Annotated in this window: 58 protein-coding genes and 1 tRNA gene (1 of these 59 only partly in view); 27 read left to right on the forward strand and 32 right to left on the reverse strand. The window is 34.3% G+C overall.

Annotation, left to right across the window (positions count from 1 at the left end; translation table 11 throughout):
- From FNOD_RS00595 to FNOD_RS00605, 3 genes are all read left to right on the forward strand, one after another.
- Positions 1 to 384, forward strand: the 3' portion of a protein-coding gene (locus FNOD_RS00595) for a thiamine pyrophosphate-dependent enzyme (protein ID WP_011993302.1). The gene continues 372 nt to the left of window position 1, outside the view; 384 of the gene's 756 nt are visible here — the last part of the coding sequence; its start codon lies off the left edge, out of view; its stop codon occupies positions 382 to 384.
- Positions 381 to 920, forward strand: a complete 540-nt coding sequence (locus FNOD_RS00600; protein WP_011993303.1) for a 2-oxoacid:acceptor oxidoreductase family protein — start codon at positions 381 to 383, stop codon at positions 918 to 920. Before FNOD_RS00595 ends, FNOD_RS00600 begins: the two co-directional genes overlap by 4 nt.
- Before the next feature lie 206 nt (positions 921 to 1,126).
- Positions 1,127 to 2,275 carry a hypothetical protein gene (locus FNOD_RS00605; RefSeq protein WP_011993304.1) on the forward strand — a complete coding sequence of 383 codons (1,149 nt, stop codon included), beginning with the start codon at positions 1,127 to 1,129 and terminating at the stop codon, positions 2,273 to 2,275.
- Between the two features lie 98 nt (positions 2,276 to 2,373).
- Here FNOD_RS00605 and FNOD_RS09960 read toward each other — a convergent pair whose 3' ends face one another.
- A complete protein-coding gene (locus FNOD_RS09960; RefSeq protein ID WP_011993305.1) occupies positions 2,374 to 3,159 on the reverse strand; it encodes a DDE-type integrase/transposase/recombinase in 786 nt (261 codons plus the stop codon).
- A gap of 109 nt (positions 3,160 to 3,268) precedes the next feature.
- Between FNOD_RS09960 and FNOD_RS00615 the strand changes: the two genes are divergently transcribed.
- Both FNOD_RS00615 and guaB read left to right on the forward strand, forming a co-directional pair.
- Positions 3,269 to 3,344, forward strand: a tRNA-Gly gene (locus FNOD_RS00615).
- Between the two features lie 159 nt (positions 3,345 to 3,503).
- Entirely contained in the window at positions 3,504 to 5,030 is a 1,527-nt protein-coding gene (guaB, locus tag FNOD_RS00620) for an IMP dehydrogenase (protein ID WP_011993306.1), read from the forward strand.
- A 59-nt stretch (positions 5,031 to 5,089) separates the two neighbouring features.
- Here guaB and FNOD_RS00625 read toward each other — a convergent pair whose 3' ends face one another.
- Genes FNOD_RS00625 through FNOD_RS00640 form a run of 4 tightly spaced genes read right to left on the reverse strand, consistent with a single transcriptional unit; the run spans position 5,090 to position 7,335 of the window.
- Positions 5,090 to 5,392: a hypothetical protein gene (locus FNOD_RS00625; protein WP_011993307.1), complete on the reverse strand. Its 303-nt coding sequence runs from the start codon at positions 5,390 to 5,392 to the stop codon at positions 5,090 to 5,092.
- Positions 5,393 to 5,409: 17 nt separating this feature from the next.
- On the reverse strand, positions 5,410 to 6,387 hold the full coding sequence (locus tag FNOD_RS09330; RefSeq protein ID WP_011993308.1) for a hypothetical protein: 978 nt from the start codon (positions 6,385 to 6,387) through the stop codon (positions 5,410 to 5,412).
- A 34-nt stretch (positions 6,388 to 6,421) separates the two neighbouring features.
- On the reverse strand, positions 6,422 to 6,919 hold the full coding sequence (locus tag FNOD_RS00635) for a hypothetical protein (RefSeq protein WP_011993309.1): 498 nt from the start codon (positions 6,917 to 6,919) through the stop codon (positions 6,422 to 6,424).
- A gap of 32 nt (positions 6,920 to 6,951) precedes the next feature.
- Positions 6,952 to 7,335, reverse strand: a complete 384-nt coding sequence (locus FNOD_RS00640; protein ID WP_011993310.1) for a DUF2089 domain-containing protein — start codon at positions 7,333 to 7,335, stop codon at positions 6,952 to 6,954.
- A 271-nt stretch (positions 7,336 to 7,606) separates the two neighbouring features.
- Here FNOD_RS00640 and hfq point away from each other — a divergent pair, with 271 nt between their 5' ends.
- Genes hfq through FNOD_RS00675 form a run of 7 tightly spaced genes read left to right on the forward strand, consistent with a single transcriptional unit; the run spans position 7,607 to position 12,452 of the window.
- Positions 7,607 to 7,873 (forward strand): RNA chaperone Hfq, encoded by a 267-nt coding sequence (gene hfq, locus FNOD_RS00645; protein ID WP_011993311.1) that lies wholly within the window; start codon positions 7,607 to 7,609, stop codon positions 7,871 to 7,873.
- A 30-nt stretch (positions 7,874 to 7,903) separates the two neighbouring features.
- Entirely contained in the window at positions 7,904 to 9,169 is a 1,266-nt protein-coding gene (gene hflX, locus FNOD_RS00650) for a GTPase HflX (RefSeq protein WP_011993312.1), read from the forward strand.
- 17 nt (positions 9,170 to 9,186) lie between these two features.
- Positions 9,187 to 10,176 carry a M23 family metallopeptidase gene (locus FNOD_RS00655; RefSeq protein ID WP_011993313.1) on the forward strand — a complete coding sequence of 330 codons (990 nt, stop codon included), beginning with the start codon at positions 9,187 to 9,189 and terminating at the stop codon, positions 10,174 to 10,176.
- A 36-nt stretch (positions 10,177 to 10,212) separates the two neighbouring features.
- Positions 10,213 to 10,542 (forward strand): hypothetical protein, encoded by a 330-nt coding sequence (locus FNOD_RS00660; protein ID WP_011993314.1) that lies wholly within the window; start codon positions 10,213 to 10,215, stop codon positions 10,540 to 10,542.
- Positions 10,539 to 11,729 (forward strand): methionine adenosyltransferase, encoded by a 1,191-nt coding sequence (gene metK, locus FNOD_RS00665; RefSeq protein ID WP_011993315.1) that lies wholly within the window; start codon positions 10,539 to 10,541, stop codon positions 11,727 to 11,729. Before FNOD_RS00660 ends, metK begins: the two co-directional genes overlap by 4 nt.
- A gap of 27 nt (positions 11,730 to 11,756) precedes the next feature.
- A complete protein-coding gene (gene rpsT, locus FNOD_RS00670; RefSeq protein WP_011993316.1) occupies positions 11,757 to 12,044 on the forward strand; it encodes a 30S ribosomal protein S20 in 288 nt (95 codons plus the stop codon).
- A 3-nt stretch (positions 12,045 to 12,047) separates the two neighbouring features.
- A complete protein-coding gene (locus FNOD_RS00675) occupies positions 12,048 to 12,452 on the forward strand; it encodes a hypothetical protein (protein ID WP_011993317.1) in 405 nt (134 codons plus the stop codon).
- 157 nt (positions 12,453 to 12,609) lie between these two features.
- Here the strand turns inward: FNOD_RS00675 and FNOD_RS00680 are convergent, their stop codons facing one another.
- The 14 genes from FNOD_RS00680 to FNOD_RS00745 all read right to left on the reverse strand — a co-directional run bounded on the left by FNOD_RS00680 (position 12,610) and on the right by FNOD_RS00745 (position 28,238).
- Entirely contained in the window at positions 12,610 to 14,601 is a 1,992-nt protein-coding gene (locus FNOD_RS00680; RefSeq protein ID WP_011993318.1) for a methyl-accepting chemotaxis protein, read from the reverse strand.
- Complete coding sequence (gene hutH / locus FNOD_RS00685; RefSeq protein ID WP_011993319.1) at positions 14,598 to 16,067, reverse strand: histidine ammonia-lyase; 1,470 nt, start codon at positions 16,065 to 16,067, stop codon at positions 14,598 to 14,600. The genes FNOD_RS00680 and hutH overlap by 4 nt, the downstream gene beginning before the upstream one ends.
- On the reverse strand, positions 16,064 to 16,588 hold the full coding sequence (locus tag FNOD_RS00690; RefSeq protein WP_011993320.1) for a cob(I)yrinic acid a,c-diamide adenosyltransferase: 525 nt from the start codon (positions 16,586 to 16,588) through the stop codon (positions 16,064 to 16,066). Before FNOD_RS00690 ends, hutH begins: the two co-directional genes overlap by 4 nt.
- A 126-nt stretch (positions 16,589 to 16,714) precedes the next feature.
- Positions 16,715 to 17,233, reverse strand: a complete 519-nt coding sequence (locus FNOD_RS00695; RefSeq protein ID WP_011993321.1) for a GNAT family N-acetyltransferase — start codon at positions 17,231 to 17,233, stop codon at positions 16,715 to 16,717.
- A gap of 83 nt (positions 17,234 to 17,316) precedes the next feature.
- A complete protein-coding gene (locus FNOD_RS00700) occupies positions 17,317 to 17,568 on the reverse strand; it encodes a DUF4911 domain-containing protein (RefSeq protein ID WP_041257019.1) in 252 nt (83 codons plus the stop codon).
- A 14-nt stretch (positions 17,569 to 17,582) separates the two neighbouring features.
- Positions 17,583 to 18,107, reverse strand: coding sequence for a metal-dependent transcriptional regulator (locus tag FNOD_RS00705; RefSeq protein WP_011993323.1), 525 nt, complete (start codon positions 18,105 to 18,107; stop codon positions 17,583 to 17,585).
- Positions 18,108 to 18,137: 30 nt separating this feature from the next.
- Positions 18,138 to 19,814: a nucleoside kinase gene (locus FNOD_RS00710; RefSeq protein WP_011993324.1), complete on the reverse strand. Its 1,677-nt coding sequence runs from the start codon at positions 19,812 to 19,814 to the stop codon at positions 18,138 to 18,140.
- Between the two features lie 33 nt (positions 19,815 to 19,847).
- A complete protein-coding gene (locus FNOD_RS00715; RefSeq protein WP_011993325.1) occupies positions 19,848 to 21,239 on the reverse strand; it encodes an Rne/Rng family ribonuclease in 1,392 nt (463 codons plus the stop codon).
- A gap of 7 nt (positions 21,240 to 21,246) precedes the next feature.
- The gene (locus FNOD_RS00720) at positions 21,247 to 22,452 is read right to left on the reverse strand and encodes an adenosylhomocysteinase (protein WP_011993326.1); all 1,206 of its coding nucleotides are present in this window, start codon (positions 22,450 to 22,452) and stop codon (positions 21,247 to 21,249) included.
- A 34-nt stretch (positions 22,453 to 22,486) separates the two neighbouring features.
- On the reverse strand, positions 22,487 to 23,662 hold the full coding sequence (locus tag FNOD_RS00725; protein WP_011993327.1) for a hypothetical protein: 1,176 nt from the start codon (positions 23,660 to 23,662) through the stop codon (positions 22,487 to 22,489).
- A 3-nt stretch (positions 23,663 to 23,665) separates the two neighbouring features.
- Positions 23,666 to 25,375: a GspE/PulE family protein gene (locus FNOD_RS00730; RefSeq protein ID WP_011993328.1), complete on the reverse strand. Its 1,710-nt coding sequence runs from the start codon at positions 25,373 to 25,375 to the stop codon at positions 23,666 to 23,668.
- Between the two features lie 2 nt (positions 25,376 to 25,377).
- Complete coding sequence (gene ftsZ / locus FNOD_RS00735) at positions 25,378 to 26,436, reverse strand: cell division protein FtsZ (RefSeq protein WP_420794729.1); 1,059 nt, start codon at positions 26,434 to 26,436, stop codon at positions 25,378 to 25,380.
- Between the two features lie 35 nt (positions 26,437 to 26,471).
- Entirely contained in the window at positions 26,472 to 27,746 is a 1,275-nt protein-coding gene (gene ftsA, locus FNOD_RS00740) for a cell division protein FtsA (RefSeq protein ID WP_011993330.1), read from the reverse strand.
- Positions 27,747 to 27,770: 24 nt separating this feature from the next.
- Positions 27,771 to 28,238, reverse strand: coding sequence for a DUF4894 domain-containing protein (locus tag FNOD_RS00745; protein ID WP_011993331.1), 468 nt, complete (start codon positions 28,236 to 28,238; stop codon positions 27,771 to 27,773).
- Between the two features lie 186 nt (positions 28,239 to 28,424).
- Between FNOD_RS00745 and FNOD_RS00750 the strand changes: the two genes are divergently transcribed.
- Entirely contained in the window at positions 28,425 to 30,326 is a 1,902-nt protein-coding gene (locus FNOD_RS00750) for an SUMF1/EgtB/PvdO family nonheme iron enzyme (protein ID WP_011993332.1), read from the forward strand.
- Positions 30,327 to 30,338: 12 nt separating this feature from the next.
- Here the strand turns inward: FNOD_RS00750 and FNOD_RS00755 are convergent, their stop codons facing one another.
- From FNOD_RS00755 to FNOD_RS09335, 8 genes are all read right to left on the reverse strand, one after another.
- Positions 30,339 to 30,893 carry a macro domain-containing protein gene (locus FNOD_RS00755; protein WP_011993333.1) on the reverse strand — a complete coding sequence of 185 codons (555 nt, stop codon included), beginning with the start codon at positions 30,891 to 30,893 and terminating at the stop codon, positions 30,339 to 30,341.
- Positions 30,894 to 30,925: 32 nt separating this feature from the next.
- On the reverse strand, positions 30,926 to 32,149 hold the full coding sequence (locus FNOD_RS00760; protein WP_041256748.1) for a replication-associated recombination protein A: 1,224 nt from the start codon (positions 32,147 to 32,149) through the stop codon (positions 30,926 to 30,928).
- Entirely contained in the window at positions 32,115 to 33,050 is a 936-nt protein-coding gene (locus tag FNOD_RS00765; RefSeq protein WP_011993335.1) for an SDR family oxidoreductase, read from the reverse strand. Before FNOD_RS00765 ends, FNOD_RS00760 begins: the two co-directional genes overlap by 35 nt.
- Positions 33,043 to 33,561, reverse strand: a complete 519-nt coding sequence (locus FNOD_RS00770; protein ID WP_011993336.1) for a metal-dependent transcriptional regulator — start codon at positions 33,559 to 33,561, stop codon at positions 33,043 to 33,045. Before FNOD_RS00770 ends, FNOD_RS00765 begins: the two co-directional genes overlap by 8 nt.
- Positions 33,562 to 33,584: 23 nt before the next feature.
- A complete protein-coding gene (locus FNOD_RS00775) occupies positions 33,585 to 34,193 on the reverse strand; it encodes a uracil-DNA glycosylase (protein WP_011993337.1) in 609 nt (202 codons plus the stop codon).
- A 247-nt stretch (positions 34,194 to 34,440) separates the two neighbouring features.
- On the reverse strand, positions 34,441 to 36,327 hold the full coding sequence (locus FNOD_RS00780) for an ABC transporter ATP-binding protein (RefSeq protein ID WP_011993338.1): 1,887 nt from the start codon (positions 36,325 to 36,327) through the stop codon (positions 34,441 to 34,443).
- An 11-nt stretch (positions 36,328 to 36,338) separates the two neighbouring features.
- Entirely contained in the window at positions 36,339 to 38,093 is a 1,755-nt protein-coding gene (locus FNOD_RS00785; RefSeq protein WP_011993339.1) for an ABC transporter ATP-binding protein, read from the reverse strand.
- On the reverse strand, positions 38,087 to 38,551 hold the full coding sequence (locus tag FNOD_RS09335; protein ID WP_011993340.1) for a MarR family winged helix-turn-helix transcriptional regulator: 465 nt from the start codon (positions 38,549 to 38,551) through the stop codon (positions 38,087 to 38,089). Before FNOD_RS09335 ends, FNOD_RS00785 begins: the two co-directional genes overlap by 7 nt.
- 222 nt (positions 38,552 to 38,773) lie before the next feature.
- Here FNOD_RS09335 and FNOD_RS00795 point away from each other — a divergent pair, with 222 nt between their 5' ends.
- The 11 genes from FNOD_RS00795 to FNOD_RS00845 are packed head-to-tail and all read left to right on the forward strand — an operon-like array spanning position 38,774 to position 51,243.
- Positions 38,774 to 39,277, forward strand: a complete 504-nt coding sequence (locus FNOD_RS00795) for a hypothetical protein (protein ID WP_011993341.1) — start codon at positions 38,774 to 38,776, stop codon at positions 39,275 to 39,277.
- A gap of 16 nt (positions 39,278 to 39,293) precedes the next feature.
- Positions 39,294 to 40,304 carry a Holliday junction branch migration DNA helicase RuvB gene (gene ruvB, locus FNOD_RS00800; RefSeq protein ID WP_187146497.1) on the forward strand — a complete coding sequence of 337 codons (1,011 nt, stop codon included), beginning with the start codon at positions 39,294 to 39,296 and terminating at the stop codon, positions 40,302 to 40,304.
- Positions 40,282 to 40,989, forward strand: coding sequence for a YggS family pyridoxal phosphate-dependent enzyme (locus FNOD_RS00805; RefSeq protein ID WP_011993343.1), 708 nt, complete (start codon positions 40,282 to 40,284; stop codon positions 40,987 to 40,989). The genes ruvB and FNOD_RS00805 overlap by 23 nt, the downstream gene beginning before the upstream one ends.
- A gap of 1 nt (position 40,990) precedes the next feature.
- Positions 40,991 to 41,287, forward strand: a complete 297-nt coding sequence (locus FNOD_RS00810; RefSeq protein WP_011993344.1) for a YggT family protein — start codon at positions 40,991 to 40,993, stop codon at positions 41,285 to 41,287.
- Positions 41,288 to 42,079, forward strand: a complete 792-nt coding sequence (locus FNOD_RS00815) for an NAD(+) kinase (RefSeq protein ID WP_011993345.1) — start codon at positions 41,288 to 41,290, stop codon at positions 42,077 to 42,079. It abuts the gene before it with no gap.
- 24 nt (positions 42,080 to 42,103) lie between these two features.
- On the forward strand, positions 42,104 to 42,802 hold the full coding sequence (locus FNOD_RS00820; RefSeq protein WP_011993346.1) for a phosphate signaling complex PhoU family protein: 699 nt from the start codon (positions 42,104 to 42,106) through the stop codon (positions 42,800 to 42,802).
- A gap of 21 nt (positions 42,803 to 42,823) precedes the next feature.
- The gene (locus FNOD_RS00825) at positions 42,824 to 46,168 is read left to right on the forward strand and encodes an LptF/LptG family permease (RefSeq protein ID WP_238374597.1); all 3,345 of its coding nucleotides are present in this window, start codon (positions 42,824 to 42,826) and stop codon (positions 46,166 to 46,168) included.
- A 4-nt stretch (positions 46,169 to 46,172) separates the two neighbouring features.
- Positions 46,173 to 47,513 carry a tRNA lysidine(34) synthetase TilS gene (gene tilS, locus FNOD_RS00830; protein ID WP_041256751.1) on the forward strand — a complete coding sequence of 447 codons (1,341 nt, stop codon included), beginning with the start codon at positions 46,173 to 46,175 and terminating at the stop codon, positions 47,511 to 47,513.
- Positions 47,503 to 49,347 (forward strand): ATP-dependent zinc metalloprotease FtsH, encoded by a 1,845-nt coding sequence (gene ftsH, locus FNOD_RS00835; RefSeq protein ID WP_011993349.1) that lies wholly within the window; start codon positions 47,503 to 47,505, stop codon positions 49,345 to 49,347. The genes tilS and ftsH overlap by 11 nt, the downstream gene beginning before the upstream one ends.
- 52 nt (positions 49,348 to 49,399) lie before the next feature.
- Positions 49,400 to 49,798: a thioesterase family protein gene (locus FNOD_RS00840; protein WP_011993350.1), complete on the forward strand. Its 399-nt coding sequence runs from the start codon at positions 49,400 to 49,402 to the stop codon at positions 49,796 to 49,798.
- A 35-nt stretch (positions 49,799 to 49,833) separates the two neighbouring features.
- On the forward strand, positions 49,834 to 51,243 hold the full coding sequence (locus FNOD_RS00845) for a B12-binding domain-containing radical SAM protein (RefSeq protein ID WP_011993351.1): 1,410 nt from the start codon (positions 49,834 to 49,836) through the stop codon (positions 51,241 to 51,243).
- On the opposite strand, the gene FNOD_RS00850 is transcribed toward FNOD_RS00845, so the two are convergent.
- The 3 genes from FNOD_RS00850 to FNOD_RS00860 all read right to left on the reverse strand — a co-directional run bounded on the left by FNOD_RS00850 (position 51,221) and on the right by FNOD_RS00860 (position 53,419).
- Positions 51,221 to 51,898 (reverse strand): 16S rRNA (uracil(1498)-N(3))-methyltransferase, encoded by a 678-nt coding sequence (locus FNOD_RS00850; RefSeq protein WP_011993352.1) that lies wholly within the window; start codon positions 51,896 to 51,898, stop codon positions 51,221 to 51,223. The two genes, FNOD_RS00845 and FNOD_RS00850, sit on opposite strands and share 23 nt — an antisense overlap.
- Positions 51,899 to 52,002: 104 nt before the next feature.
- Complete coding sequence (locus FNOD_RS00855) at positions 52,003 to 53,112, reverse strand: ABC transporter ATP-binding protein (protein WP_011993353.1); 1,110 nt, start codon at positions 53,110 to 53,112, stop codon at positions 52,003 to 52,005.
- 43 nt (positions 53,113 to 53,155) lie between these two features.
- Positions 53,156 to 53,419, reverse strand: a complete 264-nt coding sequence (locus tag FNOD_RS00860) for a type II toxin-antitoxin system Phd/YefM family antitoxin (protein WP_011993354.1) — start codon at positions 53,417 to 53,419, stop codon at positions 53,156 to 53,158.
- A gap of 221 nt (positions 53,420 to 53,640) precedes the next feature.
- On the opposite strand from FNOD_RS00860, the gene FNOD_RS00865 reads away from it, so the two are divergent.
- From FNOD_RS00865 to FNOD_RS00875, 3 genes are read left to right on the forward strand one after another with little or no spacing between them, the layout of a single operon-like run.
- Entirely contained in the window at positions 53,641 to 55,089 is a 1,449-nt protein-coding gene (locus tag FNOD_RS00865; RefSeq protein WP_011993355.1) for a radical SAM/SPASM domain-containing protein, read from the forward strand.
- A gap of 33 nt (positions 55,090 to 55,122) precedes the next feature.
- Complete coding sequence (locus FNOD_RS00870; RefSeq protein ID WP_011993356.1) at positions 55,123 to 55,704, forward strand: TetR/AcrR family transcriptional regulator; 582 nt, start codon at positions 55,123 to 55,125, stop codon at positions 55,702 to 55,704.
- 25 nt (positions 55,705 to 55,729) lie between these two features.
- Positions 55,730 to 56,911: an MFS transporter gene (locus FNOD_RS00875; RefSeq protein ID WP_011993357.1), complete on the forward strand. Its 1,182-nt coding sequence runs from the start codon at positions 55,730 to 55,732 to the stop codon at positions 56,909 to 56,911.
- A gap of 79 nt (positions 56,912 to 56,990) precedes the next feature.
- On the opposite strand, the gene FNOD_RS00880 is transcribed toward FNOD_RS00875, so the two are convergent.
- Together FNOD_RS00880 and rpmE are read right to left on the reverse strand one after the other, a co-directional pair.
- A complete protein-coding gene (locus tag FNOD_RS00880) occupies positions 56,991 to 57,350 on the reverse strand; it encodes a S1 RNA-binding domain-containing protein (RefSeq protein WP_011993358.1) in 360 nt (119 codons plus the stop codon).
- Between the two features lie 49 nt (positions 57,351 to 57,399).
- Complete coding sequence (rpmE, locus tag FNOD_RS00885) at positions 57,400 to 57,612, reverse strand: 50S ribosomal protein L31 (RefSeq protein WP_011993359.1); 213 nt, start codon at positions 57,610 to 57,612, stop codon at positions 57,400 to 57,402.
- Between the last annotated feature and the right edge of the window lie 59 nt (positions 57,613 to 57,671).

Here is a 57,671-nt window from a genome sequence, read left to right on the forward strand (position 1 = left end):
GCAATATATGGTATGACTGGTGGACAAATGGCCCCGACAACACTACTTGGTATGAAAACCACAACAACACCATATGGAAGAGATGCATCAAACGATGGTTATCCTCTACACGTAGCAGAAATTATAAAAGAGGCAAGAGGAGTTGCATTCTTGGCAAGAACAAAGGTAAATACACCGCAAGATGTTCAAAAGACAAAGAAAGCTATAAAGAAGGCATTTTTAGCGCAAGTTAATGGTATTGGTTTTGGTATGGTTGAGGTCCTCTCAACATGTCCAACAAACTGGGGTGTTGATCCTATATCTGCTTTAAAATGGCTTGAAGAACATATGGTTCCAGAATATCCTCTTGGAACATTTGTAGATAAAGTAGGTGATGAGAAATGACAACAAGAATGATATTTGCTGGATTTGGTGGTCAAGGTGTAATGTTGATGGGACAAATAATCTCTCTTGCAAGTATGATTGAGGGTAAAAATGTTACATGGATGCCTTCTTATGGTCCGGAAATGAGGGGAGGTACAGCAAATTGTACAGTAGTGGTAAGTGACGAACCAGTCGCGTCACCAGTTACAGACAAGGCAGAAGTTGTTGTAGCTATGAATATCCCCTCTTTATTGAAGTTTGAACCATATGTTGTGGAAAATGGCTATCTTTTCCTTAATCAATCAGTTATCGATAGAGAATCAAAGAGAAATGATATCAACGTGTTAAAGATACCTTGTAACGAAATTGCTGATGAGATTGGTAATTTAAAAGTTGCCAACATGGTTATGCTTGGTGCCGTTGTTGGAGCGACAAATGTTGTTAGTACTGAAAGTATTTTCAAAGCCATTGAGAAAAAGTTAAGTGGCGGAAAAACAGCGCTTATAGAAGTTAACAAACAAGCAATTATGAGAGGATATGAGTTAGCAAAGAAATAATTTCTTATGCTCTCAAAAAGGCGGATCAGATAAATTTTTGCATTATGCTGGGGCTAAAAAGTCCCAGCTTTTTTCTAATTTGAACAAATATGAGGTTCCTTTACTCTAAAATATCAGAGTATGATATAATAAAACATATAAATTTGGTAATACCATATAAGTTTTTCGTACATCAAATCAATCATCGAAAACTGGAGGTGTTTTTTGTGAGAAAAGTTATATATTTTTTGGTTTTGGTCCTTTTTTCTTCATTAGTTTTTTCCGAGTTTTATTTGAATGTTAGTACTGTTAAGATCGGTCAAGATAACTATATGGTTTATGAGTTTGGTCCAGAATTCACAGTTGGTCCATTAACACTTGGTGTTACATTGACAACTTACGCAACAGATCTAACAACTGGAAAGTTCTTCTTTGGTGCGCCAGGGATTTCAAGTAGTACAAATATTATTGATGGACTTAATATCACAGCGCTTGGATTAGACCTTGGGACATTTTGGTTTAGGTATGGAAATATGAAACCCATTACATACGGAATGGGCTTTGTTTTCAGTGGTTACTATCTGCCAAGTGTTAGAACGTTAGACGCGGGTATAAGAATTGAATCTTTGAAATTAAGTGCCCATATACCATATGAGATTAAACAACTAACTAATTTCACATTTGGACAATCAGATACGCTTTACACGGCTAATGCATCTATGAAACTTGCACTTTTTGATCTTTCAGTTTTTGGTGGTATGGAGACAGTTGAAAGCAACGCTACGCCAGTTCAATATATAGCAGGCGGTGCTTTGACGCTTCCTATGCTTGGTTTTTCTGTGGGTGTAGAAGCAGATACACAAATTTGGAAAGACGGAACAACAAGTTACGGTGCGTTTGGTGGAATATTTGGCGATTTTGGTATTTTCCAACTTGTTGCAGGTCCTTATTACGCTTCCAACGGCTTTGCACCATGGCTTTTGGGAAGAAGATATCCAGCTTTAAGGGGCTCAGATAGTTTTGGACCTGAAAATTATCAACAACAAATTGGATATATAGCTAAAGCTGGTCTAATTCTTGAACAATACGGGAAAGTTTTGGTTGGATTAAAGGGCGATTTTGAAGGTAAAATGACGTTTAGTGGAGAAGGAGTTGTTAATATTCCTCCATTGGGAGGCACAAACGGACTTGTACTTTACGGCTATTTATACGATGATACACCTTTCGAGAACGGTAATTTATTCGATAGTAATACTGATGCACACCTTACGTTAGCATACCCAGTCTTTAGTAATTTATACGCAGGTATAAAATACATTTGGAATGGCAGTGAATTTGTCCAAACCGCATTTGTTGGTGGAAGTGTTAATTTTTAATTTTGATTGTTCTATATACATGAGATATATTAAATATCTTGAAAATGAGGCCAACCTATGTTATAATAAATATAGAAGATGACCTTTAGTGGATGCTGTTAACTAGTAGTGATGATGGAAGCTAAAGCTATAATCATCTCATTTTCGTTCTCATATAACTTGCATAGGTTCCTTACTACGCAAAAACCATTTACATAGTACCGTATGTTGCTAAATTTCTTGAAGCTCTTTTTCGCTTTCACAAACACCTTAAATAACGAAAATTTCGATTCACATTCGTTGTTTTTACCTAGTCTTACTTCTCTGTGCTCAACATTATCAAAATTTAATTTTACTGCTATCTCGTACGCTTTTAGTCCATCAGTTATTAACTCTATTTGGACTTCATCACCATGAACTTTAAATACATTCTCAAACTCAAAAAGCGAAATAACAGAAGATAACTTGATAATCCATTTGTAAATAGCAACATGAGAGACATTGATATTCAAGCAAGCTTTAATAGCACGAAGAGAAAGGTTGTATTTGAAGTACAAGATGAAAGCTTTGAGAATGATATAGATAGGGAAACGAAAGAATTTGAAGGGATGAAAGTTGAAAGGTACAGGCTGAGGAAGAGAAAGCGGAACAGAAGTTTTGAAGTTGCACTTTCTGCATCTGAAACGAACGAAATAACGGCGGATTTTGTAAATTTCCATGACATGGTTACAATGAACACAACGAGGGTAAGGGAAAGAGAAAAGTTTGTGTTTTTTGGTGAAAGAAAGTTTAAAGTAACGTTTGCAGTCTTTGCAAAAGAAGATTTGGTTTTTGAATTTATCATGACCGTTTTTGATGAAGTTAGAAGAGCCACAATGAGGGCATTTGAGTTGGATATTAGTCATGTCGGGATACCTCCTTATTGAGAGTATATTGGGGGGTGTCCCCTCTTTAAGAAGATAATATGATTTTTGAAATTTATCAATACCTTTGGTTAACAAAATCCTTTAGTGAGCGGGTGTAGCTCAGTTGGTAGAGCATCAGCTTCCCAAGCTGAGGGTCGCGGGTTCGAAGCCCGTCGCCCGCTCCAGATTTTCTTAACTTTTCTACACCTACTAATACGTACTTAAGTGGGCTGAAAGAGTAGGTAAAATATGTAAGAATAGACCCAAAAGGGTCTATTTTATTATATAAAAAGAAGATAACAGAAGAAACAAAAAAGCCGTGGGGAGATTGGAGGTAAAAAAGTATGCCAAATGGTAAGAGTGGTAAAAAAAGTGCGAAAAGAGAAAACAGTATAAAAGTTAAAGCCACGTTTGAACAGTTTGATGAAGCTTTGACATTTGATGATGTTTTGTTAGTCCCTCAGTACAGTGAAGTCTTACCTTCAGATACCGATGTCTCAACAAGACTGACGCGCCAAATAAAATTGAACATTCCTCTTGTTAGTGCTGCAATGGATACGGTTACTGAAAGTGAATTGGCAAAAGCTTTAGCCCGTGAAGGTGGTATAGGCATAATTCATAAAAACCTTTCTATCAAAGAACAAGCTCACCAGGTCGAGATTGTCAAAAGAACCGAAAATGGTGTTATAGAAAATCCTGTTGTGATTCATCCAAACGATACTATATTTAATGCGCTTAAACTAATGGCAGAATACAAAATCGGTGGTTTTCCTGTCGTGGATGATGAAGGTTATTTAGTTGGTTTGTTAACTAATAGAGATGTTAGATTTGAAAGTGATGTTTCAAAAAAAGTTAAAGAACTTATGACTCCTAGAGAAAAGCTTGTTGTAGCGTTACCTGGTATATCTTTAGAAAAAGCTAAGCAAATACTTCACGAACACAGAATAGAGAAGCTACCAATAGTTGATGACAAAAACAAATTGATAGGTCTTATAACAATCAAAGACGTTTTAAGTGTTATAGAGCATCCAAATGCGGCTCGCGATTCGAAAGGAAGGTTAATTGTTGGTGCTGCTGTTGGAACATCAAAAGACACGTTCGAAAGAGTTGAAGCACTTGTTAAAGCTGGTGTTGATGTTATAGTCGTTGACACAGCTCATGGACATTCAAAAAAGGTTATTGAAACGGTGAAAAAGATAAAAAAAATGTATCCAGATTTACCAGTAATCGCTGGAAACGTTGCTACCTCTGAAGCGGTTGAAGAACTTATTAAAGCTGGTGCTGATGCTGTCAAAGTTGGTATTGGACCTGGTTCGATATGTACAACAAGGATTGTTGCTGGAATCGGTGTTCCTCAATTAAGCGCGATATTACAATGCGCTTATGTAGCTAAGAAATACGATATTCCAATTATTGCGGATGGTGGAATAAGATACTCTGGAGATATCGTTAAAGCTCTTGCAGCAGGAGCAGAGACCGTTATGCTTGGTAGCATATTTGCTGGTACAGAGGAGTCACCAGGCGAAACTATACTTTATCAGGGTAGAAAATATAAAGTTTACAGAGGTATGGGCTCAATAGGAGCTATGAAATCTGGAAGTGCGGATAGGTATTTCCAATCTGATAACCAAAAATTCGTTCCAGAAGGTGTTGAGGGGATGGTTCCTTACAAAGGAGCGGTTAAAGATGTTGTTTATCAACTTATCGGAGGATTGAGATCAGGAATGGGATATGTTGGAGCAAAAAATATAGATGAATTGCAAAAGAAAGCTAAATTTATTAAGATAACTAATGCTTCGGTAAAAGAAAGTCACCCCCATGATATTATAATAACCAAAGAACCACCAAACTATTGGTCAGGTAATCAATAATTAGTAATTTCTCAAAATTCATCGAAAAAATCAGCGGTTTTCAAACCGCTGATTTTTTGTTAACTCCACCTATTTTTGTTGGATGAAACTATCAATTTCAATCCAATTTCGATAAGCCCGGCAGCTATTATTGCAATTACAAATTCCCAAAATCCCATTTTTATATATCCTAACGCTTGAACAACGATTAAACCACCTAAGATAGATAAACCCAACCCATTTGGAAAGCTCTTTATCATGCTTATTACTCCTCCAACGAAAGCTACACTTCCAAGTACAAGCCAAACAGGTGATGTAACAGAAAGGACAATACTTAATAAAATAAATATACCAGCAGACAACAATATGATACCCCAAAACATTTCAAGCACCTCCTTGATTATATTTTATCGCGTTTTATTATAGTATTTCCAATAAGATTTTCACATTCGAAAATCGTAGCATATATTTCACCATTGTTAGAAATTGTTTCGCAATCAATTTCTTCAGCAATTATTTTACCATTGTTATTTACACTTTCATTGGAAAGTTCTTCAACTTCGATTAATCCATGATTTGTTAAAACCTCGCAGTCAAATACTTCACATTTTACATTGCCTTTGTTAATGAAGCTTTCCGAAGATATCTTTTTTACGTTTATTGTCCCATTGTTTTTTGCTAATTCAACCTGAATTTTATTTGAAATTACATCTCCGTTATTTTCCAAGGATTCAGTGTATATTTTTTTAGATTTTACTTTAGCTTTTTCTGAGATAATCATATTCTCACAATTTATTTTCTCGGAAATGAGCTCTCCATTTACTATAAGTTCTTCACAATCAATAATACCAACTTGGGCTTCTCCATCGATTACTATTTTTTCATTTTTTAAATACTCTTCTTTTCTTTTTCCAGATATAATAAGTACATCCATTCCAAATCCATTAACAGAAATTTTATCTTTTACTATTTTGTCTAAAAACGGGATATTAAAGTCAACAATATTTTTTTTACCACCGATGTTAGCAATCCCTTCTTCCTTTGTGAGTACCAGATTTACATTTCCATCAACTCTTCCACCATTCCATACGATTTTCGAACGTACAGCGTTAATGTTACCATGGACTATACCAGAAATTTCAACTGTACTGTTAACAACCGAGACATTACCATAGACTTCACCATAAATCTTAACATTTGCGTTTGTGGCTGATATATCATTCTTAAGTACAGAATTCTTATCAACTATATATTCTTCACTTACAACACTTGTAGTTGCATTTTCATTACTTTCGAAGATAACATCTATTAATTTTTCAGCATCTTCTGGCGTAATTTCACCGTTTTCAACAGCCATCAGTATTTTTCTCAGTTCCATTTTATCTCACCACCTTTTGCCATTTATAAAACATTCATTCCTCGATTTTTATTCCAGCCATGAATGGTTTTACAACGAGGTATTTTACAGTATTGAGTATTCCATTTATAAAGAAATTGCTAATTTCACTAACATTTCCAACAACTTTTGGTTTCTCTCCTTTGTAATTACAACCTACTAATTGGAGGTTTCCATTTATCTTTCCACCGTGCCAAGTTATTGAACTTCCAACAATTTCAACGTTACCATTTACTTCTCCAGAAAATACAAGTTCACCAAAGACTATTTCTAAATCTCCATTAATTTTTCCAGAAATAATGGCTTTTCCATTAACAATTTCAATATCTCCGCTAAACTCATCTCCTTCACTCAAAACAAATTCACGACCTATAATACTTTTCTTTTTTTTACTTTTTTCCGTATTCTTAGAAGATTTCAAAGTCAGTATCAATTTTTCAGCATCTTCCACTGATATCTCTTTTCTTGCAAGTGCTTCGAGAACAGCTCTAACATCATTTGGGAGTTCACCCATAATATTACCTCCATTTACCTCCATTTATTGATTTACTTTTCTCCCTTTTTCTTTAGTAATGATATCGCTTCTTCAACCGTTATTTTCTTTTCTTTAAGCAGTTTAAACACCTCTTCTTGGTCAACTTGCTCATCATCTGTTAATTCTTCAATAGGAGTTAACCCCATTTTTTCAAGTACCTTGTCTAATCTACCTCTCAGTGCAAAGTATCCAATTCCCGTAAGTCGTTCGAGTTCTTTTAAATTTCCCTTCGTTCTTAAAAACATTACTATAAATCTTGTGTCTTCTTCATCTAAAAAACAAAACTCTGGTACTTCAAAATATCCACTCACTGTTATCGAATCTTCCTCACATTTTAGCTGCGTTACTTTCATAGGCTTACCGCAAACTGGACAGCGTGGTAACATCTTTGGCATATTATCACCCCCATCTTTTTCAAAAATATTGTATCATATTCCAAAAAACTTGTCAAATAAAACAAAAATATAAAAATGCTTTCCGTGTTTCAAAAAATATGCTGTTTATATCATAGAACATGAGGTAAAGTAAAATTGGTATTTGAAAATCTCTATAAATATGGTATAATTTAAAAGCAATTAACTAAAAATATTTGATTAGTAGCATTTCATTCTTATAACAATTAATAATTATAATCTCTTTAAATCTTAATTTCATGGGGGGATTTGTATGGCAAAGGAGAAGTTCAACCTTCAAGATAGGTTTTTGAATATTCTTAGGACCAAAAAAATTGAAGTAAAGGTTTATCTTGTCAATGGTTTTCAAACAAAGGGGATAGTAAGGTCGTTTGATAATTTTACAGTTCTTATTGAGAGTGGTAAACAGCAAACGCTTATTTACAAGCATGCTATAAGCACTATCCTTCCTGCGGAGTATATTATGCTTATGAAGACGGAGGAAGAACAACAAGAACAACAAGAAGCTGAACAAGAATAATTTTGGTTTTTGATGGATTAAGTGAAGGAGATGGAAAAATTCGGAAAAAAGGCAATATTATTAGGTGTTGAGAGTACATACAATAAGGATTCTTTTGATTCTTTAGATGAACTTGAGACGCTTTGTAAAACTTTAGAAATAGAAGTTGTTGATAAAGTTATTCAAAGAAGAGTAAAGCCTGATTCCGTTACATACGTTGGTAGTGGTAAATTACATAAAATAAAAGATTATTGTTTAGCTAATAGTATAGACTTGATTGTAATCGATGATGAAATTACGCCTATACAATTGAGAAATATTGAAGAAATAACAGGTTTAAAGGTTGTGGATAGAACACAGATTATACTCGAAATATTTTCTAAACACGCTTCAACACACGAAGGAAAACTTCAAGTGGAAATGGCAAAACTTATTTACGATCTGCCAAGATTGAGGGGTAAAGGCTTAGAACTTTCAAATCCAGGTGGAGGTATAGGCACAAGAGGACCTGGAGAAACAATCCTCGAACTCGATAGAAGAAGGATTAAAGATAGAATAAGTCAATTAAAAAAAGAACTTGAAAAAATCAGAAAAAACAGACATACAGTAAGAAAATCAAGACTGGAAAGCGGATATTATATTTTTTCTGTCGTTGGATATACAAATGCTGGTAAAAGCACTTTATTAAGTGCACTTTCTAAAGAAGAAGATATAATTATTTCAGATAAAATGTTTTCAACGCTTAATCCTACCGTTAGAAGAATTAAATTACCTGACGGTAGATTTGTTTTGTTAAGTGACACGGTTGGATTTATAAGGAAGTTACCTCACACCTTAGTTGAGGCGTTTCATTCAACTTTAGAAGAAATTCTTTACTCAGATGTAATTATCATACTTGTAGATGTTAGCGATACCAATTATAAGAAGAAACTCTCTGCTTCTTTTAGTGTGCTTGAGGAAATAAAAGCGAATGATAAACCTTATTTCATTGTTTTTAATAAGATAGACCTTGTACCAGAGGACTATTTAGATATGATAAGGTATGAGTATCCAAATTCTGTCTTTATATCGGCTAAATCCAAGTTGGGATTTGAAGTTTTATACAAAAAAATAAGAGAATATATTGATATTTTTGATATAAGAAAGAGGATTCATATAAAAGCTGAACAACTCAGTGTTATACTCAAATACGCTGATTTTATAGAGTGGAATGTAGTTGAATATCTGAACGATGGATATATATTGGATATAAAAGGACCAGAAAACATAGTTGAAAAAATTTCAAAGCAACTTAAAGACGATAAACAAATGTTTTAAGGGAGTGTGAATATACAGTGTTAAGTAGAAAGTATGCTTTTTTGACTTCTATTTTTCTTTCTTTTATTTATTCTGTTTTTTTGTTTGCTCTTTATATGGTACCTGTTGATAACAGTTATATAACTGCTACTTTTATGGAATTTAGATCAACTGGTAATATTCCACATTTCCATTCAGGTATCGATTTTAGTACGTTTTTGAAAGAAGGTATACCAGTTAAAGCTGTCGAAGATGGATACTTAGTACGTCTTGAGATAGATGAAGGGGGCATTTATGGAAAGACTTTAGTTCTCCAACACGCTGATGGTTACAGAACTTTGTATGCTCACCTTTCAAAATTTTCTGAAAAGCTTGATAAATTGGTTTCAATGATGAATGAAGAATTTGGAAATCAAAGGGTTGTTGTAGAAATTTATTCTGATGAGTATAAATTTCAAAGAGGTGAAGTGATAGGATACTCTGGTAGTACAGGAGAAGCAACAAAACCGCATGCACACTTTGAAGTTAGAAGCAGCGACGAGAAGTTCTTTTACGATCCTCTAAAATTTATCGATAAAAACCTCTTGAGACCAGTAAGCATGAATATTCTCTTAAAGAGTGTAAGAATTGAAGGTAAAGAGTATCCATTCGTAGAAAATGGAGTTTACTATTTTAGTGAACGATATCCAAAAATTTCCATTGAAGCGTACACAGAATTAGCAAAAAATTTACTTGGAGTTAAAGAAATAAAAGTGTACTTTTCAGAAAATTTGGTGTATCATATAATACTTGACGAGGTTCCAGAAGAATATTGGAATAAGCCTTACGAAGTTTACGATGAAGAAGGAACAATCATGACTGGACTTATTTACCGTGGTTTTTATAAACTTTACAATAATAAAAATGTTTCATTTGTTAAAGAAAATAAAATCGAAAGTCAAACTGGAAATTTGTACAACGTAAGGATTGAAATTACTGATGAATTCGGAAATAACGGAGTTTTTAGATTTACTCTTCAAAGAAGATAAAAAACTCTAATTTTTTTATTTTTGAAGGTGATTGCCATGTTATTTTTCAAAAAAAGAGAAAAAACTGAAGCAGAACTTGAAAAGAATCCATTTTACAAAGACAAAAACGCACTTGTTGTTTATATTAAGTGCAATAAATGTGGTGAAGTTTTTAGAAGTCATCTGAGAATAGGATACGATTTTATAATAAATTACGATGATAGGTCATCGCCTTTTATGATTGAAAAAGTTTATGTTGGCTCGAAATGTCCTAATAAGATTGAGTTACACGCAAAATTCACTGGTTCGTATAAACCAGTGAGTATCGATATAGATGGTGGTAAGTTTATCTCAAAAGAAACCTACGAAAGGGAGGCAGAGAGATGAGAAGACTTTTTACAAGTGAAAGTGTCACAGAAGGACACCCAGATAAGATGGCAGATCAAATTAGTGATGCCATCTTAGACGCGATTATTGAGCAAGATCCGAAAGCTCGTGTAGCTGTTGAAACACTTCTTACAACAGGTGTTGCCATTGTTGCGGGAGAAGTTACAACAAAAGCTTACGTTGATGTGCAGGACATTGTTAGAAAAACTGTGCTTGACATCGGTTATACAAGAGCAAAGTATGGTTTTGACGGTGAAACATGTGCAGTTCTTTCATCCATTCACAGTCAGTCACCTGACATAGCTCTTGGTGTTAACGAAGCTGCAGAGTTTAAGCAGGGCGATAAAGCAGAAGATGAGATTGAAAAAGTTGGAGCTGGTGACCAAGGAATGATGTTTGGTTACGCTACTAACGAAACAGAAGAGCTTATGCCTCTTCCAATTATGCTTGCTCACAAGCTTGCTATGAAGCTCGCCGAGGTAAGAAAAAATGGAACAGTTCCTTTCTTAAGACCAGATGGAAAAACACAAGTCACGATTGAATATGATGAAAACGAAAAACCAGTAAGAGTTGATACAGTACTTATATCCACTCAACACGAACCAGATGTAACTATTCCTGAGATAAGAGAAGCGCTTGTAAAGTATGTTATAAATCCAATTATTCCAGAGAATCTTAGAGATGACAATATGAAAATCTTGGTCAATCCAACCGGTAGATTCGTTCTTGGTGGACCATCTGCTGATACTGGATTAACTGGAAGAAAGATAATCGTTGATACATATGGTGGGGCTATACCACATGGTGGAGGAGCATTCAGCGGAAAAGATCCGACAAAAGTTGACAGATCAGCTCATTATTTCGCAAGATACGTTGCGAAGAACGTTGTTGCGGCAGGTCTTGCGGATAAATTCATGATCCAAGTAGCTTACGCAATTGGTGTTGCAAGACCAGTATCTATAATGATTAATACATTTGGAACGGCAAAAGTAGACGAAGAAAAATTGAGAAAAGTTGTTGAAGAAATTTTCGATTTCAGACCAGGTGCGATAATTAAAAAACTCGATCTTCTTAGACCAATTTACAGAAAGACAGCTGCTTACGGACATTTTGGAAGAAATGACCCAGACTTTACCTGGGAAAGAACGGACATGGTTAGAGAGTTAAAAGCTGCTTTCAACCTTTAATAAATGAGAAAATGGGAGGAATGATGTATGCCAAATAAAATGTCTGCTGAAAAAAGGGTAAGGGTTTCTGAAAAAAGAAGAGTGCTCAATAAAGCTTACAAGACAAGTATGAAAAACAAAATCAAAGCTGTTCTCGCAGCTATAGCACAGAAAAAATCCGCCGAAGAAATAATGGAATTATTTAGAAAAGCTCAAAGCGCAATTGATAAAGCCGCAAAAAGTGGGGCAATTCATAAAAATCAAGCTAGCAGGAGGAAATCAAGACTGGCAGTCAAGGTAAAAGCTTACTTGGGTGCTGAAAAGCAAGGGGTGTAATTAATGTCATTCTACTATGTAATGGAACTTGAAGTTAACGAGCAAAGGGCAGATTTTGCTTTAAAAAATACAGAACTCGTAGAATTTGTAAAATCAAGAAAATGCAATTTATCTTATTCGAAAGGGATACTAACTATAAGATTTCCTGACAACGAAGATTTGGATGAAGAAGTTATGGTTGAAGTTTTGAAAACTCTCAGAACCCCAGTTAATGCTAAAGAATACGTTTACGAAAACGGAAGTAAAATGGAGATTTTTTCTGGAAAACTTGATCCTCAACATCCACTTGGCCAAGCAAAAGAAGAGATCCAGGAAAGAACAATAGAGAGCATTGAGGAAGAAGAGGAATTAAAGACATCTTATGAAGAACTATTAGATGACATTGAAGAAGAAGTGGACGAAGAGTGATTTTGAGGAATGATTTCTAAGTAAATAAGTGATACAATAATAAGGATCCCCTTTTCATTGGGGATCCTTATATTTTTAACATTCAATTTCTGCTTCATGAAAATAAAAACTCCATCCCCTTAGATAGGAGGATGGAGTTTTTGAATAGTTTCAAGTATTATAATTTAAACTTCTTCACATAATTGTTTAATTCGCTAACGGCTGTTGATAGTTCATCTGAATAGGTCTTAACTTCGTTGATTTGATCAGCTTGAGAAGCTATCTGAGCGGCCATTTCTTCGATATCTCTCTCAACTTCTTGGACATTCTTTGTCACTCTATCCATAGCTGCACTGACTTCCTCTGTTGCACCGCTTTGTTCTTCTGCCGTTGCTGCTAAGTCTGTTGTCATCTTCGATACTTCTTCTATTTTTGTAATTAACATGCTCAAACTTTCACCAGCTTCTCGCACTGTAGAAACGTATCCATCAACTTTCTGACTAACTCCTGTTGTGACTTTTTCAACTTTCTTGGCTTGTTCACCAATTTTACTTAATATTTCCGCTATCTTCTTTGTTGCTTGTCTACTTTCTTCTGCAAGTTTTCTTATTTCGTCTGCCACTACTGCAAACCCTCTTCCCGCTTCACCGGCTCTTGCAGCTTCTATTGCAGCATTCAACGCTAGAAGGTTTGTCTGTTCTGCGATACTAGATATTGTATCCACTATCTCACCTATTTGATTTGAGAATTTGGTTAATTCTACTATCGCTGTCAGTGATTCACCCATTCCTGTTCTAATCTCTCCAACTGAATTTTCTACTTCTTGCATTCTTTCGGAAACTAAACTCACGTTTTCGCGCATAAGTTCTGCACTTTGCGAGAGTTTTTCAGAATACCTTGCTATATTCTGTGCACCAGCTGCTATTTCTTCCATACCGCTATTTGCTTCTTCTGTCGCAGCTGCTATATCTTGTACTTCAAGTGTAGTTTTTTGAACTGTTTCCTTAGATGTTTGTGCTGCTTGAGCGGAATTCTGTGCCAAATCATCAAGCATAAATGATACTGAAGAAACTTGTACGCTTAACTTTATAACTTCGCCTACTGTTTGTTTGAAACTTTCTATAAGTAATTTAAACGCATGACCTAATTTTGCGATTTCATCTTTACCAAGCTTGGCCTCGTCAACAGTTGCTGTTAGGTCATTTTCAGCAACTTTTTGAGCGATTTCAACGACGTGATTTATACGTTTAGTTATTGTGTCTGTAAGGAATATAGCAATTAAAGCTGCGCCAAGTGCGATTATTATACCAGCGAAAACACCAGACATAATTATTTCATAAGCTGCCTCTGTAATTTCCGAAAATGGAATTATACCTATAGCGGTTAAATTGTAATTTCCAATTCTTTCAAATGCTGCGAATTGTTTCCCATTAAATGTGTACACTATTGTACCTTTTGTTTTGGATGTGATTTCTTGAGCAAGTATCTTTGTTCCTTCTTCTTCTGATAAATCGAGCTTTCCAACAAATTCAGCTTTTGGGTGTGCCACTGTTAAAGTACCATAAACTAGAGTAACGTATCCTGTTTTACCAATTTTTATTTTACTTACCATTTTTTGCAATTCGTCAATTGGATAAAATCCAACGAGCGCCCCGATAACATTTTCACCGAAATCATAAACAGCAGCAGCAACCATAATATAATTTTTTCCATTGTACTCGTATGGCATATAAATTTCTGTCTTTTTCTTTCCTGATAATACTTTTTCAATTATTTCCGATGGTAGTTTCACATTTGCCAAACCATCCTTTGATACAACTCTCATATCTGGAAGAACTACAAAGACATCGTGGTAACCTTTCTGGTTTAGTGCACTGTAAGCATTCCGTACTCCCCAACCAAGCTGACTGAGCCCAAGTTCATCACTCACGTTTGTCATGTAAGGTGATATTGCACCACTAAACGAGTAATCTGCGAGTGGTTTGATTATATCGTTTAAATAATGTACCTCTATATCTTTTTTCACAGATGATAGAACCAAAGACTGAATTTGTTCAGCTGCATCTCTAACAACAGAGGTTGAGACTAAAACAGAAACAAGCACACTTACAAAAGATGATAAGATACCTACAAGTACCAAAGATAATATAAGCTTTGTCCGTAAACTCATGAAAGCACCTCCCTAACTATTGTATTTTTTACACGCTCAAAATCATCACCAAAAAATCTGTCATTACCTGGTTTTACATCAATTAAACCATAAAATTTTTCGATTTGTTCAGAACTTTTCAAAGGACGTCTGTAGTATAATGCGGTGCTTCCAAGCATAGCTTCTATTGATATTAAGCTTACTAAATTTTCGTATACTCTCCTCAATTTTCTTACAGCGTTTGCCCCCATACTCACATGATCTTCTTGATAAGCGGAAGTGGGTATTGTGTCGGCGCTTGCCGGATGAGAAAGTACTTTGTTTTCATTACATAAAGCTGCGGCGGTATATTGCCATATCATGTAACCACTATTTAAGCCTTCTTCACCACCTGCTAAGAATGGTGGTAAACCTTCGTTGACCTTTGGATTAACAATCCTATCTATTCTCCGTTCAATCATGTTTCCCATGGAAGTAAGTGCAACTGCAAGGTAATCTGCGCATAGTGCAAGAGGCTCACCATGGAAATTCCCACCACTTAATATCTCATCACCGAAAACTAACGGATTATCAGTTGCTGAGTTAATTTCCCTTATTACAATTTCTTTGACCCATTGGATAGTATCGTATACTGCACCGTAAACTTGGGGGATAGTCCTTAATGTGTACGTGTCCTGAACTTTTGGGCATTTTTTATGACTTTCTCTGAGTTCACTTTCATCAAGGAATTCCCTTAGCCATTGAGCGATTTTAATTTGTCCAGTATGCGGTCTTGCGAGTTGGATTCTTTCATCGAAAGCTTTTGGAGTGCCCAAAAGTACGTCTACTGACAAAGCAGCTACAAGTGTTGCTAATTTCATTAACTTTTCTAAATCACGCACGATGAGTGCTAAATGTGCGGCCATGAATTGTGTACCGTTTATAAGACTTAACCCTTCTTTTTCTTCTAATTCTATAGGAACAAAGTCAGTTTTATTTATATCAATAATTTTTCCGTTGTAAAAGACTTTTCCTTCTCCTATTATACTCATTGCTATATGGGAAAGAGGAGCTAAGTCACCACTTGCACCAACGGAACCTTTTTCAGGTACCAAAGGTGTAATTTTTTTGTTTAGGAGTTCTACAAGTTTTTCTACAATCACGGGTCTTACTCCACTGTAACCTTTTGCGAGTGCGTTTGCTCGTATTAAAATCATTGCACGGACAATATCTTCTGGTAAGTACTCTCCAATTCCAGCTGAATGAGAAAGAACTATATTTCTTTGCAAATCTCTAAGTTTATCTTTTGAAATTCTTACATTAGCTAAAGCACCAAATCCTGTATTAATACCATACACAGGTTCTCCAATTTCTAAAACCTTTTCTATTGTTTTTCGACTATCTCGCATTTTTTTGTATGCTTCATTTGAAATAGAGACTAATTCGTATTTTCTACTTACATTGTGTACATCTTCTAAGCTTAAGTGCTCACCATCGATTACTATCATAACTCACTACCCCTTATTTTTCTTATATGGCTACCTTCAATGAACCTCGCCATTATGTAAAGTAAGTCGGAGATTCTATTTAAATACCTTATCACCTCACCACGTACTTCCTCTTGACTTGCTAACGTTACGACTAATCTTTCCGCTCTTCTTGCTATTGTTCTACATACGTCCAAATGAGCACTTGCTATTGTTTCCCCAGGTATTACGAAAGAATTCAGTTCGACTTTAGACTCGTATTCATAGACTAAATTTGTTAATTTTTCTATATCTTCCTCGTTTATCAATTTTACGTATTGCTCACCTTTTGCAAGTTCTGCAGCAAGTCTGAATAGATTTTTTTGAATTAATTCTACAACTTCTCTTTCATAATCTGGTAAGTAATGTTTGGCGAGTCCAAGGAATGAATTCAACTCATCAACAGTCCCGTAGGTTTGTACTCTTATATGGTCTTTTTTTACACGCTCTCCATTAGCAAGACTTGTTTCTCCGTTGTCACCTGTTTTTGTTGTTATAGACATATATATTCCTCCTCGTGTTTGGATAGGTATTAACAATTCTATTTTATCTTACCGCAGATTCTATTTCAAATCTTGAAAAGTGCACACATATCAGTAATTTATTTTATTTCATTTGTTTTTTTACTTTTAGAAGATTTTTCCGTATATTACAACATCTTCGAATTTATCACCGTTTTTTAAATAAGCAACCATTTTGCCCTCAAGTTCGAACTCAAAATTTTCTAAAATTTTTCTCATGGGGATATTTTTTTCTAAAGTTTCAGCTTGAAGTCTTTTAGCTCCTTTTGATTTAGCCCATTTGACTGCAATTTCACATAGCTTTGTTCCCAAACCTTTATTTTGATGTTCACTAACTATTTCTAAGCCAAATTCAACTATATGTGATAGTTTAATTTTGTTATCAATAAACCAACACCATAACTGACCAACAATTTCTCCTTCATATTCAACAACTGCGAATAATTTTGTAGGATTATCTTTCCAATTTTCAATCCATGACTTCATTTTATCAAATGTAATCTCTTCAGGTGATGATAAAACGGTATCACTTTCTGTACATACCCTTTTCCTCATTTCGTAAACTTTTTCTACATCAGAAGAATCAACAGTACGAATGCAATACTCTCCAAACTTTTCTAAAACCATATGTAATTCCCCCATAAAAGATATTTAAAAACCCCAACTTTTTGTGCTGGGGCGTAAGATTGGTGTTAGTTATAATTGGAACTTTAATCTGCGCTTCCATTATTCGGATTTAACTTTACAATTTCAAGATTAACAATGGCTCGAGCACTTTCAAGTAATTTTATAGCATCTATAACAGTATCTTTAGTTGCTATAACTTTTAAAAACTCGCCTTCAAAACTTCTTATGTTCATTGTGTTGTCTTCCGCTTCGAGTAAATAGTTTAAAATATGTACATCTTCTTTGTTTATCCGTACTAAAATGTCGTATTCAAGAATATCATTTATTTCATCCATTTTTTTCACTATACTTATTCCTCCTTTTCAGACTTTTCTGCTTCAGACTTTTCTGCGCTTTTTTCAAGAATTTCGTATGTACTACTTATCGGGCAAGGTGCTGTTTTCTTTCTTGGTTGAGAGAGGAATGTTCTAAACTTTTCCACAACTGCTTTTCCTTCTTCCTCAACGAGGAACCTTGCAAAATCTGAGAACTTATTAACTATTTTATCACTCAAATTAAAATATACATTCCAAGCAGCTTCATCTGATTCTTTTTCGTTAAGTTGTAGTATTTCACAAAAGAACATTTTAACAGCATTAAACCTTGCGTTTTCTAACACTGCTAACTTTTTACCTTCCTGTGTAAGTGATATTCCACCTCGATGTTCATAGTATATTAATCCTTGCTCAGTTAATTTTTCCAAAAATTGTTTAGCTGAGGGCATTTTCACATTTAGGAAAGTGGATATTTTTTTCAACCTTGTCCATCCCATTTCATTAAGTGTCAAGTACACTGCCAATAAATATTTTCTTTCCGTTGAACCTATTTTATCCATCGAAATCCCTCCAAGGGTTTTATTTTAACATTAATAACGAAACGCACTTCTACCAATAAATTCTCTTATAATAGACGTTCTTGGTATATCTTCAATATTTGTTATCGGAAGGAAGTAGTCTAAAATTTTAAGTAGTCTATTGGCTTCCGTTGATTCAGGTTCATTATCTGGTACCACCGCTAGAAGCTGTTCAGCAAAAATTTTGAGTACGGAGATTTCGTAAACAAGAGCGCTGTTAAACATTACATCGGCATTTTCTTGGAATGGGAATATGTTCTTTTCTTCTCCTCGCCTTACACTATCCCACATTTTTAATGTTGCAAGTGCATCGTGTCCTCTAAATTTACTATCCCTGACCATTCGCCTTATGAGTCTAACATCCGTTGTGTGTAACCTGTTTACGCTATCGAGGTTCAATTGGGCAAGTGCACTTGCGTATATCTTGAATTTGAGGTCTTCTGGAACAAGTTCTGTCAGTTTCGGATTCAAACCGTGGATTCCTTCAACAATTATAATTTGGTCTTTATCAATTTTCATTTTTGTTCCGGATGCTTCTCTCCTGCCAAGCACAAAATTAAACTTTGGAATTTCAACTTCTTTTCCATCGAATAAATCGAGCAAATTTCTATTGAAAAGCTCTACATCTAAGGCTTCTAATGCTTCAAAGTCATAATTGCCATTTTCATCACGGGGTGTTCTTTCACGATCAACAAAATAATCATCAAGAGAAATTGCGATTGGTTTTAAACCACTTGCCTTTAATTGGACCATGAGTCGCTTCGAAAATGTTGTTTTCCCACTTGATGAAGGACCGGCAATTAAAACTAAACGGACATTTTTTCTATTTTTTATCTCTTCTGAAATCATTGCTATCTTTTTTTCATGTAAAGCTTCTGCAAGAATAATAAGGTCGGTAACAGCTCTTTCGCCCTTAGCTATTATCTCGTTTAAATCCCCTACATTATCTATTTCCATGATTTCAAGCCATCTCGAATATTCAAGAAAAACAGCGGATAATTTCGGGAATGGTTTGAAGTCTGGAACCGTAACGGTCTCCCCAAAAATTTTTGGAAGAAGAATTACAAAACCTTGATCGTATTTAACAATTTTAAACCACTTCAAATAACCTGTGGATGGTGGCATATAACCATAGAAATAATCTATGTGTCCATCTGCTTCGTAAACTTTTACTGTCTTCTTTTTTCTGTATTTCAATAATTTTACCTTATCTTCCATTCCAACGGAACCAAACAAATCCATAGCTAAACTCTTTTGTAATTCGCTTTTCCTAAATTTGAAGTCACTTTCGACCCATTTTTTCATTTGGTCTTCTAAATTTTGGATGTCTGTTTCATTAATTTGTCTGACTTTATTGTCTTTATCACGAATTTCGCAGTAAACACCATGACCGATGGTATGGAGAATTTTCAATTTGGAATCTTTAAAAATATTTCTTACAGACGCATGTAAAATAAAAAATAAGCCTCTTTGATAAATTCTCATGCCATCTTGTGTATCCAAAGTTATAAATGTGACCTCACCGGATTTAGTTATAGGTCTGAAGAGTTCTATTATTGTATTGTTCATCCTTGCGCCAACAATTATTTTTCCTGATTTTTTCTCGTATTCTTTTGCGATAGACTCTAACGTTGAGCCGTACTGTATCTCGTATTCATTACCATTAACGTAAACTTTAAGCATTTCCATTTCTACTTCCTCCCTAATTCTTAATTTCGTTTTTTATATTTTCCAAGTTATTTCATATGATTCTGGGTCAAGATGCGTGAAATGTATATGTATAGGAACTTTAAAAGTTTTACGAAGTAAATCTTTATTAATGAATTCTTTCAAAGAAGGGTGAAATTTTATTATAACTTCCTTTGCATTTTTTGGCTTATTTTTTACTTCCTTTAATAATCTTTCTATAACAAATTTTGGACTCATAACATGTCCTGTCCCATTACATACAGGACATAGAGCTGTCATTTTTTCATCAAGCGATTTACTCGTTCTTTTACGAGCCATCTCAAGTAAACCGAGTTGTGTAAAGCCGTATACTTCAATTTTATTTTTGTCTTTAAGTGTCTCAGACTTGATTGCGTTTAAGATTTCTAACCTGTTTTCTTCGTTTTTCATATCGATAAAATCAATTATTATTATACCACCTATGTTCCTCAATCTTATTAATCTGCAAATTTCTTTTGCTGCTTCAATGTTTATTTTTTTTGAAAGCTCTTCGTGGCTTTCAGAACTGGTATAATGTCCGGAGTTTACGTCGATGATTGTTAAAGCCTCTGTTTTGTCTATTACGATTTCTCCTCCTGATGGTAATTCGTGAATTCTTTTCATGGAATTTTGGATTTGCTTGTACACATTATACTCTTCGAATGGATCACTCTCTATAAGCTTAACTGGTATATTTGGTTTGAAATCTTTAGAGATAACCTTTAATTTTTGAGAATTTGTAATTACTTGCTCTACTTCTTTTCTTAGAAATTCTCTTACAACAAATTCGTCACTATCTGACTCTTTGTGGATTAATTTTGTTTTTCTTGAGCGTTTGAAGGTATTTACTATTTCTTCCCATTTTTTATGTAATTCTTCAGCTTCTTTTTCGATATACTCTTCTTTGCTTTCAACACAAGAAGTTCTAAGTATAAAACCACAATTATATTTACTTTTAAGCTTTTCGCCTACTTCTCGTAGATGTTTTCTATCATTTTCGTTTGTAATCTTTCTAGATATTCCTATAGATTTAGAGAATGGCATGTAAACTATATAACGCCCAGGGATTCCTATATTCGTTGTAACTTGTGGACCTTTGGTATTCCCGCCTTCTTTTTTTATTTGGACTAGTATTTTTTGACATTCTTGGAGTTTTGAAATACCAAAAAAATTTAGATATTCGTTTTTAATATCCTTTATTCTCAAAAAAGCATTTTCATCATCTGGGAGTTTTACAAATGCCGCCTCTAATGCAGGGATAAATTTTTCGATCTTTCCAATGTAGATATTTCCTGCAATACTTTCTTCATCATCATCTGAAATGAATATTTCAGCAAGTATTCCATTTTCAATTAAAGCTGCTTGTGCTTTTTCATTTTCACCGTCTTTTTTTAGCAGTAAAATCATATTCCACTTAAAACTCCCTCAAATATTTTTCTTGTTCTGAAGTCAACTTATCAATATTAATTCCCATAGTCTCAAGTCTCATTTGCGCAACTTCTTTATCTAATTCCTCAGGATAATCGTAGACCTTTCTTTCTAGTTTATTATAATTCTTTGAGAGATAAATTAATGAAAGTGTTTGTAAGGCAAAAGATATATCCATTATTTCAACTGGGTGTCCATCAGCTGCTGCCAAATTTACAAGTCTGCCTTTACCTATGACAAATATATCTTTGTTATTTATTCTATAGCATGTAACATTTTGTCTTATTTCATATTTTTCGGAAGCCATTTTTTCAATCTCTTCCATAGGTATCTCAACGTTGAAATGTCCTGCGTTTGCTAATATTACACCATCTTTCAATTTGTTTATTATTTCTTTGTTTAAAACATCCTTAACACCTGTAGCTGTTATTATGAAATCAGCTTTTGGTGCAAGTTTCTCAATTTCTCCAACTTCAAAACCGTCCATCAAAGCTTCAACCGCTTTGATGGGGTCTACTTCACTGACCATTACCTTTGCGCCTAATCCATGGGCGCGCATAGCGATGCCTCTACCACACCAACCATATCCAGCTACGAGTACGTTTTTACCGGCTATCAACAGATTTGTGTTTCTCATTATCGAATCTAATGTTGATTGCCCAGTTCCATACCTATTGTCAAACATAAATTTCATTTTTGCGTTGTTGACAGCAATCACGGGAACTTGAAGAATTCCATTACTTTGGAGGTTTCTCAATCTTCTAACTCCAGTCGTTGTTTCTTCCGATACACCTTTCAGATTTTCTAAAACTTCTTTTCTCTCAGTGTGAGCAAGTACAGTTAAATCAGCGCCGTCGTCTAATATAAGATCAGGCTTGTAATCTAAAACCATGTGAAGGAATGAAAAGTATTCTTTTTCGCTTTCTGTCCTTTTTGCATGAACATAAACACCAAAATCTTTAAGCGCTTCAGCCACATCATCTTGAGTTGACAACGGGTTACAACCAGTGACAACAACTTCTGCACCGAGTTTTTTCAAAGTAATGGCAAGATATGCTGTTTTTGCTTCAAGATGTATTGACATGCCAATCTTTAAACCACTAAGATTGTACTCCGATGTGTTTTGTATTTTATTTAGTAATTTCATATGCTTTGAAACCCAATCTATCTTTTGGTGCCCTGTATTTTTCATAACTCGCCCTCCTAGATTTAATAAGTTTATAAAGTTATCTCCCGACTGCTATTGTAAGTTTTTTCTGGTATGTTGAATCACCTGATTTTGTTGTAACTATAAGTTCGTAAACACCTGGTTCTGAAAATACAAGTCTTTCAAGTTTTGTTACGAATACCTTCGAAAAAGGCATGAAGAAAAATCGCCTGTTCCCTACTTCAAAGTTATAACCTATTTTTGGAATACTGAAAGATATTTTGTCCATCTTTAAATATCTTGTTGTGTTTTGTTTGTTACTCATGAAAATATTTATCTTAGCTGCTTTACTAGCAACAACACTTTCCTCAGACTCTAAGCTGAAATCTATGTTTTTTGTGCTTATTTCAATTTCTTTTGTTATGGGAACAGAAATGCTTATTTCTTTTATGCTTCCGTCTGCTAAGAAAACTTTTGTGTTAAGTATGTTTTGAGAAAAACTTCCTATTTTATCAATATTAAATTCGAATTTGGATTGAATTATATGAGCTTCGCCTGGAAATATTTTTATACTATCATTGACTGTTTGAGTATATTCAAAGTCTGAGAATTTCCAAATAATTTTTTGTATTTCCAAATTTTCTTGTTTTGATTTTCTATTTATTATTACCAATGATGGTTTCATTTTTTCGCCGGTAAGATAGAATGGTTCTATCGAAATTTGGTACTCTGTTTCTTCTATATAAGAAAAGTTCCTTGATATCTCGGCTTGCCTTCCGTTGATTTTACATTGGACATAGATAGTATAAGTACCTGCGGAAAGATTGCTGATATCTATCTCTTTTTCCAAATCATATACAAGTTTTTTTGATAATCCTTCTACACTACTTTGTACAGCGGACGGATAAGAAAATTCATACAATGTTTTTTCATTAGAGTATAGCTTTATATAAAAATCGCTTATAATGAAATCTTTCGCAGTTCTCTTAGTATTTGTTATGTAAACCTTTGCGCTAACTCTGTCTGGAGCTTTATATTCAATTTTTGGTAATTCAACAGTTAACTGCAAACTTTCAACTATATTTGAATATGTTTGAGGTGAAACTCTCTGCACAAAAAAGACAAATGCAAAGATTGCTATGACAATCATTATATTTAAAAAAAGAAACTTAAAGCTTCTTTTTCTCAAGCTTCCATAAGTTTGTTTTATCTCTTTTTCTTTCTCTTCGCGGTATTTTTTTGGATCAAAGTTCAAGAATCACTCCTCCTCTTCACCAACAACAGACAGAATCTCTGCAATGGTTGTTTCACCAGAAAGTACTTTGTAGAGTCCGTCTTGGAACATGGAAATCATTCCATTTTTTCTTGCAGCTTTGTCCAACTCAAATGTTGAAGCTTCTTTTTGTATTAACCTTCTTATTTCATCGTTAACGATAAGAACTTCAGCAACCGCTGTACGACCTTTATAGCCTGTGTTATTACATTTATCACAACCTTGACCTACATATTGTATTGGCTTCATATCTGGGAATATCTTTTTTGCTTTTTCAGCGTATTCAGGTGGTAATTCAGTTTCAACTTTACAATAAGGACAGACTTTTCTAACGAGCCTTTGCCCCATGACGCCTATCAATGATGCTGAGATAAGAGAAGGTTCTATTCCCATATTTACAAGTCTATCAATTGCGCCTGCGGCAGTGTTTGTGTGCAGCGTTGAAAGCACAAGGTGACCTGTCAACGATGCTTCAACCGCTAATTGGGCTGTTTCCTTATCTCTTATTTCTCCTACCATGATTATATCTGGGTCTTGCCTTAGGAAAGCTCTAAGATACTTCGCGAATGTTAATCCTATTTCTGCATTTACCTGACATTGTGTGATACCATCAACTGTATATTCAACAGGATCTTCAGCAGTTACGATATTAACATCTTCGGAATTAAGAGAGTTTATAACAGCGACTAATGTTGTAGATTTACCACTACCTGTTGGACCTGTTACTAATATTATTCCGTAAGGATGTTCAATGAGTTTTTTAATTCTCTCATAGTTATATGGTGAATAACCCAAATCCTCTAATTTTTTCTTGGATGATGAAACTTTCAATATTCTCATAACAACTTTTTCCCCGTGGACTGAGGGCATTGTAGAAACACGAAGGTCAAATTGTTCTTCGTCTTTTTTTATAAAAAACTTACCGTCTTGTGGCAATCTTCGTTCAACAATATCCAATCCGGAAAGTATTTTAATTCTTGAAACAACTGCGGAATGCATGTTTCTTGGGTATTCCGTGATTCTTCTTAGAACTCCATCAACTCTGTACCTTACTACTACGTTTTTTCTTTGCGGCTCAATATGTATATCACTCGCATCAAGTTCTATAGCATGACTTACAATATTTGAAACAAGTTTAACAACTGGTGTGTCCTCTTCTGAAATTTTCTCGGTTTCTTCGGTTTTTTCTTCTTCCTGCTGTTGAACGATTGCATCGCCTATTTGTTCAGCAAAAACACTTGAACTCATACCATGAATAACTGTGTTGTACATGGACTCGAAAACACTTGGTGAAAATAAACAAAAATCTACGTCTTTATTCATTCTAAATTTGAGTCTTCGTTTTACATTTGGTATGTCATAAACATTTGATATGCCAACAAATAATTTGCCATCTCTTTCCGATATAGGAACTATTTTTAATTCTTGAATCAATTCTTTCGGGAATTTTTTAACAAATTCATTGTCGATTTTGACTTCACCAATGCAAGCTTCTATTCCGTATTGTTCAGCTAAAGCTCTAACTATATCATCCCATGTACAGTAACCCATCTGTACAAGTACTTCACCAAGTGGTTTTTTTAGTTGACTTTGTGTTTCTAAGGCTTTTTCAAGTTCAAAAGGGGTTATAATACCTTTTTCTATTAAAACATCACCAAGTTTTTTTGGCTTAACTTCCTTTTCCAATGTTACCACCCCTATTCACTTGTTTTTCCTTTATACTCAAGTCCAAATTTGTAAATTGCAGGTATATCTTCTTCAGATTTTGTAAACTTATCTTCAACGTCAAAGCGTGTAGCAATTACTGTGACACGCATTTCATCATCTGCAAGTTCGTCATCTATAACCATACCAAATTTCATATCTGCGTCTTCACTACAAGTTTGTTTGACAATCATAGCTGCTTCTTGCATTTCTTGTAAAGTTGCGTTACGAGGTGCCGATATGTTTAAGATTATGGAACGTGCGTTTTCAATTGGGTAATCAAGGAATTTACTATCTAGAGCTTTTCGAGCAGCATCATAAACGCGTTTTTCACCTTTACCTAATCCGATTCCCAACATTGCGTTTCCAGCATTTCTCATAACTGAATCAACATCGGCAAAGTCAAGATTAATGTACCCTCTCTTCATTATAAGATCAGAAATTCCGCGCACACCTTGATTAAGTATCTCGTCAGCTGTCGCAAACGCATCTACAATGGTTGTTGATGGTGACAGTTGTTCAAGCAATTTGTTATTGCTTATTTTAATAAGTGTGTCAACTTTTCCAGTTATTTTTTTGATTCCTTCAAGCGCAGCATTCCATCTTGGAGTGCCTTCAAAAAAGAATGGTAAAGTTACAATTGCCACGGTTAATATTCCCATTGTTTTTGCAATTTCAGCAATTACAGGTGCAGCACCTGTACCAGTTCCACCACCAAAGCCGGCAGTTATGAAAAGCATATCGGTACCGTGTAATATCTCCTCTAGTTTTTTCCTATCTTCTAATGCAGCTTCTTCTCCTATCTTTGGATTTCCTCCAGCACCTAAACCTTTTGTGAGTTTTTCACCTATTTGAACAACAACATCAGCTTTGTTAATTTCTAAAACCTGTGCATCTGTATTTACGGCGATTAGCGTAACTCCACGCAATCCCATCTCAGCCATTCTGTTTATAGCATTGCAACCTGCTCCACCTACACCTATCACTTTAAGAACAGGAACACCTGGTATTCTTTCGCTATTTGTTGGGTATTTTCCTTCCTTTTCTATCATGAATGGCATCATTCTTCCCTCCTCAGTGTAAGGTATTAACCGAATATTTTACCAAAGACATCTGAAATCTTTTTAAAGATACCTTTTCCCGATTGCTTGAATTTTTCACCTGTAATAGGGGCGTACAAATTCTGTTCTCTTTCATAAACAATTATATTTCCAAAAGCTGCTGTATAAACAGGAGAAGATATAACTGATTCATCTACTTCACATTTGAACTTTTCTGTATCGAACAAGCTACCTATTCTTACTGGACATCTGAATACATCGCTAGCAAGAGCTTCAATTCTTTGTAATGCTGCACCTCCACCGGTAAGGACAATTCCACCTGGGATACCCACGTTTGAAAATTCAGGATACTTCAAGGTGTAATCTTTATATAGCTTCTTGACTTTCATAAAAATCTCCCTGAGTCTTGCATAAATTATTCTTGAAAGATATTCTTTATCAGTTCTTTGTATACTTCTCCCATCCAAACCTTTGTATTCGATGGTTAGCGGTTCAACGTCCAGATACATTGCAACACCGTATGTTCTCAGTAATCTTTCGGCCTCTTGTAACGAGGTTTTAAGTACAATAGCTATGTCTTTTATCACGTTTTTCATTGAAATTTCTATTCTTTCCATCTCTAAAGGTGTATTCGCATGGTACATTGTTACAATAGTTGAATTGTAACCAAGGTCTACATGCAATATTCCTCTATCTTTTTCAACATTTGAAAGCACTGCTTCGGCGCTCGAAATTGGGGAAATATAATATTCAGCATCGCCGATTATGTCTTTTGTTGCGTATTCTACGACATTTCTATATCGTTCAGAACCCATTACCGTAGTATAAACAGCTGAAAGCTTTCTTGCTTTCATTCCTATTGGATTAACAACAATTTTCTTATCATCTAATACATACCTTTTTACAAAAAGATGCAAAGAATTTTTTTCATTTGCTGGGGAAATATCAGCGAAAAGGTTTTCTGTTAACTTTGATACGTGTTCTTCTGATATATATCCTTCTTCCTTTTCATTTAGTAGCAATTCTTCAGTAACCTCTGACAAAGTAAAGTCTCCACAACTTGATGAAATAAGAAAATCTCCTTTAAGCTCTTTTCCGATTTGTTCCTCGAGATCTTCAATAATTTGCAACATTGATTCATTAAGTGAAACAACGTCTTTAATTTCCCCGTTCTCTATGCCCCTTGTTTTTACATTGGAAAAAGCAACCACGTTTCCGTAACCTTCAGAATAGTCTACTACTATAGCTTTTATACTTTCATTTCCAATATCGATAGAAACAATCTCGTGACTTTTTGGCATACTGTCACCCCTTTATATTGAATTTTATATTGAATATAATTTCCCACTTTTGAATATAAAACGCTTTCCACTATCGAGATATTGACCTATAGTTTTCAAAATATTTATACAGTTTTCTATATCTTCAATGTTTGTGAGATATATTACGGACGAATTTACAGTTGAAATATATTTTTCTTTTAAGTTGATTTCAAAAACGATATCTGGAATATCTTTTGGTATTAAAGAAATTAAGCTGGCACTTACTGTGCCATTTTCTTCGTCTATATCAAGTCCTGTGACAAAAAATGATGAATTGAGGTCATCTTCAGGGAGAACATTGTAAATTTTTGCGTTTTTATCAACAAACCAAACTCTCTTTTTATAATATATTGAGAACCAATAAAAATTTTCACTCTTAGGAGTGAGTGTATGTTTTTGCGAAATAAATAACGCAAGCCAAAAAATAAAGAATATAATATATATAAATAATATCATGTTATATCTTTTCATTTATTGTCACCCGAGCAAATTAATTTCTATATTTTTTAAAACAAAGGTTATAATTTGAAAACCTAAATAATTTTGGTCAAATTACATAATAATTTTACCACAAAAACTTTAAATAGGTAAAGCAATTTTTTGGTTTTTATGTGATATAATAAAATTAATCAATGTCGATATTGGGAGGAATTAAAAATGAGATTTTCTGTTTTTTTTAAAATTTTAGTTTTTATAGTGTTAATATCGAACTCATTTGCATTTTCTGAGCAACTGGTTTATAAGTCAGGCGATTCCATTGATGGAAAACTCGTTGAACTATTTGAGAATTATATTGTTTTTGATACATCATTGGGACGAATATTTGCAATTATTGATCAAGTAAAGTTTGTTATTTTTAATTCTTCTATTCAACCTGAAGAAGGCTTTGCGTCATTATCAGGGAAGAAAATTAAAGGTTATGTAACTGACATCAAAGGCAATTATATAATCGTTACAACCAATTTTGGAAAGATGAAATTTGTAAGAACGAATGATATTGATTATCTATCATTTGAAAAAGTTGAATTTCAAAGTTTACCAGTTTTTGATGGACTTAATATCGATTTAAGTTTATCAAATATGTACACTGTATTTCTTTCTTCTGGAGACGTTTTCACTGGTCAAAAATTATCTTCAGATGATAAATATATTATCATTTCTGATAATCAGGGAAATGAAATCTACATTGAAAAAGTTTTTGTTGAGAATTTGTACATACCTATTAGCAATGCAAATGGATATGAATTGTTAATTCTAAAGAATGGAAGACGGTTGTATGGAAAGGTTACAAAAGTTGATGAAAATGATTTAGAAGTTTCAGGCGAATGGGGTAAATTGAAAGTTAAACTTTCTGAAGTTGTTTTTACAACTTATAAACCAGGCTATGAAAAACTTCAAACCTCATCAGAAGTTATCTATGACAAAGATGGAGTAGCTTCTATGGTAGTTAAAACTCCGTTAAAAGTTAACAATAAAGAAGTGAAAGTTATAAAAGTTTATCCACAAGAAATTGTTGATCCAAGAACAGGTGTAACTTTTGTATTTATACCAGGCGGTACTTTTAAAATGGGTGCAGATACTTCTTGGGGGAAAGTTGAAGAAGATGAATTGCCGGCAAGAAATGTTTATATTTCTGGGTTTTATATATCAAAATACCCAATTACAGTAAAGCAATATCTTGATTTTCTTAGAGCAGGTAAGAGTTCAAATGTTCTTTCTGGGAAAAATATTACTCCCGTGACGATAGATTTCCTTGGTTCTAAATTTACAGTAGGTTATACAGCAAACAAAAGCTCTTATGACTTTCCTATAACTAACATAAACTGGATCTCTGCAAAGGCTTATTGTGACTGGGCTGGTTACAAATTACCGACTGAAGCTCAGTGGGAAAAAGCTGCAAGAGGAACAGATGGAAGAATTTATCCATGGGGAAATGGTAAGGCTACGAAATTTAATGACGGGAAAAAAGAATACAGCGTTAAAGCGTTTGAAGATGTAGATGTTTCACCCTATGGAGTTGTAAATATGTTTGGGTATCCAATAGAATATTGTATGGATTATTATAGTAAGGATGCTTATAAAAATTTACCCAACGAAAATCCGATAAATACTTCAGGGACTTTAGTTGTTGGAAGAGTTGGAGCTATAGCAAATAGAATTACCGATAGAGTTCCAGTTAGTCCATCTGAGGCAAGGAGTGATTTTACATTTAGAGTTGTTGTTGAGGCAGATTCGATATTTTCTGTCATCAACAAACCAATGGATAACAAACTTATGGGAGTTACATGGTTTGTTGTAAATGATAAAGTGAAAAGTACATATGGAGTTAAAGCTGATGGCCTTTACGTTGCTTATGTTGAGGAAGGATCACCCGCTCAAATTGCAGGTTTGAAAGTTGGCGATGTGATAACTTCTATTGACCAAAAGTCGATTAAAAATCCAGATGATGTTACGAAAATAGTTGCAAATAAGAAGATAAACGACGAGATAACTGTAACTGTTAATAGAGCTGGGCAAATGGTAAATATTAAATTAAAACTCGGTGTTTGGAAGTTCTAATGTTGAATTTCCTTAACCTTTATCTTTGAATTTCGCCAAAAAGTATTCTTCAAATTTGTTTACTTTATAACCGTCTATATCACAGAAAATGATTTTTTGTAATGTGCCTTCATAGTCTTTTAAGTAATTAATTAAGACTTTTGTAACGTTTTCTATAAATCTTTCTAGTGGATAACCGAATATTCCTGTTCCGACGAATGGTATTGCAATCGTTTTAATGCCAAGTTCGTCGGACTTTTTTATTATATTTATAAAGCATTTAACTATAATATCATCGTTTTGCGGTTTATCACCGATAGGCCCAACGGTGTGTAAAACATATTTTGCAGATAAGTTTCCAGCCCCAGTTACAGCTACTCCGCCAGGCTCAACAGGACCATACTTTTTCACGTATTCATCACTTTCTTTTTGGATCGTTGGACCACCTTTCCGAGATATTACACCAGCAACTCCTCCACCGTGACTAAGATATGAGTTAGCTGCGTTAACTATTGCATCAATGTTTTGGGTTGTGATATCCCCAACTACAAATTCAATTTCCACAGGTTTTTTACCAATTTTTATCACATTTTCACCTCCAAACAATGTTTGTGCAGATATTAAATGTCATTGAATCTTTCTGGCCAAAGTTTTCGATATATTTCAGCAATTTTAGATTCTTTTGCTATATTTTTTGGATAATAAAACCTCTCTTTTATTTCTTTTGGTAAATAACTTTGTTTTACGAATCCTCCATACGAATGTGGATATTTGTATCCACTACCTTCGATATTTAATAGATGCTTTGGAACATTCAAATTCATCGTTTTTTGAGCAATTTGTTGGGCTTTGTTTATCGCTTCATAGCTTGAGTTGCTTTTCGGAGCAAGCGAAAGGTATATAACACATTCAGAAAGGTTTAAAATGCATTCTGGTAATCCTACGCTTTCTACCGCCTGCATAGTAGCAGTTGCCAAAACTAACGCAAATGGATCGGCGAGCCCAATATCTTCACTTGCAAGGATAACAAGCCTTCTTGCAATGAACCTTGGGTCTTCCCCACCATTTATCATTCTTGCCATGTAATAAAGCGCAGCATCTGGATCACTACCTCTTATACTTTTTATAAACGCCGAAGCCAGATTGTAATGTTCGGTATCTGTGTATTTTGTTAGCTCATCCGCAGTGTACATTTTAAATATCTCTTCGTCTATTAAATTTTTACCAATTGTTTTTGCAATGTTTGATAGTATTTCGTAAGTATTTATTAAAAACCTTGCATCGCCGTTTGATGACCTTATTATCATATCTTTAACATTCTCAGTTACTTCCATTCCAACGTAAGATATCGCTTTTTCCAAAATTATTCGAAGATCTTTTTCGGAAAGTTTTTTAAATCTTAATACTCTACACCTTGAAAGAAGAGCTGGGTTAAGTACGTGTTGTGGGCTTTCTGTGGTTGTGCCATAGAGCGTGTATATACCCGTTTCCACTCCTGGTAAGAATACATCTTGCTGCTTTTTGTTAAATCGGTGAATTTCGTCTATAAACAATAGGATATTCTTAATCCCTTTCATATTGTACGCGTATTTTTCCCATTTTTTGATGTCTTCTACGGAGGTAAACGCAGCATTTAATTGGACAATTTCGTAATCTGTGTACTTCTTAATAAGGTTCAAAACAGATGTCTTGCCTGTGCCTGGAGGACCGGCAAGGATAGCGGAGAAAAGATTATTTGTCTCAATGGAAATACGCAAAAGAGCACCTTCACCGAGAAGGTGCTCTTGACCGATAAAATTTTCAAAAGAATCAGGCCTGAGTATTTCGCTTAAACCATTCGACAGTTTTCCTCAACCCCTCTTCGAGAGAATGCTTAGGTTCCCATTTTAATTCTATCCAAGCCCTATTGTAGCACAGCAAACTTTTTCTAATATCCCCTTTCCTATGTGGACCATATACTGGATCTTTTTTATAACCGGTCAATTTCTTTAACAATTTGAATAGCTCATTTGTCGTTGTCCCTGTTGCTGTACCGATGTTTATAACGAGCCCATCACCTTTTTCCATAGCTTTTATATTCGCATCTACAACATCTTCAACGTAAACGTAATCTCTTGTGTATTCGCCGTCACCGAAAATTGTGCAGTCTTCATTTTTAAGCATCCTTGACGTGAATATGGCAACAACACCAGCCTTACCGTATGGATCTTGGCGAGGACCGTAGACATTACCGTATCTGAGAACTGTATATTTAAGACCAAATTCTTTGCTAAAGAATCTTAAATAATTTTCAACTGAAAATTTTGCTATTCCATACGGTGACATTGGTTGTGGAAATACACTTTCTGGCGTAGGAAATACCTTTACATCTTCTCCGTAAATTGCTCCACCGGTTGAAGAGAAAATAAACTTATTTACACCATTTTCTATAGATGCTTTTATTAGATTTATACTTCCTATTATGTTCCAGTTAGCATCTTTTACTGGATCTTTGACAGAAATAGCTACACTTGCTTGAGCCGCCAAATGAAAAACGTATTCAAATTTTTCGTTCGCAAATAACTCATTAACTTTTTGACCATCGTAAATATCCATTTCTACGAACTTTGCTTTAGGATTAACATTTTCTCTTTTTCCTGTTGAAAGGTTGTCGATAACAACAACATCGTGACCTAATTCAACAAGTTTGTCAGTTAGATGCGAACCAATAAAACCAGCTCCACCTGTTACTAAAACTTTACTCATCAACTTCATCCTCCTTTATTTTTTCTTTGAGCTTATATACTTCCTCAGGTATTTCCATATTCATTCTTTGTTCTTTTATGAATTTCTCAAGCTCTTCTGCTTTTTCTTTTGTAAAATCAATTAAAATTGAATAAAACTTTCTCAATTTTCTTCTTGTATCCGCGTCTAAGTCGTATACCATAAGGCTTGCTATTTGCTCTGCTTTTTTTTCTGGTATTCCAACAACATATATGAAGAAATATTTTATTCTGGATTCACCAGATTTTAGCATTTGAGCAATTTTTAAACCTCTTAGAGTTAATTTGACAAAACCATACCTTTTATGTTCGACAACACCAAGTTCTGCAAGCTTTTTAACAGCGTTAGTTGCGCTTGCGTAGGATACGCCTTTCACTTTTGCTATGTCAGAAATCCTTGCCACACCTTCTTTTTCTATAAGAGAGTAAATTGCTGAGATGTAACTCATAACTGTTGGTGTAAGCTTTGTTTCATGCTTAAAATCGTTTTTCACGTAATTTCCTCCTTACTTATTAATTATCTATTAATTTTACCAGTAATTTCTTCCATAAACTGATCGTAATATCTTCTAACTTCTTTTATATCTTGCCAAGTTAAATCTTTTGGGCTTCCTTTTTCTTTAGACGGGTTTCTTAAAAGATAGCTTGGGTGGAACATGGGAAAAATTATGATATCACCTTTCCAAGTGAATTTTTTCCCACGAATTTTTGTTATTGGTTCTTCTTTTCCTAAGAAAAACGTTGCAGCTGTACTACCAAGCGGTATTATCATACGTGGGTTAATTATCTCTATTTGAGCTGTCAAATAATGAGAACATGATTGAATTTCTAGGTTTGTCGGGACACGATTATTTGGTGGTCTACATTTAACAACGTTGGTAATATACACATCCTCACGTTTTATATTAACTGATTCTATAATCTTTGTAAGAAGTTGTCCGGCTTTACCAACAAATGGTCTGCCTTGATTGTCTTCTTCTTCGCCAGGCCCTTCACCAACAAACATTATAGGTGAATATATATTTCCTTCACCAGGAACTGTATTTTTTCTAAGTAAATGCAAATGGCAGCTTTGACAATTTTTTATTCTTTCTTCAATTATCGCCATCATTTCTTCCTTTTTCATCGAATCACCTAGCCTTCAAAAAACGGATTTAATAATGTTTAGAACTGATTAATGATATTTATGATGAGGCTAACATTGTTTTCTATTACCATTTTACCACATTATTATAACATAAATCAATCATGAAATGCAAGTTTTTTCAAAAAGTACATATTCTTAAAGATTATCAAAAAAAGCCTGCTCGATAAAAGAGCAGGCTAAGAGTTTTATTTGGTTAATTTTTTTAGATTGAGTATTCTCATTTAATTTATGCATCGACTAACGCACCAAGGAACTGACTTCTGTACATATCTGCGTAAAATCCTCCTTTTTCAAGCAATTCCTCATGTTTGCCCATTTCTATAATTTTACCTTCGTTCATGACAAGAATTATATCTGCATTTCTGATAGTTGAAAGTCTATGTGCGACAACAAAGGCTGTTCTTCCTTTTAGTAAATCGTTCATTGCTTTTTGGATATATACTTCCGTAAGTGTGTCAACGTTGCTTGTGGCTTCGTCAAGTATTAGGATACTTGGATCGGCTAAAAACGCTCTTGCAATTGTTATGAGTTGTTTTTCACCTTGCGAGATATTTGTTGAGTCTTCGCCTATGGTTGTGTTGTACCCGTCTGGTAATGCCATTATGAAATGATGCACATGAGCCATCTTTGCTGCTTTTATTATTTCTTCTTCTGTCGCATTTGTTTTACCATAAGCGATATTGTCTTTTATTGTACCAGAGAATAACCAAGTGTCTTGCAAAACCATTCCAAAGTGTTTTCTGAGGTTGTATCTTTTAATATCGCGTATATCTATTCCATCTACTCTTATACTTCCACCTTGAATCTCGTAAAATCTCATGAGCAAGTTTACAAGTGTTGTCTTTCCTGCGCCTGTCGGACCAACTATAGCGACCATCTGACCGCTCTTAATATCGATGTTTAAATTCTCGATCAGCGGTTTTTCAGGATAATAGCTAAATTTCACACTTTCAAACTTCACGTTTCCGTCAACTTTATCCAGTTCTACAGCTGTTTCTTTATCTGGAACTTCTTCATTTTCTTCTAATATTTCAAAGACTCTTTCCGAAGCTGCCAAGGTTGATTGGATCATATTTACTATGTTTGAGATTTGGATTATCGGTTGGTTGAATTGTCTTGAGTACTGTATAAATGCCTGAACATCACCAATTGTAATGGCTTTCTTAGTTACCAATACACCACCGCCAACTGCAACGATTATATAGCCAAGGTTACCGATAAAATTCATCATTGGCATTATTATACCTGTTAAAAATTGTGCTTTTTTACTTTCCTTGTATAATTCGGTATTTACATATGTGAATTTCTCAAGCTCATCTTTTTCTCTTCCATAAGCTTTTACAACTATGTGTCCTCCATAAACTTCTTCAACTTGTCCTGTGAGTTTTCCCAGTAATTTTTGTTGCGCTGCAAAGTACTTTTGTGAATATTTTGCTATAACTATCGTTGCTATAGCACTTAATGGCAATGTTATTAACGTTAAAAGTGTGAGTTTGACATTTATAGTTAGCATCATATATGTTATACCCACAATTGTTACTATACCAGAGATAAATTGTGTTAAACTCTGCTGCAACGTGTTACTTATCAAATCAATATCATTGGTGATCCTACTGATGATATCACCGTGTGACCTGTGGTCGTAAAAACTTAGGGGGAGTCTTTTCAATTTATCATTTATATCTTCCCTCATTTTCTTTACTATTTTTTGTGTAATACCTGCCATCATGTAACCTTGGGAAAAGTTTAACAACGCAGATATTCCGTAAAGTAGAGCAACGTTCAAAAGAATTCTAAATATCTTATCGAAGTCCATAGATGTGTTAAGGAATCCGGAGAATGGTGTTTTTCTTAACATAATGACTCGGAATATTTCTGTTGTTGCTTCTCCTAAAATTTTCGGTGCTTTTATTGTGAGAACTGTTGCAATTATTGTTATTACAAATACAGCTATAATCGCATATTGGTGAGGTCTTAGGTAAGTCATAAGCTTTTTCAGGGCTTTTTTGAAATCTTTTGGTTTTTCGCCACCTCTTGCAAATGCTGGTCCTCCAGCTCCAGGTCCCATTGGTCTTGGTGGTCTTTGTTTTTGTGTTTGTTCTCTTTTTTCCATATTCTATCACCTCACTGGATTTCTTCTTTGGAAAGTTGCGAGTAAACTATGTCTTGATAAACTTCACTTGTTTTCATTAATTCTTCGTGAGTTCCGATTCCAGCAATTTCTCCATCTTTCAAAACAATTATTTGGTCTGCATGCATTATAGTTGCAACACGTTGAGCAACAATGATAACTGTTGCATCTTTTGTTTCTTTAAAGAGCCTTGTTCGAACCTTTGCGTCTGTTTTAAAATCAAGGGCGCTAAACGTGTCATCGAAAAGGTATATCCTAGGTTTACCTGCAATTGCACGCGCTATCGAAATTCTCTGTTTCTGACCACCTGATAGGTTTAGACCTGCTTGATCAATTTGGTAATCTAGACCTTCTGGATACTTTGAGGCAAACTCCAGAACTTGCGATATATCGGCAGCATTTTCAACCATGTCATTAGTTATCCATTCTCTACCAAATCTTATATTCTCCCTTATCGTCCCTGAAAATATAAAGGCTTTTTGTGTCGCGTAACCTATATTTTTTCTCATAATCTCAAATGGGATTTCTCTAATATCAATATCGTCTATCTTAACACTACCTGAAGTAACATCGTAAAACCTTGTTATTAAATTTAATAAAGTGGATTTTCCCGAACCGGTTGAACCGATTATAGCGGTAATTTTTCCGGGCAAGGCTTTAAACGAAATGTTTTTCAAAACCGGTTCCGCTGCACCGGGGTATTTAAATGTAACATTATCGAATTCTACGATACCTTTGAAGTTATTGTTTATATCTTCAAACCAAGTTGGAGATGATTTTACTTTAATTGCATTCTCTGATTCCTTGATTTTTGTTTCAGTCGTAAGTACTTCTTTAATTCTCTGATTTGAAACACTTGCCCTTGGTAAAAAGATAAAAATAACCGAAATCATTATAAAAGAGAACATAATCTGCATAACATATTGCATAACAGCCATCATCTGACCAACTTGTAATGTACCAGCGTCGATTTGTTTAGCACCAAACCATATGATGGCAATTGTTGTAAAGTTCATAACTATCATCATGTATGGAAATAGTACGGAAGAGATCCTATTTACGATTAAAGCTGTTCGCGTCAGATCGTTGTTAGCTTCGCTAAACCTTCCTTTTTCGTAATCTTCTTTATTGAATGCCCTTATAACCCTTATGCCTGTAACGCGTTCTCTAACAACTAAATTGAGTTTATCTATCTTTTTTTGCATACTCTTGAACAATGGCGCAACTATCCAAGCTATGATTCCAAGTCCTAAAAGCATTACGGGAACTGAAACAAGCAAAATACTTGTGAGCTTAGCGTCTTTTTGGATAGCCATGAATATTCCGCCAACCGCCATTACAGGTGCCATAACAACCATACGCAAAATCATAATTGTGGCTTGTTGAATCTGTGTAACGTCGTTTGTTGTCCTGGTAATCAAAGATGATGTACTGAATTTATTCATATCCTCCAAGGAGAAAGATGTTACTTTCTTGAAGATTGCTTCTCTCAAATCCTTTCCAAGTCCCATACTAACTATGGAAGACGAATAACTGGCAAGTACCGCTGCAATAACACTTATAAACGAGACAAGTAACATCTTGCCGCCAACACGCCAGATATAATCAGTATCACCTTTTGTTATACCTTTATCAACTATATCAGACATCAAATCAGGCAAATATAAAGAAATTATTGCTTGAATAGCTACTAATAAAATTGTTAAGGTTATTAGAAACCAATACTTTTTGAGATACTTGCTCAGCATTTGACTTCACGCTCCTTTAGTGGGAATTCTTCATCTAACTTTTTGTTTATTTTTTCAATTACTTTCAAGAACATTTCTTGCTCACTTTCTTGAAGTGTTGAAAGTATTTTACTTTCCAAATTAGCTAAGACATCTTTTATATAAAAAAGCGCGTCTTTTGCCTTTTGAGTTAAGTGAACTCTTAAAACCCTTCTATCTCTTTCGTCTGTTGTTCTTAATATCAGACCACTTTTTTCCATACGCTTGAGCATAACCGCAACGGTTCCCGGTTCGATGTTTAGTGCGTCTGCTATCTCTTTTTGGCTTATGCCTGGTTTTTTTTCGATTATAAACAGCATCGGGACTTGACCGGGGTGTATACCGAATTCTTTTGAGACTTGTTCATGGATAATTTTGAAAATTCTCTTTTGCAAAGTACTTACATGATAAACAATACCTTTTTTATTATCTGTAAACAACTTATCACTCCTCTCTGCACATTATTTCTGATGTTTTGTAAATAGTTATACGTATAATAGTTATATGCATAATTATAATACGTATAACTATTTTGTCAATACAAAAAATAAAAAAACAAACCGAATTTTTGTTAGAACAATCTTTGATGATACATGCATAGAAAATGTTAAACTTTGTGGTATAATATTTTTGCAAAGTAATATGTAAATGAGGTTTAAGTCATGAAAAAATTATTTTTGAATACTACGTTTTGGCTTATCGTGGTAAGTTTAATTGCAATGTTTCTTTTATCTATATCCCTTTTTAACCTGAAAAGGGCATTTTTTGTTGTTAGTGATTTGAAGATTAATTTTGAAATCACGGAAACTCAAATAAAAGGAATAAATCTTATTATAAATGCTAATTTGAAAATCAATGCTCCAAGCCAAAATAAAAAAATTGCTATTGAGAAAGAAATTGAACTTGTACAATTAAAAGTTTACGATAGTGCATGGAATATTATAGGCTTGTGGAATGGTGAACCAGCAAAGATAGATGAAGATCTTTATAGCTTAAGCATTGTTTTCTCATCCGTTGAAATTTTCAATAAAAATTTAAAAAATATGAACACTGAAAGTTTTAAAATACAAGGCTTTGCAAAGGTAAGGATTAATTTGGGACGAGAAGGTTTAAGAATTAATGTACCGTTGGAAGCAGAGGTGTTAAATCTTGGAAAAAATAAATGAATACGGTAGTGAAAGGATAGTCTCACCGGAGAGGACTGGTTACGATAGTTATTCCTTAAGACCTAAATTTCTTTCTGAATATATAGGTCAAGAGAATATAAAGGAAAGGTTGAAGCTTGCTATCCAAGCTTCTAAGATGCGTGGCGAACAGCTTGACCATATTTTGCTTGCTGGACCTCCAGGCCTTGGTAAAACGACACTTGCAACTATAATAGCGAATGAATTAAATGCAAATATACATGTCACAAGTGGCCCGATATTAGAAAAGCAAGGAGATTTAGCTGCGATATTGACAAACCTTGAAGCAGGTGATGTGTTATTTATAGATGAAATACATAGGATGAACAGGAATGTCGAAGAAATCTTGTACTCTGCGATGGAAGATTTTCAAGTTGATATAATGATAGGTAAAGGACCAGCGGCAAGGTCAATAAGAGTGGAATTACAACCTTTTACATTGATAGGTGCTACAACAAGAAGCGGGCTTTTAACCTCCCCTTTAAGAAATAGATTTGGTATGATTTTCGAAATGAATTTCTATACTCAAGAAGAACTTAAGATGATAATAACTCGGGCAGCCGAAGTTATGGGTACTTTAATTGATGATGACGCAGCCCTTTCTATTGCAAAAAGGTCGAGAGGGACTCCAAGGATTGCTATAAGGTTACTCAAGAGAGTTCGTGACTTGAGTACAGTACGTGGCTCAGAAAATATAACACTCAATATAGTTGAGGAAGTTATGAGATTATTGGGTGTCGACGAGTTTGGGCTTGATGAAATGGATAGAAAAATATTGAAGACAATTATAGAAATTTACAAAGGTGGTCCTGTCGGATTGAAATCTTTAGCAGCTTCTCTTGGTATAACTGAAGACACAATCTCAGAAGTTTATGAACCTTTTTTAGTGCAAAGTGGTTTCATTGCAAGGGGAGCACGCGGAAGGATTGCTACTGAAAAGGCTTATAAATACTTAGGTTATAACACTCTACCTGGAGGGTTGTTTGATGGATTCGGAAATATTGAATAGTTATTCAATGATAAAGAAAAATTACGAATACGTCATGAATAAAATTTCGGAACATGCACTGAAAGTTGGCAGAAAGCCAGATGAAATAAAGATAGTCGCTGTTACAAAGACTCATCCTGTTGAGATTATAAAAACTGCTTACGATGTTGGGTTAAGAATTTTTGGTGAAAATTACGCGCAAGAACTTCGTGATAAATCTGAGCAATTAAATTTTCCAGACATTGAATGGCATTACATAGGGCGTATTCAAACAAATAAATTGAAATACATAGTTCCTGTTGCTTATCTCATTCATTCAGTTTATAGGATAAACGAAATTGAGGAAATCAACAAAATAGCTTCGAAAATGGGAAAAATTCAAAAAATTTTGATAGAAGTTAATGTTTCAGGTGAAGAAACAAAAGGTGGTATTAGTCCAAATAATATTGAAGATCTATTGAAGGAATCTGAAAAGTTTAAAAACGTCCAAGTTATTGGACTTATGACGATGGCTCCATTTGTTGAACCGGAATCTACAAGGAAATATTTTAGGATGTTGCGTGAAATTAGAGATGGTATCTCAAAGAGATTTCCGAATTTGAAAGAACTATCTATGGGTATGAGTAACGATTTTGAAGTGGCAGTTGAAGAAGGAAGTACGATAGTTAGAATAGGTACTGCGATATTTGGTGAAAGGGGGAAATAATGTGTTTATACTTGGTAATCTTTTCTATGCGATGGGTTATGTTTTGAGAATATTTTTGAATTTTGAAATGACTGTTATAATTATTACCGCGATATTGAGTTGGATACCTAATATGTATTCTTTCAAATTTTATCATATATTGAGGGATATAGCTGAAATTGTGGAAAGACCTATCAGAAAATATATACCCCCGATAGGCTATATAGACATAACCCCTTTGATCGCAATTCTTATTTTGATTTTCCTAGACCAATTCATGGCTCAATCACTTATAGATTTAGGTTGGAGATTGAAATAAATGATTAAGTTAGGTATTTTTTATCGCGTAGATTACGTAGAAGCAGCGAAGTTTGTTCTTGAAAATATTGTAAAAAATTTTGAAGTAAAACACTTTACGGATTCCTCTTTGGATTTTGACGAGGAGAAGTTTTCCGTTGATGTGAACATCGTTGTTGGCGGTGATGGTACGGTTTTAAGGACTTTAAAGAAAGTAAATACTCCCGTTATAGGTGTAAAAGCAGGGAGATTAGGATTTTTCTCAGGATACTTGCTTAACGAAATTGACAAACTTATTCAAGATTTGAAAGATTGGAATTTTATTGAAGACAAACGCTGGACTCTTCGAATTGAAACAAAGAAAGGAACTTATTTTGCAATAAATGATGCTGTCATTCAAAAAGATGTATCTCAAAAAATTCTTGATTTGGATGTAAAAATTACAGACGGTACGTTTTATTATCACGCCGATGGATTGGTTATAAGCACCCCAACGGGTTCTTCAGCATATGCTCTCGCACTTGGTGGGCCTATTATGCTTCCAAATGTTGAGGCGTTTGAAATTACACCTATGGCACCACAATTTTTAGCAAATAGGAGTCTTGTAATTCCAAGTAACGAAAGGATTGCAGTAAGATCAAGTGAAGTTGCAAATTTGATAGTAGACGGGGATTTAGTTGAGCAGACAAATGAGTTTAGAATCAAAAAGTGTAATAGAACTGTGATTATTTTAAGGCCAAAATCATACGACTTTTCCACTTCGATAAAAGAAAAGATAGGTTACGGAAGAAAAATACTGAAAAATGGTTTGTGAAAATCAATCAAGAAGGTGAACGATGTGAAATGGCTTATTGAAACTAACATTAATGAAATGAAAAAAATTTTAACAAAAGAGGCATGGTACGTTGAAGATCTCCTTAGATTAACAATGGAAGCTTTTAAAGAACGCAATCTGGAATTAGCGAAAAAAGTTAAAAATCAGTATTGGGATATATATGAAGAGTACCTAAATATACTAAATTTTTCTCAAACAATTGTTGGGACATCTAACCCAAGCGGTTACGAGCTGAGATTTATTTTTGGAAGTGTGCTTGTTGCAAAAGTTTTGTTGGATATAAGTTCTAGGCTTAAAGATATCGCTGAGGATATAGAAAATTTGATAAAAGAGCCGGAGCTCAATCAAAGTATCATGCTTCCCGAAATGTTTTCATTCGCTCAAAAAATGCTAAGAAAAGCATTGAGAATATATGTTGACCAAAATACCGAAGGTGCCTATGGAATATGTAACCAAGATGAGATTATGGATAAAATGCTTGAAAAATTCCAAGAAGATATAACAACGATCATACAAAATAATCCAAGGTTGATTAAGAGGGGTTTAATTTTGTTAGATATTTCAAAAATCTTAGAGGAAATTTCAGATTTTGCCGTTCAGATTATAGAGATTACATTTTACATTTTGACTGGTAATTATTACACATGCTACAATGACGAATTACAACAATTTTCAGTTGATAACCTTAAAAGTGAAAATTGAAAAATAAAAATATACATTGGGGTGAATAGGTTGAAGACTCTGACAAGATATGTTTTAAAGCAAGCATTGAAACCATTTTTTATGGGACTCGCTGGTTTTATTGTGTTTGTCAGCGTAGAATGGCTTTATCAAATTTCAGATTACATAATTAGAAATAGAGTTGGAATAGATAAATTACTACTATTTGTAATGTACAACATACCTTACTTTACATTTCTCGGTATCCCTGTTGGGGTACTTTTTTCAATATTCTGGGTTATAAGCGATATGTACAACAACAGAGAAATTACTGCTTTATTGGTTCACGGTGTTTCGGCTAAGCATTTAGTTACACCGTTTATCATTCTTGCACTAATCTTAGGCTTTTTCTCCTGGTTGCTTGGTGATTACGTTGTTCCAACCGCCAATTACAAATCTTCGCAGATACTCAACCAGTATATATTTCAATCACCTGAAAGTGTTGTAAAGACAAATATGCTTGTAGAATTAGAAAAAGATGTTTATTTTTATGTTAAAGAACACAACAAAGCTAAAGGTGAACTTTACGATGTAGTTTTATTTAGAAATGAAGAGGGAAACGAACAGATTCTTACAGCTAAAAAAGTTATAAAAAGGAAAGACGGTTGGTTTTTATTAGACGGATCGATGTATATAGTGGAGTTGAAAACAGGATTTCTCAAATTAGACATGCAATTTAAAGAAATGAAATTAGACGTTGCTGGTGAAATCGAAGAAATGCTAAGGGCTTACAAAACTACAAGGGATAAAACTTCAAAAGAGCTAAGAGAACAACTTCAAACGTACAAGAAATTAGGTATAAATGCTTCGAATTTGATTGTTGAACTTAACCAACGTTATGCAAATGCTCTAGGAGCTTTGGTTATAGTTTTGATAGGTCTTCCTGTTTCATTGTTGTTTGGGTTTATTAGCAGGTCTTGGAGCATTATCCTTACATTTCTTATAATTGTACTATACCAAGGTTCGGGTGCATGGTTGTCTGGTATGGGAAAAGAAGGATTAATGGATCCGATGCTTGCAACGTGGCTTCCGAACATTGTATTTTCCGTTGTTGGGTTCATTATGTATATTTTTGTCGATACTCCAATAGCTTTTAAAGTGAGAGAGTTTTTGTCAAGGTTGTTCTTATTCATATTGATAATAGTTGTTTTTTTCGGTTTTACTAATTCCATTGGCTTTTCAGAAAATCTTGTAAAGGTCAACTCTCTGGATGCTTATTTTTCAGAAGAAGTTGTTAGATTTAAAGGAGAGGTTTCTTTTTCTTGGGATAATTATAAACTTCTTTGTGATGAAGCAACAGCGACAATTGTTGATGGTAAGATAAAAGCAATTCAAGCTACTGGTGAAATAAAATTTTACGATAAAGATATGACGTACACTGCCAGAAGTTTTAAATATGATTTTGAAAGTGAAAGGGCGTTGATAGTCAAAGCTAAAGTTGTTTACAATTATAACTATAACAACAAAAAAATCCCAGTTTATGTTTACAGTTCTGAAATAAATTATGAAGCTACATCAACATTGACCCAACTTGAAGACTCTTATTTAACCACTTGTAATTTGGAAGAACCGCATTATATGATTCTTTCTTCCGATGTATATGTATTCGAAAATAAGTACATAGTTGCTAAAAATTCGTTTTTAGTAATTTTGGGTGCTCCCATTTTCCTGTATCCTCTTTATATAATGAACCTTGATGGTGTTCCTCCATACTCTTTTTCAATTACATTCGGAAATACTTTAGTTGTATCTCAGTCATTCAATTTTGCTGTAAATAAATGGGCAGTAAAATTATCATTTGGAACAGAAGGAGTTGGAATTGAAACTCAGAACACGCAGAGTAAATCAGATAAAATATCTTACAATCAATCTAAGGATAGTTTTGAACTTATGCTATCACCTTTTATTTACAGGTATTCAAAGGGGAATATTTATTATAAATACGATGGACCTATATACGTTGAGGGTACGTACATCAATGATAATAATTTCTATCACAAACTTGGTTTTAACTATCAAAATCAAAATGTCTATTTTAGACCTTATATTATGTACGATAAAAAACTAACCGATACTTTAATTGTTTTAAATGGTGGAATAAAGAACTTATCTTTTGATATTCTTCCAGAAAATAGCTTGAAAGTTAATTCCGTTGACAGTACTTATAGAATGCAATACGACGGATACTTATTCGAACCAGAAAAAGATTGGAAAACTTCTAATCAAACTATTTACAACATTGGATTATCAAACAAGGTTATAAATTATAATATTTCGGCAAATGGCTCAGTGTACAATAACAGCGAAAATAGAAATGTTGTTTACACATACCAATTGCCTTGGAATTGGAAGTTGGATAATTTTTCACTAAATTTCAACTATACTTTCACGCTGAAAAATGTGTACAATTATTCTAATAACACTTCAAAGCAATCATTGGGTGCATCTGATAAGTATAACGTTACAGGAATGTACAATATTGGTCCACTTAAAACTTCGCTTTCTTGGGAGCAAGTTTACAATTACCTCGATGAACCAACATCTACAGATAGGAATTTATTAAAGTTTACACTTGAAGCTAACTCATCAAATCTTACACTTTCGACGTCAAGAAGTATCGATTTGATAAAAAATAATCAGCTACCTGATACTTTGACAGTAAAGTACAACCAAACAATTGGAGATTTCAATATTGGTGGTTCTCTATCCACAACGTATGATAACACTTTGCGCAAACTTGGTAATGAGAACATCACACTTGAAATGCGTTACACCCCATTCTCATTAAGGTACGCTTTGCAATTTATTATTAGACCGGGGATGTCTTTAGACAATTATGTACATGTCATAAATTATGGTAATCTAAATGCTACCATATACCAACAAAACGATTATATAAAAAACATTGTTGCTTCAGGTTCTTTTAATCTTTTTGATTATACAGCAATGCTGAGAGCAAATTACAATAAAACTTCAAAAGAAGCTACTCCGACGTGGAATTTTACATATGCAATGGAAAAAAAGAACGAAAAATATGTTCTATCTTATAATACAGATAATAAAAATACCTATAAATTAGAAATGGACTTAAAGAATCTTGACCCAAATATCAAACTCAGCGTTACATTTAATCCCTCAACAATGTCATTTGATTATTTCTCATTCAACTTTGATAAATCATTGCATTGTTGGAGATTAAATGCTGGAATTGATTTTAAAAATAGAAATTCTCCGAACATTTTTGATAATATTGATAAGATTTATTTTAAATTTTACTTGACCGATATACCAGATAAATTTTTCCAATTTGATCCGAAGAATGGTCAGTTTAATTTTAATGGGATGTGAGACGTTGGCTTTAGATACACAAGATGAATTTTTTAAAAAGTTTGTAAATTTTATAAGAGAGTATGTTCCTAATTGTTCATCGGTTCTCCTTGCGGTCTCAGGTGGAGTAGATTCTATTGTCATGTTAGATCTTTTCAACAGAGCAAAGGACGAGTTATTAATAAACATTGGAGTTGCTACTTTCAACCATAAGTTGAGAACTGAAGCGGATGATGAGGTGATTTTTGTTCAAAAATTTTGTGAAGGATTGGGAATTCCATTTTTTCCAGGTGAAGCTGATGTAAAAATGTATTGCGAGCAAAATAAGTTATCAATAGAAGAAGGCGCACGGATTTTAAGGTATGAATTTCTGAAACGTACTGCTAAAGAAAATGGATACAGCTTTATAGCCACGGCACATAACGCCAACGATCTTTTAGAAACAATAATACTTAGGCAAATAAAAGGCACTGGACCTTTTGGTTTGGCGGCTATAAAGCCTATAAATGGTATATTTATAAGACCACTTATCTTTTTCACACGTAAAGAGATAGAAGAATATGCCAAAGAAAGAAAACTTGAGTATGTTATCGATAGGACGAATTTTGATATTGAGTACAACCGAAATTTTGTAAGGCACAAAATAGTCCCCCTCTTAAAAGAGATTAATCCTTCTGTTGAAAGTGCTTATTTAAAGCTGGCAAAAAATATCTGGGAACTTGATAGTTATGTAGATAGAGCTATTGGTATTGATAAGAGTAATCTTGAAAAAATCGGAAACAATTTTATTTTTAAACTGGTAAATGATGAGTACCTTCAGATTGAACAAATTAGAAGGTATTCTTTGTTGTTATTTGGTAAACCATTAGATTACGAAAAACTTGAACGATTTAAAAAAGCAAGAAGCTCTGGAAAACCGTCTTATAAAATATCTTTTTGGGGAGCACTTGGAATTGAGATTTCTTATGGGTGGTGTATGATGGGAGACATAGTAAATTATCCGGTTTTTGAAAAGATTGTATGCTTTGATGGAAGCAAAGAGTTTGAGCTAATAGAAGCAAACGGTTACTTTATAAAATTTGCAAAGTATGATATAATTAATAAAAAAGAGCATACAAATGTGTGTTTTAAGGTTCGCAATTGGAGAGGTGGTGATAGGTTGTTGAGTGGTAAAAAAGTTAAAGAATTATTTTCAGAGAGGAAAGTTCCAACGTTTTTAAGAAAGTTGATACCGCTTGTGTTTTTATCCGAAAGCGAGCAAGATAGTAAAGTTATTTACATACCGTTTTTGTATGAAGCAAAAAGCTATCTAAATGATATTGGTGTTTTTATAGAAACGAAAGGAGGTTTTCATTTTGAATCGTAACATTGGATCGGTAATTTTTCTAATACTAATTGCACTCTCTTTATTTTGGATTTACGAAGGTTTTATAAATTCTAAGGGTGCAATAGAGCTTAACATGAGTTACAGTGACTTTATAAAACGAGTCAGTAACAGTGAAACGGATATAGCTGAAGTGGTTATAAAAGATGATGGTAATCTGAGTATAAAGACAAAGCAAGGAAGATCGTATTCTGTTTATGCTCCTTGGTTTAGATACGATATAGAGACAATTAACAAGCTTGTTGAATATGGAATAGTGATTCAAGGTGAAAGAGTTACAGATAGCAGTTTTTGGGTAAATGTTATTGGAAATATCGCGATTTTTATAGTTACTCTATTACTTTTTGCGTTTATAATTCGCGGTCTTGGACGTGGAAATAACCAGGCATTTACCTTCACAAAAAGTAGGGCGGAGAAGGTCAATCCTAATAAAATAAAAGTAACATTTAAGGATGTAGCTGGTGTAGATGAGGCTGTTGAAGAACTCAAAGAAACCGTTGAGTTTTTGAAAAATCCTGGAAAATTTACAAAAATTGGGGCAAGAATGCCGAAAGGTATTTTACTCGTTGGACCTCCGGGTACTGGTAAGACATTACTTGCACGTGCTGTTGCTGGAGAAGCAAACGTTCCTTTCTTCCACATAAGTGGTTCTGATTTTGTTGAATTGTTTGTCGGTGTTGGTGCGGCAAGGGTAAGAGATTTATTTGAGCAAGCGAAGGCTAATTCTCCTTGTATAGTTTTTATAGATGAAATTGACGCTGTTGGTAGGCATAGAGGTGCAGGTCTTGGCGGAGGTCATGATGAAAGGGAACAAACCCTAAACCAATTGTTAGTTGAAATGGATGGTTTTGACGTTAATCAAGCTATTGTAGTAATGGCCGCAACGAATAGGCCAGATATACTTGATCCTGCACTGTTAAGACCTGGAAGGTTTGATAAGAAAGTTGTTGTTGATCCACCAGATGTAAAAGGAAGAGAAGCTATATTGAAAATACATTTAAGAAATAAACCTATAGATAAAGATGTTGATGTCTCTGTACTTGCTAAACGCACAACGGGATTTGTTGGCGCTGATCTTGAAAATTTGGTAAACGAAGCAGCATTGTTAGCCGCAAGAGATGGTAGAAATGTCATTAAGATGAACGATTTTGAGGAAGCAATAGATAGGGTTATAGCCGGACCTGCTAGAAAATCGAGAGTTATCTCCGAAAAGCAGAAGAAGATAGTTGCTTATCATGAAGTAGGACATGCGATAATAAGCTCTTCATTACCAAATTCAGATCCTGTTCACAGAATATCAATAACACCACGTGGTTACGCAGCTCTTGGATACACATTACATTTACCTGCTGAAGACAAGTACTTAGTTAGTAAAAACGAACTACTCGATAATATAACGACACTTTTAGGTGGTAGAGCAGCTGAAGAGCTAGTTTTTGGCGATTTTACAAGTGGGGCAGCAAACGATATTGAAAGAGCTACCGAAATAGCAAGAAAGATGGTTTGTGAATATGGAATGAGTGATAATTTTGGACCTTTAGCTTGGGGTAAGACGGAACAAGAAGTATTCCTTGGCAAAGAATTGACAAGGATAAGAAATTACAGTGAAGAAGTTGCTAAAATGATAGACCACGAGATTCAAAATATCATAAAATCTTGCTATGAGCGTGCAATGGATATTTTAACTAAGAATAGGGAAAAAATGGAACAAATAGTTGCAGTTTTGTTGGAACGTGAAGTAATGAGTGGTGAAGAACTAAGAGCAATGCTTAATGGGAACGAAAGTGGATTAGACACTAATTTACAAGAAGCGTAAAGAAACTTACAAATTTTTTCACGATTTTCTTACAGGGAATGGGGGGAACATTGTGGAAGAATTAAGCAGAATTTTAGGATTGAGCAAATCTGTAGAAGTTATTCCAGATGAATCAATGGTATGGGACGAAGATGAAGAATTATCTCATTTACATCTGCTTTCAACTTCTGGATTAATCAAAGAAATAAATCTTGTTACCGGAGAATTTTTAAATCAGTTTCTTGAAGAGGAAAATGTATCAGTTGTGAACTACAACGAAATAATTCATTTGAAACCTGTTGTTATTGGCGAAAGACTAATTGTTGGTATTAGAGTTACAGAGGTTGTAAATAACATCGTTACTTTTAAGGTGATTGTTATGAGAGAAACAGAAAAAATAGCAGAAGGTACTGTAAAAAGAGTTGTCGTTTCTAAAAATTACCTTAGGAGAAAAGCCCTTGAACAGATTTGAAATTCAATGAATTTTTGGGAGGATTTGAGTATTTAATGAGAAAACCAAGAGACGCGGAATCATTTAGAGAATACGAATACATTTTGAAATTCAAAAAATCAGAAAAAATTTTAAAAGATATTTCAGGCAACCTTCCCAAGGTTGCCTTTATTTTCCCAAACAATTACGAAATTGCAAGTGGTTCACTTGCTTGGAGTTGGATTCAACAGCTTTTGTCTCAGCAGGGAATAGGTGTGGAACGTTTTTTCTATGAAAAATGGTTTAAGAAATTTTATTCTTTAGAATCTCAGATACCTATCGATGAATTTCCTGTGTGGTTAATTACTTTCCAATTTGAAAATGATTTACTAAATATAGCCGATATACTTATAAAAAAAGGTATACCACTGAAGGCTAATGAAAGAAACGAATATCACCCACTTATAATAATAGGTGGACCAACTACACTTTTCAATTACAAAATTGTCGAAGAAATCGCCGACTTGGTGTTCATAGGTGACATAGAATGTTCGATAACTCAATTTTCAGAAGCGCTTAAATATTATATTGATAGTCGTTTAGTTGATAAATTCTTGGATGTTAATGAGATTTACTCAAAGAAATTTGGTAAGATTAAATTTTCAAAATGTTTTGGCACCCTTTTCCCAGTTCCACACTCACATTATGTTAGTAGCATGTCATCGTTTAAGAACAAAATGCTTATCGAAATTGGAAGAGGGTGTATTTGGAGATGTGCATTTTGCGTTACAGGATACACAAAGAAACCCGTAAAATTTGCAAAGATAGACGACATTGTAGAAATCTTTGAAAAATACAAAAACAATGAAATTGAGTATGGATTAATAAGTGCTACCATTACAGATTACCCGTATCTTGATGAACTACTCGATTATGTCGAGAAGAATAAAGTAAAATTTTCTGTTTCTTCCATGAGAATAGACAAAGTTAACGAAAGATTGTTGAGGGTTCTTAAGGAGACAAACCAATACTCATTTACAGTTGCACCAGAAGGTATATCTCAAAAAATAAGAGATGTTATGATGAAAGATATGTCGACTGATGATATAATAAACGGACTAATTTTAGGTAGAAAAGTTGGATTTGATAGTGTAAAGCTTTACTACATAATAGGGCTTGAAGAAGAAGATGAGAAAGATTACAATGATTTTTTTGAATTTATTAAAGAAGTACAAAAAATGGGGTATAAGAACATAACATTAAGTATAAACCCTCTTGTACCAAAACCAATGACACCATTTGAAAAAAGAAATATGATTTCAAAAAAAGAGTATGAAAATAGAATGTTAAAAATCAAGAAAAGCCTTCCAAAAAATGTTAAGGCAGATTTTGAAAGCTATAAGGAAAGTTTTATACAGTACGAAATAGCGTATTTGAGTGGCGAAGATGTGATTTATTACATAGCTAAATTTTTCCCAATTTCATAGCAAAAAAACCGGTTGAGAGTATTATAGCTGTTTCGAATCTCAATATCTTTTTTCCTAAACAGATACTTTTGAATTTGCTTTTAAGCAATTTTAATTCGCTTTTTGAAAATCCTCCTTCAGGTCCAGCTATTATACCAACACTCTTGGATATTCTCTTTGGAATTTTTCTTCCTTTAAAATCTAAGATATATGTACTCTCCGGTGCTAGAGAGAAAATATCTAAAAATTCTATGGGTTTTATTGTTGGAAAGTGGTACCTAACACATTGTTTTGATGCTTCCCTTACAATAAGCTCAAGCTTGTCTTGCTTATCGTCGTAATGTCGTGAAGCCCTTTCATTGTTGAAGACGTATATCTCATCTACACCCAATTCGACGGCTTTTTCAATAGTCCATCTGAGCCTTTCCCATCTACCTGAAGGAGCGAAGAGTACAAGTTTATTGTTTGTAACTTCAACAAATTCATAAGATAGGACATTGCCGTACGCTTCGTTTTTTCCAATAGATTTTATTATAACTTTATATTTTCCACCGTTTCCGTCTGTTGCTTCGACTATTTCACCTTCTTTTAGCCTCATTACTTTCATATGTGTAACTTCATGCTCATCAAAATAAACAGAATCATTCTTAGGAATGCAAAAGTATATATTTGGCAAAGGTAACACCCCCAAATTTTTAAATTTACTTATTTACAAAACCACCGCCCTATTTAGGGCGGTGATTAGGTTTTCTAAACTCTCTAATTAAATTTCAAATTTAATTACCAGTGGAGTAATTCTTTTTCTGTTTCTTTATCGAACACATGCATTGTTGTCATGTCGAAAACGAGGTCTATCTTCTGGCCTTCCTTTGCCTGGCTCTTTGCGTTAACTCTTGCTACAAGCCTATCCTCACCAGCAACAACGTGTAGTAATGTTTCGCTACCAAGTGGTTCAACAACATCAACGGTAACTTCAGCGGTATTTTCTGGTTTTGGCGCGATTGCGAACATTTTGTCGTATATATTTTCTGGCCTTATACCAAATATTATATCTTTATCAACATATTTTGAAAGTTTCTCTTCGTATTCTGCGGGAACCTTCAATTTTAATCCGCTTGTCTTTACCCAAAGACCACCTTCACCCTTGATTATCTTTCCATTAATAAAGTTCATTGATGGGCTACCGATGAATCCTGCAACGAAAATATTCGCTGGTCTATTGTAAACTTCGTACGGGCTACCAATTTGCTGGATTAAACCGTCTTTCATGATAACAATCTTGTCTGCCATTGTCATAGCTTCAACTTGGTCGTGTGTAACGTAAACGATTGTCGCTTCTAATCTTGCGTGTAACTTCTTAAGTTCAGCTCTCATTTGAACACGAAGTTTTGCGTCGAGGTTTGAAAGAGGTTCGTCGAATAGGAAAACTTTCGGATGTCTCACGATAGCTCTTCCAACGGCGACTCTTTGCCTCTGACCACCGGAAAGTTGCCTTGGTTTTCTGTCTAATAAATGCTCAATCTCAAGAATTTTTGCAGCTTCTCTAACTCTTTTTTCTATCTCATCTTTTGGAACTTTTCTAAGCTTAAGACCAAACGCCATATTTTCGTAAACAGTCATATGTGGATAAAGTGCGTAGTTTTGGAAAACGAATGCGATGTCCCTATCTTTTGGCTCAACATCGTTTACAACTCTTCCATCGATTTTGATTTCACCTTTCGTAATTTCTTCAAGCCCTGCAATCATTCTTAGTGTAGTTGTTTTTCCACAACCAGATGGACCAAGCAACACGACAAATTCCTTATCTTCGACTGTAAAATTTGCATCTTTAACTGCTTCAACCTTGCCTTCATATATCTTCCATACATGTTCAAGTACAACCTGAGCCATAGACTCAACCTCCCTTTTTTGATTAACAGTATGACATAATTATTTATTCTTTTTTCTCATAATTATCAAATATATCTTCAAGTTTGATATCTTTAAAAACGGAAGGATCTCCAAGATCAAGAAGATAAAGATCCCAAACTTTATCAATGAAATCTAGTATTTTATTGTATTTCTCATAATTGATAATAACTGCTGCGGGTTTACCATTTTTTGTAATTACTACATCAACATTTTCCGAAATTTCAACAACTTCTGAAAACTTTGCCTTTGCATCTGCAAGCGAATAAAAATCTGTTTTAAATCTCATATGTTTACCTCCTTGACTATAATTATAGTCAAATTTATCTAAAAAGCAAACACGAACATAAAAAGTTACCTAAAAGTTACATTTTTGAAACACACATAAGGTTTATCAGGTGTAAAATTTGACTGAACGGTCAATAAATAGATTTTGAGATTTAGATTATTATAGTGAAATCATGCAATACTATTAAATAAAACTTAATTAGAATTTAGAGGAGGGGTATTATGGCAGTGGGTGGATTAAAAGGTATGGTTTATCATCAAGCTGGAAAGTTCGTTTCGTCTGTTGTTAGAAAGGCAGATACTCAAACATTTGCAAAACTTCTATTCACGATTTCTGCTCTTAGTAAAGAACCAGCAAAAAGTGGTTTAAAAAAGCTTGGGCTTATGGCTCAAGAGGAGCATCCAATGATTAAAAAATGGATTGAGATTTTCCAGAGATCTTCCCCACAAGCAGTTGAAAAGATTATTAATAATCTTATAATTAACGAATTCGCCATTGGTGAACCACACAGGCAAAAGATGATGCAAGAGCACAAAGTTGTTCTTCCGAAATTGGGAGTTATAAGCCCAACTTACGCATGTAACCTTAATTGTATAGGATGCTATGCGGGACTTTACGGAAGAAAATACGAATTAACAAAAGACGAAGTGAGAAGTGTTTTAAAACAAGGTGAGGAACTTGGTATTTATTTCTGGGTTATTACAGGTGGAGAACCATTCTACTGGCCGCACCTCTTGGAAATACTCGAAGAATTTAACGAGCATTACTTTATGATTTACTCAAATGGTATATTAATAACAGAAGAGAAGGCTAAAAAACTTGCGGAACTTGGCAATGCGACAATTTCAATTTCTGTTGAAGGATTTGAGTCTGAAACTGATTGGCGACGTGGTCATGGAGTTTTTAAAGCTATTCAGAACACATGGGAAAGATTGAGAAGATACGGTGTGCCATTTGGAGCAAGTGTTACTGCAACAAGGGTGAACCACGATATAATTATGAAAGATGAGTTCTGGAATTTCTTAGAACAAAACGGGGTTGAGTACGTTTGGATTTATCAATTTATGCCTGTAGGTCAGGATCCTGTAATGGATCTTGTTCCAACACCTCAGCAGAGATACGAAAGATTCTTCAAAACTGATGAGATGAGACTTAGTGGCAGGTTTGCTTTTGTTGCCGACTTCTGGAACCATGGTTTCTTGACTCATGGTTGTCTCTCGGCGGGTGCGAAATATTTCCACGTCAATGCAAAAGGTTATGTTGAACCATGTGTTTTCCAACAATTTGCAGTGGATAGTATAAGGGAAAAAACATTGCTTGAAATATTCAAATCACCATTCTTTGAATCTTACAAGAGAGCAATTCCATTCTCGAATAACCTTTTCAGGCCATGTCCAATAATCGATAATCCAAAGGTGTTTAGAGCAATGGTAAAGAACTTTAATGCTATACCACAACACGAAGGTTCTGAAAAGACTATCACCGATCTTGCGCCCGCAATTGATAAACTTGCCGAAGAATGGAAACAATATGCTGATAAACTATGGTATGAGTACGGTTACGTTGAAAGGTATCCTGTAAATAGAGGAATTTATAACTATGAGACAAGAATGAAGAGATATGCCAATAGAGAAGAAGCACTTAAAGTTGATAAAAAACTTAATGTTTAATAAGTGTTTGATAACTACAGGGGGAAGTTAATTTTGAGCGAAAGAATCCGCGAAAGCAACAAAACTAAGGAAAAAATTATAGATGCTGCACGTAAATTATTCTCTGAGAAAGGTTTTGATGGTGTTAGTATGGAGGACATTGCGCAAGCCTCTGGTGTGCGCAAGTCCCTTATTTACTATTATTTTCCAAGCAAGGAGATCCTCTTTGAAGAAATCTGGATTAATGTTATAGATGAACTTGAAAAAGAGGTTTTCTCGGAAGTAGATAATGAAAGTAGTATATCAAGAGCTATAAAAAGATTGATAAAAAAGTATGTCGAATTCGCTATGAACAAGGAGGAAATAAGTAAACTAATAGCAAGGGAAAGACTGAATGTGCTTGAAAGTGAAAATGGACTTCATAATGCAAAAAGTAGGTATGAAAGACTTTTACAAAGAGTGGAGAAAATCTTTGAAAGGGGTAAAAACGAGAATGTTTTGAATGATATAGAACCATCAACAGCTACAGAGATTATATCTTCAGTTGATGCTGTACCAAGAAGGGGTTTACTTAAGAGTATCGAAGAATTTCTAATTAAGGTCATTTTGAAAGATAAACCTGAACCTCAAAAGTGATCGTGTTAAGCGAGGTGAAATTTAATTGCAAGATGCGAAAAATATGAAGAAAAAAGCTTTATATTTTATTGTACTAATGGGTTTTGTAAGTCTTTTCAGTGATATAACTTACGAAGGAGCAAGAAGTTTAGTAGGACCTTATCTGGGACTTTTGGGTGCGTCAGCGGTAGTTGTTAGCGCAATTGCCGGTTTGGGTGAGTTATTGGGGTACACTCTCCGTTTTGTTACTGGAAAGCTCGTTGACAAAACTAAAAAATATTGGTTTTTTGCCATTCTTGGTTACTCAATTAATTTGTTAGTTATCCCAACTTTGGCTTTGACAAAACATTGGATACTTGCCGCAATACTTGTTATTCTTGAAAGAGTTGGTAAAGCTTTAAGAAAACCCGCAAAAGATACCATAACGTCTTTTGCAAGTAGTCAAGTTGGTTATGGTACAGGTTTTGCCATTGAGGAATTCATGGATCAAATAGGAGCCACAATAGGCCCTCTTTTCATGAGTTTAACTATCGCAAATAACATAAAACTCGAAACTGTTGATGCTTATAGGAAGGCTTTTGCGTTTCTTGTTTTTCCTGCTGTTATAACAATAGGTATAATTTTTATCGCAAGAGTGCTCGTACCAAATCCGGAAAAAATGGAAAAAGCTAAAGAAACGATTAAAGATGTAAAACTCGACAGGACATTTTATTTGTACTTAGCTGGTATATCTCTTATCGCTTTTGGCTTTGCGGATTTTGCATTGATTGGTTTTCATGCTCAAAAGCTAAATCTTCTTTCACCTGCGATGATTCCAATAGCATACATGATTGCCATGATTGTCGATGCGTTTGCAGCGCTTTTCTTTGGAAAATTATTTGATAGATTAGGAATAGGTGTTTTAGCTATCTCAACATTTATTTCTGCATTTTACGGGATTTTTTCTTTTGGAAATAGTGGGACCTTTATTATGGTTGGTTCGATACTGTGGGGTATCGGTATGGGCGCTCAGGAATCTATTATGAAAGCAGCCGTTGCAAAACTTGTTGAAAAAGAAAAAAGGGCAACTGCATATGGATTCTTCAACGCAGTCTTCGGAATAGCTTGGTTTGTAGGTAGTGCATTACTTGGAATTTTGTACAGTATAAGTATAAAAAGTTTAATTGCCGTTTCCATTATTTCTGAAATTGCAGCTGTAATTATTTTCTTAACGATTAGAAAAAGTTAACGTTTAAAAATAATTAAAATATACAAAAAAACAAAGGGGATGATAAGCATCCCCTTTTATTTTTTTACATTATAAATTTTTATCTTCTCTTTGTAACACCTTGTTTTTTATCCAATCTCTTTTTGTATTCAGAATATGTCTTTTGGCTATCTTTAAGGAATTTGACAAGTTTCTTTTCGAATTCTTCCTTTTTTGCCTCCGTTTGGTCTTCTTGTGTTTCTTCTTTGAGTGATAATTCCCACTTGCCGTCTCTGCCTTTTCCAATTACTTTTGCCTCAATATCTTGACCAACTTTCAAGAAATCCTCGACTTTTTGAACGTACTGATTTGAAATTTTTGAAATATGGATAAAGCCTTTTTCCCCGTTTTCTAATTCGATGTTTGCTCCGAATTTGAGTACTTCTGTTACTTTACCTTTTACTACTTGACCAACTTCCATAAAATATAACCCTCCTGAAAATTTAGATTGAAAGATACGTGTTTAAAAATTAATACTTGCCTTCAAACTTTTTCTTAAACTTCTGTACGCGTCCTTCAGTATCTACAATCAGGCTAGCACCTCCACTTCCTTTGTAAAGTGGATGGCAATTTGAACACACATCGATCTTAAGTTGTTCTTTCGTTGTCCAAATCTTGTGTTCTGCACCACATGCACATCTGACTGTTAAAAGTCTCATTTCTGGGTGTATGCCTTTTTTCAACGTGCGTCACCTCTCCTTGAATTTTTGTCCGTTTTAATCACGTTATATGATACCACTTT

Origin of the sequence: Fervidobacterium nodosum Rt17-B1 (genome assembly GCF_000017545.1) — a bacterium.
Lineage (GTDB): Bacteria > Thermotogota > Thermotogae > Thermotogales > Fervidobacteriaceae > Fervidobacterium > Fervidobacterium nodosum.

Coding starts and splice junctions, on each gene's coding strand:
- FNOD_RS09330 (WP_011993308.1), bottom strand. CDS start 6,387: ATGGAACTGAGAAAAATACTGATGGCTGTTGAAAACGGTGAAATTACG.
- FNOD_RS00695 (WP_011993321.1), bottom strand. CDS start 17,233: ATGGTTTTAGAAAAGTTTGGAGAGTATTGCATTCGTACTGTTGATTCT.
- ftsZ (WP_420794729.1), bottom strand. CDS start 26,436: ATGATAGAAAAGGAAGGAAAATACCCAACAAATAGCGAAAGAATACCA.
- FNOD_RS00795 (WP_011993341.1), top strand. CDS start 38,774: ATGAAAAAATTATTTTTGAATACTACGTTTTGGCTTATCGTGGTAAGT.
- FNOD_RS00690 (WP_011993320.1), bottom strand. CDS start 16,588: ATGTCTATAACAACAAAAACAGGTGACAACGGAGAAACAAGTCTTGCT.
- FNOD_RS00675 (WP_011993317.1), top strand. CDS start 12,048: ATGTCATTCTACTATGTAATGGAACTTGAAGTTAACGAGCAAAGGGCA.
- FNOD_RS00750 (WP_011993332.1), top strand. CDS start 28,425: ATGAGATTTTCTGTTTTTTTTAAAATTTTAGTTTTTATAGTGTTAATA.
- FNOD_RS00860 (WP_011993354.1), bottom strand. CDS start 53,419: ATGAGATTTAAAACAGATTTTTATTCGCTTGCAGATGCAAAGGCAAAG.
- FNOD_RS00855 (WP_011993353.1), bottom strand. CDS start 53,112: ATGGCTCAGGTTGTACTTGAACATGTATGGAAGATATATGAAGGCAAG.
- FNOD_RS00660 (WP_011993314.1), top strand. CDS start 10,213: ATGTTATTTTTCAAAAAAAGAGAAAAAACTGAAGCAGAACTTGAAAAG.
- FNOD_RS00815 (WP_011993345.1), top strand. CDS start 41,288: ATGATTAAGTTAGGTATTTTTTATCGCGTAGATTACGTAGAAGCAGCG.
- FNOD_RS00845 (WP_011993351.1), top strand. CDS start 49,834: ATGAGAAAACCAAGAGACGCGGAATCATTTAGAGAATACGAATACATT.
- FNOD_RS00780 (WP_011993338.1), bottom strand. CDS start 36,327: ATGGAAAAAAGAGAACAAACACAAAAACAAAGACCACCAAGACCAATG.
- FNOD_RS00715 (WP_011993325.1), bottom strand. CDS start 21,239: ATGATTTTACTGCTAAAAAAAGACGGTGAAAATGAAAAAGCACAAGCA.
- ftsA (WP_011993330.1), bottom strand. CDS start 27,746: ATGCCAAAAAGTCACGAGATTGTTTCTATCGATATTGGAAATGAAAGT.
- FNOD_RS00700 (WP_041257019.1), bottom strand. CDS start 17,568: ATGGATGAAATAAATGATATTCTTGAATACGACATTTTAGTACGGATA.
- FNOD_RS00705 (WP_011993323.1), bottom strand. CDS start 18,107: ATGGATAAAATAGGTTCAACGGAAAGAAAATATTTATTGGCAGTGTAC.
- FNOD_RS09960 (WP_011993305.1), bottom strand. CDS start 3,159: ATGACTAATATCCAACTCAAATGCCCTCATTGTGGCTCTTCTAACTTC.
- FNOD_RS00635 (WP_011993309.1), bottom strand. CDS start 6,919: ATGGGTGAACTCCCAAATGATGTTAGAGCTGTTCTCGAAGCACTTGCA.
- FNOD_RS00600 (WP_011993303.1), top strand. CDS start 381: ATGACAACAAGAATGATATTTGCTGGATTTGGTGGTCAAGGTGTAATG.
- FNOD_RS00775 (WP_011993337.1), bottom strand. CDS start 34,193: ATGAAAAAGGAAGAAATGATGGCGATAATTGAAGAAAGAATAAAAAAT.
- FNOD_RS00640 (WP_011993310.1), bottom strand. CDS start 7,335: ATGCCAAAGATGTTACCACGCTGTCCAGTTTGCGGTAAGCCTATGAAA.
- hfq (WP_011993311.1), top strand. CDS start 7,607: ATGGCAAAGGAGAAGTTCAACCTTCAAGATAGGTTTTTGAATATTCTT.
- metK (WP_011993315.1), top strand. CDS start 10,539: ATGAGAAGACTTTTTACAAGTGAAAGTGTCACAGAAGGACACCCAGAT.
- FNOD_RS00745 (WP_011993331.1), bottom strand. CDS start 28,238: ATGAAAAGATATAACATGATATTATTTATATATATTATATTCTTTATT.
- FNOD_RS00765 (WP_011993335.1), bottom strand. CDS start 33,050: ATGAGTAAAGTTTTAGTAACAGGTGGAGCTGGTTTTATTGGTTCGCAT.
- FNOD_RS00720 (WP_011993326.1), bottom strand. CDS start 22,452: ATGAAAAATACAGGGCACCAAAAGATAGATTGGGTTTCAAAGCATATG.
- FNOD_RS00805 (WP_011993343.1), top strand. CDS start 40,282: ATGGATTCGGAAATATTGAATAGTTATTCAATGATAAAGAAAAATTAC.
- FNOD_RS00865 (WP_011993355.1), top strand. CDS start 53,641: ATGGCAGTGGGTGGATTAAAAGGTATGGTTTATCATCAAGCTGGAAAG.
- FNOD_RS00680 (WP_011993318.1), bottom strand. CDS start 14,601: ATGAGTTTACGGACAAAGCTTATATTATCTTTGGTACTTGTAGGTATC.
- FNOD_RS00625 (WP_011993307.1), bottom strand. CDS start 5,392: ATGTTTTGGGGTATCATATTGTTGTCTGCTGGTATATTTATTTTATTA.
- rpsT (WP_011993316.1), top strand. CDS start 11,757: ATGCCAAATAAAATGTCTGCTGAAAAAAGGGTAAGGGTTTCTGAAAAA.
- FNOD_RS00710 (WP_011993324.1), bottom strand. CDS start 19,814: ATGGAAATGCTTAAAGTTTACGTTAATGGTAATGAATACGAGATACAG.
- hflX (WP_011993312.1), top strand. CDS start 7,904: ATGGAAAAATTCGGAAAAAAGGCAATATTATTAGGTGTTGAGAGTACA.
- guaB (WP_011993306.1), top strand. CDS start 3,504: ATGCCAAATGGTAAGAGTGGTAAAAAAAGTGCGAAAAGAGAAAACAGT.
- FNOD_RS00880 (WP_011993358.1), bottom strand. CDS start 57,350: ATGGAAGTTGGTCAAGTAGTAAAAGGTAAAGTAACAGAAGTACTCAAA.
- hutH (WP_011993319.1), bottom strand. CDS start 16,067: ATGATAGTAATCGATGGTGAGCACTTAAGCTTAGAAGATGTACACAAT.
- FNOD_RS00785 (WP_011993339.1), bottom strand. CDS start 38,093: ATGCTGAGCAAGTATCTCAAAAAGTATTGGTTTCTAATAACCTTAACA.